The organism is Pseudomonas sp. G1002 (assembly GCF_013385455.1).
Taxonomy (GTDB): domain Bacteria; phylum Pseudomonadota; class Gammaproteobacteria; order Pseudomonadales; family Pseudomonadaceae; genus Aquipseudomonas.
In genome coordinates, this window is the sequence record NZ_JACAPY010000038.1 from 55,836 (window position 1) to 112,798 (window position 56,963).

Annotated in this window: 52 protein-coding genes (2 of these 52 cut by a window edge); 23 read left to right on the plus strand and 29 right to left on the minus strand. The window is 61.5% G+C overall.

Annotated elements, in window-relative coordinates; genetic code table 11:
* The 3 genes from HX801_RS25160 to aceK all read right to left on the minus strand — a co-directional run.
* On the minus strand, positions 1-713 hold the 5' portion of the coding sequence (locus HX801_RS25160; protein ID WP_003210699.1) for a beta-ketoacyl-ACP synthase III. It extends 409 nt beyond the left edge of the window; 713 of the gene's 1,122 nt are visible here — the first part of the coding sequence; its start codon is at positions 711-713; its stop codon lies beyond the left edge, outside the window.
* 354 nt (positions 714-1,067) lie between these two features.
* Positions 1,068-4,979 carry an ATP-dependent RNA helicase HrpA gene (gene hrpA / locus HX801_RS25165; protein WP_008437986.1) on the minus strand — a complete coding sequence of 1,304 codons (3,912 nt, stop codon included), beginning with the start codon at positions 4,977-4,979 and terminating at the stop codon, positions 1,068-1,070.
* A gap of 70 nt (positions 4,980-5,049) precedes the next feature.
* Positions 5,050-6,771 (minus strand): bifunctional isocitrate dehydrogenase kinase/phosphatase, encoded by a 1,722-nt coding sequence (aceK, locus tag HX801_RS25170; protein WP_177022938.1) that lies wholly within the window; start codon positions 6,769-6,771, stop codon positions 5,050-5,052.
* 426 nt (positions 6,772-7,197) lie between these two features.
* On the opposite strand from aceK, the gene HX801_RS25175 reads away from it, so the two are divergent.
* Together HX801_RS25175 and HX801_RS25180 are read left to right on the plus strand one after the other, a co-directional pair.
* Positions 7,198-8,808: a methyl-accepting chemotaxis protein gene (locus HX801_RS25175; RefSeq protein ID WP_371316594.1), complete on the plus strand. Its 1,611-nt coding sequence runs from the start codon at positions 7,198-7,200 to the stop codon at positions 8,806-8,808.
* Positions 8,809-8,880: 72 nt separating this feature from the next.
* On the plus strand, positions 8,881-9,777 hold the full coding sequence (locus HX801_RS25180) for a DMT family transporter (protein WP_177022940.1): 897 nt from the start codon (positions 8,881-8,883) through the stop codon (positions 9,775-9,777).
* A 31-nt stretch (positions 9,778-9,808) separates the two neighbouring features.
* Here HX801_RS25180 and HX801_RS25185 read toward each other — a convergent pair whose 3' ends face one another.
* The 3 genes from HX801_RS25185 to cysK all read right to left on the minus strand — a co-directional run bounded on the left by HX801_RS25185 (position 9,809) and on the right by cysK (position 13,185).
* Complete coding sequence (locus HX801_RS25185; RefSeq protein ID WP_023659095.1) at positions 9,809-10,669, minus strand: DMT family transporter; 861 nt, start codon at positions 10,667-10,669, stop codon at positions 9,809-9,811.
* A gap of 416 nt (positions 10,670-11,085) precedes the next feature.
* On the minus strand, positions 11,086-12,024 hold the full coding sequence (locus tag HX801_RS25190; RefSeq protein ID WP_003210693.1) for an aspartyl/asparaginyl beta-hydroxylase domain-containing protein: 939 nt from the start codon (positions 12,022-12,024) through the stop codon (positions 11,086-11,088).
* A gap of 186 nt (positions 12,025-12,210) precedes the next feature.
* The gene (cysK, locus tag HX801_RS25195) at positions 12,211-13,185 is read right to left on the minus strand and encodes a cysteine synthase A (RefSeq protein ID WP_177022941.1); all 975 of its coding nucleotides are present in this window, start codon (positions 13,183-13,185) and stop codon (positions 12,211-12,213) included.
* A gap of 123 nt (positions 13,186-13,308) precedes the next feature.
* Here cysK and HX801_RS25200 point away from each other — a divergent pair, with 123 nt between their 5' ends.
* The 3 genes from HX801_RS25200 to HX801_RS25210 all read left to right on the plus strand — a co-directional run bounded on the left by HX801_RS25200 (position 13,309) and on the right by HX801_RS25210 (position 16,563).
* Positions 13,309-14,385: a DUF748 domain-containing protein gene (locus HX801_RS25200; RefSeq protein ID WP_087692565.1), complete on the plus strand. Its 1,077-nt coding sequence runs from the start codon at positions 13,309-13,311 to the stop codon at positions 14,383-14,385.
* Between the two features lie 142 nt (positions 14,386-14,527).
* Entirely contained in the window at positions 14,528-15,373 is an 846-nt protein-coding gene (locus HX801_RS25205) for a MoxR family ATPase (RefSeq protein WP_003210690.1), read from the plus strand.
* 11 nt (positions 15,374-15,384) lie between these two features.
* Positions 15,385-16,563 (plus strand): VWA domain-containing protein, encoded by a 1,179-nt coding sequence (locus HX801_RS25210; protein WP_003210689.1) that lies wholly within the window; start codon positions 15,385-15,387, stop codon positions 16,561-16,563.
* Positions 16,564-16,699: 136 nt separating this feature from the next.
* On the opposite strand, the gene HX801_RS25215 is transcribed toward HX801_RS25210, so the two are convergent.
* The 3 genes from HX801_RS25215 to HX801_RS25225 are packed head-to-tail and all read right to left on the minus strand — an operon-like array spanning position 16,700 to position 19,064.
* Positions 16,700-17,623 carry a biotin-dependent carboxyltransferase family protein gene (locus HX801_RS25215; protein WP_008437952.1) on the minus strand — a complete coding sequence of 308 codons (924 nt, stop codon included), beginning with the start codon at positions 17,621-17,623 and terminating at the stop codon, positions 16,700-16,702.
* Positions 17,620-18,324 (minus strand): 5-oxoprolinase subunit PxpB, encoded by a 705-nt coding sequence (gene pxpB, locus HX801_RS25220; protein ID WP_003210687.1) that lies wholly within the window; start codon positions 18,322-18,324, stop codon positions 17,620-17,622. The genes HX801_RS25215 and pxpB overlap by 4 nt, the downstream gene beginning before the upstream one ends.
* Positions 18,321-19,064: a 5-oxoprolinase subunit PxpA gene (locus tag HX801_RS25225; protein WP_102368327.1), complete on the minus strand. Its 744-nt coding sequence runs from the start codon at positions 19,062-19,064 to the stop codon at positions 18,321-18,323. The genes pxpB and HX801_RS25225 overlap by 4 nt, the downstream gene beginning before the upstream one ends.
* A 176-nt stretch (positions 19,065-19,240) precedes the next feature.
* Here HX801_RS25225 and HX801_RS25230 point away from each other — a divergent pair, with 176 nt between their 5' ends.
* Positions 19,241-20,179, plus strand: a complete 939-nt coding sequence (locus tag HX801_RS25230; protein WP_008437943.1) for a LysR family transcriptional regulator — start codon at positions 19,241-19,243, stop codon at positions 20,177-20,179.
* 110 nt (positions 20,180-20,289) lie between these two features.
* Here HX801_RS25230 and HX801_RS25235 read toward each other — a convergent pair whose 3' ends face one another.
* From HX801_RS25235 to HX801_RS25245, 3 genes are read right to left on the minus strand one after another with little or no spacing between them, the layout of a single operon-like run.
* Positions 20,290-20,832 (minus strand): DUF2937 family protein, encoded by a 543-nt coding sequence (locus HX801_RS25235; protein ID WP_003210684.1) that lies wholly within the window; start codon positions 20,830-20,832, stop codon positions 20,290-20,292.
* Positions 20,833-20,843: 11 nt separating this feature from the next.
* Positions 20,844-21,620 carry a class II glutamine amidotransferase gene (locus HX801_RS25240; RefSeq protein ID WP_003210683.1) on the minus strand — a complete coding sequence of 259 codons (777 nt, stop codon included), beginning with the start codon at positions 21,618-21,620 and terminating at the stop codon, positions 20,844-20,846.
* 30 nt (positions 21,621-21,650) lie between these two features.
* A complete protein-coding gene (locus HX801_RS25245) occupies positions 21,651-22,199 on the minus strand; it encodes a hypothetical protein (RefSeq protein ID WP_003210682.1) in 549 nt (182 codons plus the stop codon).
* Between the two features lie 21 nt (positions 22,200-22,220).
* On the opposite strand from HX801_RS25245, the gene HX801_RS25250 reads away from it, so the two are divergent.
* Together HX801_RS25250 and HX801_RS25255 are read left to right on the plus strand one after the other, a co-directional pair.
* Positions 22,221-24,275, plus strand: coding sequence for a S9 family peptidase (locus tag HX801_RS25250; protein ID WP_008437939.1), 2,055 nt, complete (start codon positions 22,221-22,223; stop codon positions 24,273-24,275).
* Positions 24,276-24,357: 82 nt separating this feature from the next.
* Entirely contained in the window at positions 24,358-24,831 is a 474-nt protein-coding gene (locus tag HX801_RS25255) for a cyclic nucleotide-binding domain-containing protein (protein WP_003210680.1), read from the plus strand.
* Here the strand turns inward: HX801_RS25255 and HX801_RS25260 are convergent.
* Positions 24,828-25,115, minus strand: coding sequence for a hypothetical protein (locus HX801_RS25260; RefSeq protein ID WP_003210679.1), 288 nt, complete (start codon positions 25,113-25,115; stop codon positions 24,828-24,830). The two genes, HX801_RS25255 and HX801_RS25260, sit on opposite strands and share 4 nt — an antisense overlap.
* Positions 25,116-25,193: 78 nt before the next feature.
* Between HX801_RS25260 and HX801_RS25265 the strand changes: the two genes are divergently transcribed.
* Complete coding sequence (locus HX801_RS25265) at positions 25,194-25,880, plus strand: spermidine synthase (RefSeq protein ID WP_063032534.1); 687 nt, start codon at positions 25,194-25,196, stop codon at positions 25,878-25,880.
* 34 nt (positions 25,881-25,914) lie between these two features.
* Here HX801_RS25265 and rarD read toward each other — a convergent pair whose 3' ends face one another.
* Both rarD and HX801_RS25275 read right to left on the minus strand, forming a co-directional pair.
* The gene (gene rarD, locus HX801_RS25270; protein WP_023659097.1) at positions 25,915-26,799 is read right to left on the minus strand and encodes an EamA family transporter RarD; all 885 of its coding nucleotides are present in this window, start codon (positions 26,797-26,799) and stop codon (positions 25,915-25,917) included.
* Between the two features lie 573 nt (positions 26,800-27,372).
* Positions 27,373-28,287, minus strand: a complete 915-nt coding sequence (locus tag HX801_RS25275; RefSeq protein ID WP_177022942.1) for a ParB/Srx family N-terminal domain-containing protein — start codon at positions 28,285-28,287, stop codon at positions 27,373-27,375.
* Between the two features lie 148 nt (positions 28,288-28,435).
* Between HX801_RS25275 and HX801_RS25280 the strand changes: the two genes are divergently transcribed.
* From HX801_RS25280 to HX801_RS25290, 3 genes are all read left to right on the plus strand, one after another.
* Positions 28,436-28,810, plus strand: coding sequence for a YajD family HNH nuclease (locus HX801_RS25280; RefSeq protein WP_003210675.1), 375 nt, complete (start codon positions 28,436-28,438; stop codon positions 28,808-28,810).
* 276 nt (positions 28,811-29,086) lie between these two features.
* Positions 29,087-29,554 (plus strand): RNA methyltransferase, encoded by a 468-nt coding sequence (locus HX801_RS25285; RefSeq protein WP_003210674.1) that lies wholly within the window; start codon positions 29,087-29,089, stop codon positions 29,552-29,554.
* 69 nt (positions 29,555-29,623) lie between these two features.
* Positions 29,624-29,974, plus strand: a complete 351-nt coding sequence (locus HX801_RS25290; RefSeq protein WP_003210673.1) for a DUF2892 domain-containing protein — start codon at positions 29,624-29,626, stop codon at positions 29,972-29,974.
* Positions 29,975-30,080: 106 nt separating this feature from the next.
* Here HX801_RS25290 and HX801_RS25295 read toward each other — a convergent pair whose 3' ends face one another.
* Both HX801_RS25295 and HX801_RS25300 read right to left on the minus strand, forming a co-directional pair.
* On the minus strand, positions 30,081-31,319 hold the full coding sequence (locus tag HX801_RS25295) for a hypothetical protein (RefSeq protein WP_177022943.1): 1,239 nt from the start codon (positions 31,317-31,319) through the stop codon (positions 30,081-30,083).
* A 12-nt stretch (positions 31,320-31,331) separates the two neighbouring features.
* Positions 31,332-31,781: a YcgN family cysteine cluster protein gene (locus HX801_RS25300; RefSeq protein WP_003210671.1), complete on the minus strand. Its 450-nt coding sequence runs from the start codon at positions 31,779-31,781 to the stop codon at positions 31,332-31,334.
* A gap of 153 nt (positions 31,782-31,934) precedes the next feature.
* Between HX801_RS25300 and HX801_RS25305 the strand changes: the two genes are divergently transcribed.
* The gene (locus HX801_RS25305; RefSeq protein WP_008437924.1) at positions 31,935-32,534 is read left to right on the plus strand and encodes a nitroreductase family protein; all 600 of its coding nucleotides are present in this window, start codon (positions 31,935-31,937) and stop codon (positions 32,532-32,534) included.
* A gap of 80 nt (positions 32,535-32,614) precedes the next feature.
* Here the strand turns inward: HX801_RS25305 and HX801_RS25310 are convergent, their stop codons facing one another.
* The 6 genes from HX801_RS25310 to HX801_RS25335 all read right to left on the minus strand — a co-directional run bounded on the left by HX801_RS25310 (position 32,615) and on the right by HX801_RS25335 (position 40,976).
* Positions 32,615-36,088, minus strand: coding sequence for a hypothetical protein (locus HX801_RS25310; RefSeq protein WP_177022944.1), 3,474 nt, complete (start codon positions 36,086-36,088; stop codon positions 32,615-32,617).
* Positions 36,089-36,210: 122 nt separating this feature from the next.
* Complete coding sequence (locus tag HX801_RS25315; protein WP_003210668.1) at positions 36,211-37,143, minus strand: D-2-hydroxyacid dehydrogenase; 933 nt, start codon at positions 37,141-37,143, stop codon at positions 36,211-36,213.
* Between the two features lie 117 nt (positions 37,144-37,260).
* On the minus strand, positions 37,261-37,554 hold the full coding sequence (locus HX801_RS25320) for a YcgL domain-containing protein (RefSeq protein ID WP_003210667.1): 294 nt from the start codon (positions 37,552-37,554) through the stop codon (positions 37,261-37,263).
* A complete protein-coding gene (rnd, locus tag HX801_RS25325) occupies positions 37,551-38,684 on the minus strand; it encodes a ribonuclease D (protein WP_003210666.1) in 1,134 nt (377 codons plus the stop codon). The genes HX801_RS25320 and rnd overlap by 4 nt, the downstream gene beginning before the upstream one ends.
* 122 nt (positions 38,685-38,806) lie before the next feature.
* Positions 38,807-39,457: a class I SAM-dependent methyltransferase gene (locus HX801_RS25330; protein WP_003210665.1), complete on the minus strand. Its 651-nt coding sequence runs from the start codon at positions 39,455-39,457 to the stop codon at positions 38,807-38,809.
* A gap of 145 nt (positions 39,458-39,602) precedes the next feature.
* Positions 39,603-40,976, minus strand: a complete 1,374-nt coding sequence (locus tag HX801_RS25335) for a glutamine synthetase family protein (RefSeq protein WP_003210664.1) — start codon at positions 40,974-40,976, stop codon at positions 39,603-39,605.
* A gap of 387 nt (positions 40,977-41,363) precedes the next feature.
* Between HX801_RS25335 and HX801_RS25340 the strand changes: the two genes are divergently transcribed.
* Complete coding sequence (locus tag HX801_RS25340; protein WP_177022945.1) at positions 41,364-42,140, plus strand: transporter substrate-binding domain-containing protein; 777 nt, start codon at positions 41,364-41,366, stop codon at positions 42,138-42,140.
* Here the strand turns inward: HX801_RS25340 and cynR are convergent.
* Positions 42,115-42,981, minus strand: a complete 867-nt coding sequence (gene cynR / locus HX801_RS25345) for a transcriptional regulator CynR (RefSeq protein WP_177022946.1) — start codon at positions 42,979-42,981, stop codon at positions 42,115-42,117. The two genes, HX801_RS25340 and cynR, sit on opposite strands and share 26 nt — an antisense overlap.
* A 112-nt stretch (positions 42,982-43,093) precedes the next feature.
* Here cynR and HX801_RS25350 point away from each other — a divergent pair, with 112 nt between their 5' ends.
* From HX801_RS25350 to HX801_RS25360, 3 genes are read left to right on the plus strand one after another with little or no spacing between them, the layout of a single operon-like run.
* A complete protein-coding gene (locus tag HX801_RS25350) occupies positions 43,094-43,735 on the plus strand; it encodes a carbonic anhydrase (RefSeq protein ID WP_177008933.1) in 642 nt (213 codons plus the stop codon).
* A 29-nt stretch (positions 43,736-43,764) separates the two neighbouring features.
* On the plus strand, positions 43,765-44,235 hold the full coding sequence (gene cynS, locus HX801_RS25355) for a cyanase (RefSeq protein ID WP_003210659.1): 471 nt from the start codon (positions 43,765-43,767) through the stop codon (positions 44,233-44,235).
* A gap of 55 nt (positions 44,236-44,290) precedes the next feature.
* Positions 44,291-45,130, plus strand: a complete 840-nt coding sequence (locus tag HX801_RS25360; protein ID WP_003210658.1) for a cache domain-containing protein — start codon at positions 44,291-44,293, stop codon at positions 45,128-45,130.
* Between the two features lie 144 nt (positions 45,131-45,274).
* On the opposite strand, the gene HX801_RS25365 is transcribed toward HX801_RS25360, so the two are convergent.
* Both HX801_RS25365 and pobA read right to left on the minus strand, forming a co-directional pair.
* Entirely contained in the window at positions 45,275-46,786 is a 1,512-nt protein-coding gene (locus HX801_RS25365; RefSeq protein WP_003210657.1) for an MDR family MFS transporter, read from the minus strand.
* A 74-nt stretch (positions 46,787-46,860) separates the two neighbouring features.
* Positions 46,861-48,045, minus strand: a complete 1,185-nt coding sequence (gene pobA, locus HX801_RS25370; protein WP_177022975.1) for a 4-hydroxybenzoate 3-monooxygenase — start codon at positions 48,043-48,045, stop codon at positions 46,861-46,863.
* 189 nt (positions 48,046-48,234) lie between these two features.
* On the opposite strand from pobA, the gene HX801_RS25375 reads away from it, so the two are divergent.
* A complete protein-coding gene (locus HX801_RS25375) occupies positions 48,235-49,131 on the plus strand; it encodes a helix-turn-helix domain-containing protein (protein ID WP_177022947.1) in 897 nt (298 codons plus the stop codon).
* Here the strand turns inward: HX801_RS25375 and HX801_RS25380 are convergent.
* Together HX801_RS25380 and HX801_RS25385 are read right to left on the minus strand one after the other, a co-directional pair.
* The gene (locus tag HX801_RS25380) at positions 49,115-49,291 is read right to left on the minus strand and encodes a hypothetical protein (protein ID WP_162835184.1); all 177 of its coding nucleotides are present in this window, start codon (positions 49,289-49,291) and stop codon (positions 49,115-49,117) included. The genes HX801_RS25375 and HX801_RS25380 overlap by 17 nt on opposite strands.
* A 100-nt stretch (positions 49,292-49,391) precedes the next feature.
* Complete coding sequence (locus HX801_RS25385) at positions 49,392-50,297, minus strand: LysR family transcriptional regulator (RefSeq protein ID WP_003210653.1); 906 nt, start codon at positions 50,295-50,297, stop codon at positions 49,392-49,394.
* Between the two features lie 104 nt (positions 50,298-50,401).
* Between HX801_RS25385 and HX801_RS25390 the strand changes: the two genes are divergently transcribed.
* Both HX801_RS25390 and HX801_RS25395 read left to right on the plus strand, forming a co-directional pair.
* Positions 50,402-51,274, plus strand: coding sequence for an MBL fold metallo-hydrolase (locus tag HX801_RS25390; RefSeq protein ID WP_102368312.1), 873 nt, complete (start codon positions 50,402-50,404; stop codon positions 51,272-51,274).
* Positions 51,275-51,308: 34 nt separating this feature from the next.
* A complete protein-coding gene (locus HX801_RS25395) occupies positions 51,309-51,923 on the plus strand; it encodes an NAD(P)-dependent oxidoreductase (RefSeq protein ID WP_102368311.1) in 615 nt (204 codons plus the stop codon).
* A 118-nt stretch (positions 51,924-52,041) separates the two neighbouring features.
* Here the strand turns inward: HX801_RS25395 and HX801_RS25400 are convergent, their stop codons facing one another.
* Positions 52,042-52,920, minus strand: coding sequence for a LysR substrate-binding domain-containing protein (locus HX801_RS25400; RefSeq protein WP_008437911.1), 879 nt, complete (start codon positions 52,918-52,920; stop codon positions 52,042-52,044).
* Between the two features lie 111 nt (positions 52,921-53,031).
* On the opposite strand from HX801_RS25400, the gene HX801_RS25405 reads away from it, so the two are divergent.
* The 3 genes from HX801_RS25405 to HX801_RS25415 all read left to right on the plus strand — a co-directional run.
* Entirely contained in the window at positions 53,032-54,657 is a 1,626-nt protein-coding gene (locus HX801_RS25405; protein ID WP_177022948.1) for a 5-guanidino-2-oxopentanoate decarboxylase, read from the plus strand.
* A complete protein-coding gene (locus HX801_RS25410) occupies positions 54,654-56,096 on the plus strand; it encodes an aldehyde dehydrogenase family protein (protein WP_177022949.1) in 1,443 nt (480 codons plus the stop codon). Before HX801_RS25405 ends, HX801_RS25410 begins: the two co-directional genes overlap by 4 nt.
* A gap of 231 nt (positions 56,097-56,327) precedes the next feature.
* On the plus strand, positions 56,328-56,963 hold the 5' portion of the coding sequence (locus tag HX801_RS25415) for a cyanate transporter (RefSeq protein ID WP_177022950.1). Its footprint extends 552 nt past the window's final position; the window shows 636 of its 1,188 coding nt (coding positions 1-636); the start codon lies at positions 56,328-56,330; the stop codon falls past the right edge of the window.

The window sequence follows — 56,963 nt, forward strand, 5'->3', positions numbered from 1 at the left end:
CGGATGTTGTTGGAGAACTTGGTCAGCAACTTGGTGCTCACCACGTCGAACTGATGCTCGGAAGTGGCCAGGTCGGCCCGCTCCAGGATCACGGCGGTGGCCGCATCGCCAAAGATGAAATGGCTGTCGCGGTCGCGGAAATTCAGGTGGCCGGTGCAGATCTCCGGGTTGACCATCAGGATCGCCCGCGCCTGGCCCAGCTGGATGCTGTTGGCGGCGTTCTGGATACCGAAGGTCGCCGAGGAACACGCCACGTTCATGTCAAAGCCAAAACCCTGGATACCCAGCGCTTCCTGGACTTCGATGGCAATCGCCGGGTACGCCCGCTGCAGGTTGGAACAGGCGACGATCACACCGTCGATATCGGCGGCGGTCTTGCCGGCGCGCTGCAAGGCTTGCTCGGCAGCACTGACGGCCATCTGGCAGAGGATCGACCATTCGTCGTTGGAGCGCTCGGGCAGGCGTGGCGCCATGCGTTGCGGGTCGAGAATGCCGGCCTTGTCCATGACAAAGCGGCTCTTGATGCCCGAGGCCTTCTCGATAAAGGCGGCGCTGGATTCGGTCAGGGCCTCCACGTCACCGCGTTCAATGGCGGCGGCGTTATCCAGGTTGAACTGTTGCACGTAAGCATTGAAAGACTGCACCAGCTCTTCGTTGGAGATGCTGTTGGCCGGGGTGTACAGGCCTGTGCCGCTGATGACGACGTTATGCACGGTCGTTCCTCTAAATCTGTTCAGGCAGAAGGGTATTGGTACCGTCGTACCAAACCGTAAGTAGTTTTATGCCGCCCAGCGGCCTTCAAACTGGTAACGCTTTATTCCATCGCGCCACGGCTGCACCAGCCTAACTCGACGATCCCGGCATTTATAACCGCGAAGTTTGCCACAACATCGGACACTTGGCGCCTATCCCGCGCAAACACCTTCCCTGTGGCGAGCGAGCTTGCTCGCGCTGGGTCGCGAAGCGGCCCAATAAAGTGCCCCGGGTGTTTCAGAGAGACCTTATGGGGCTGCTTCGCAGCCCAGCGCGAGCAAGCTCGCTCGCCACAGTTGCTTGCCGCACGTCGGTCACGCTTCGACCAGGCTCCATTGCTTGCTCAGGCGCTTGTCGGAAATCGGTACCTTGGTGCCCAACTGCTGGGCAAACAGCGATACCCGGTATTCCTCCAGCCACCAGCGATACAGCTCCAGCTGAGGGTCGCGCTTGCCTTCCTGGGCGTGTTTGTTCAGGCGGTTCTGATACTGGCTCCACAAACCGCCCAACTCAGTACTCCAGACCCGGTCCTTCTGCACTTGGCTTGGCAATTTCTCCAGGCGCAGCTCGATGGCCTTGAGGAAGCGCGGCAGTTCCTTGAACCATTGCGCCGGGGTTTCCCGTACGAAACCGGGGTACACCAGATTGCTCAGTTGCTGCTTGATATCATTCAGCGCCACCGCCTGGGCCAGGTCAATCTTGCCCTTGAAGCGTTTTTGCAGGCCATGCCACAGTTTCAAAATTTCGAGGGTCAGGCGCGCCTGGCGCTCGGCGTGCTCGGTCCAACTGCCACGCTTGCGCTCGGCCAGGGCGGCCAGGCCGGCGCCGTCCCGCGGCAGGCTGGCTTCGCCTTCCAGCACGCAACTGTCGAGGCTGGCCAACAGAATGTCTTCCACCAGGGCTTCGATACGCCCCAATTCGCGGTACATCAACCCCAACTCGGTCAGGCCCGGCAATTTGCCCCGCAGGAACTTTGCCGGCTCGGCCAGTTGTTGCAGCAGCAGGCGCTGCAAGGCTCGACGGTGCTGGAACTCAGCCTCGGCAGCGGTAGAGAAACGCCCTTCCTTGACCGTGCCGTTTTCTTCGACCAAGGCCGGATACACCGTCATCGACAGCCCGGCGATGTTTTGCTGGGTTTTCTCGGCCACCGCCGCGAACACCTTGGCCTCCACCGGCTGCTGGCTCTTCGCAGTCTGCGGCACCGCCAACGCAGCTTGGCTGGCCTCGGCGAAACGCGCGGTCAACTCGGCCAGGTCGCGGCCTTCACCGAGGAACTTGCCCTGGCCGTCGACCACTTCCAGGTTCATCTTCAGGTGGCTCTCCACCTGCTGCGCAGCCTCGGCCCAGGCTTCATCGCTGACCCGTGCCCCGGTCATGCGCAGCAGCTCGCGCCCCAAGGCCTGAGGCAACGAGCCTTGGCCGAACTCGATACGTTGCAACGCCGCCTTGACGAAATCCGGCACCGGCACGAAGTTCTTGCGCAGGGCCTTGGGCAAGTTGCGCACCAGGGCAATGCACTTGGCCTCGATCACACCCGGCACCAGCCATTCCAGGCGCTCGGGCGGCAAGGCCGGCAACAACGGCGCCGGTACGCGCAGGGTCACACCGTCCCGTGGATGGTTGGGTTCGAAGTGATAACTCAAGGCCAGCGCCAGGTCGCCCAGGTGCAAGGTGTCGGGGTAATGGGCAGCGGTGACTTCGCTGGCCTCGCGGGCCAGCACGTCTTCTTCGCGCATGATCAACAGCTGCGGGTCTTTCTGGCTGTTGACCTTGTACCAACTGTCGAAGGTCGCAGTCTGGTGGATCTCGGCGGGCAGGCGCGCATCGTAGAAGGCGTACAGCGTTTCCTCGTCCGCCAGGATATCGCGCCGGCGGGCCTTGGCTTCCAGTTCGTCAAGCTGCTCCAGCAATTGCTGGTTGGCCGTCAGGCAGCGGGCCCGGGACTGGATCTCGCCGCGCACCAGGCCTTCGCGGATAAACAGCTCGCGAGACGTCACCGGATCAATCGGCCCGTAATGCACCGGCCGGCGCCCGACGATGATCAACCCGAACAGGGTGATCTGCTCAAACGCCACCACTTGGCCGCGCTTCTTTTCCCAATGGGGTTCGAAGTGGTTTTTCTTGATCAGGTGCCCGGCCAACGGCTCGATCCAGTCGGCGTCGATCTTGGCCACCATCCGCGCGTACAGCTTGGTGGTTTCCACCAGCTCGGCGGTCATCAGCCATTGCGGACGCTTCTTGCCAATACCCGACGACGGGTGAATCCAGAAACGCCGCTGACGCGCGCCGAGGTAATCGCCCTCTTCGGTCTTCTGGCCAATCTGGCTGAGCAGGCCGGACAGCACCGCCTTGTGCAGTTTGGGGAAGTCCGCCGGTTCTTTGTTGACGGTCAACTGCATGTCGCGACAGATCAGGCTCAACTGGCGGTGGGAGTCACGCCACTCCCGCAGGCGCAGGTAGTTCAGGAAATTCTTGCGGCACCAATTGCGCAGCGGGCTGGCGGTCAATTCCTGGCGCTGCTCTTCAAAACCACGCCACAGGTTCACCAACCCGGCGAAGTCCGAATCCGCGTCCTTCCATTGTGCGTGAGCCTGGTCGGCGGCTTGCTGGCGCTCCGGCGGACGCTCGCGCGGGTCCTGGATCGACATGGCGCTGGCGACGATCAGCACTTCCTGCAGGCTGCCAAGCTTGGCCGCCTCCAGCAACATGCGGCCCATGCGTGGGTCCACCGGCAGACGCGCCAACTGGCGGCCCATCGGTGTCAGCTGGCTGTTGCGGTCAACGGCGGACAACTCTTGCAGCAGGTTGAAACCGTCGCTGATGGCCTTGCCGTCCGGCGGCTCGATAAACGGGAAATCGGTGATCTCGCCCAGGCGCAGGTGCAGCATCTGCAGGATTACGGCCGCGAGGTTTGTGCGAAGAATCTCGGGGTCGGTAAATTCCGGGCGCCCGATAAAATCCTCTTCGCTGTACAAGCGCACGCAGATACCGGGTTCGACCCGCCCACACCGGCCTTTACGCTGGTTGGCACTGGCCTGGGAAATCGCCTCGATCGGCAGTCGCTGCACCTTGGCCCGGTAGCTGTAGCGGCTGATGCGCGCGGTGCCACTGTCGATCACATAACGAATGCCTGGCACGGTCAGCGAGGTTTCCGCGACGTTGGTCGCCAGCACCACACGCCGGCCCGGGTGCGACTGGAAAATCCGCTGCTGCTCCGCCGGTGACAGGCGCGCATACAGCGGCAGGATTTCAGTGTGCTTGAGCTGGGCCTTGCGCAGCATGTCGGCAGCGTCGCGAATCTCGCGCTCGCCGGGCAGGAACACCAGCACATCGCCGGGGCTCTTGCGCTCGCTGCGCTCGAAGGCGGCGATCTCATCGAGAGTGGCGAGAATCGCCTGGTCGACGGTCAGGTCGTCCTCGACGCGGTTGCCCTCCTCGTCCTGCTCCAGGGTCAGCGGGCGGTACCAGGTTTCCACCGGGAAAGTGCGGCCCGACACCTCGACAATCGGCGCATCGTCGAAGTGCTTGGAAAAGCGCTCCAGGTCGATGGTGGCCGAGGTGATGATGACCTTGAGATCCGGGCGACGCGGCAGCAGGGTTTTCAGATAACCCAGCAGGAAGTCGATGTTCAGGCTGCGTTCGTGGGCTTCGTCGACGATGATCGTGTCGTAGCGTTCGAGATAGCGGTCGTTCTGGGTTTCGGCCAGCAGGATGCCGTCGGTCATCAGCTTGATCAGGGTGTTGGAATCACTCTGGTCTTCAAACCGCACCTGATAACCCACCAGGGAACCCAGCGGCGTTGCCAACTCTTCCGCGACCCGGCTCGCCACGCTGCGCGCCGCAATCCGCCGCGGCTGGGTGTGGCCGATCAGGCCGTATTGGCCGCGGCCGATTTCCAGGCAGATTTTCGGCAACTGGGTGGTTTTACCCGAACCGGTCTCACCGGCAATGATCAGCACCTGATGCTTGAGCAACGCTTCCTTGATCTCGTCACGCTTGGCGGCGATCGGCAGGCTGTCGTCATAGCGAATCACCGGCAGGCTGGCGCGCCGCGCCGTCACCTGGGCGCAGGAGGCCTGCATCCGCGTCACCCACTGCGCAAGTTTTTCCTCATCGGGTTTCTTGCGCAGCTCAAGCAGCTGCCGCCGCAGGCGGTGGCGGTCGGCGAGCATGGCGTGATCGAGGTTTTTCAGCAGTTGGTCGATAGCGGGCGCTTGGTCAGTCATCAGGTACGCAAAGGTCGTCTATGTAGGCAGGGGGCGGATTGTCGCAGAAAAGCGCCGCCGCGCGCTCCCCTCATTCATTGTCCAGGCCCTTGCGCCGGTAAGGAAACACATCGATTACCTTGCCGGCGCGAATCGCCTCTTGCAGGCCTTTCCAGTAGTCGGCGTTGTACAACTCGCCGTGCAGTTCGTCGAACAGGCGGCGCTGGCCGGAATCAGCAAACAGGAATGGCGGGAACTCCTCGGGGAACACGTCCAGCGGACCGATGGAATACCAGGGCTCGGAGGCCATTTCATCTTCCGGGGTACGCGGCGCCGGGATGTGGCGGAAGTTGGCCTCGGTCAGGAAACAGATTTCGTCATAGTCGTAGAACACCACGCGACCGTGGCGGGTGACGCCAAAATTCTTCAGCAGCATGTCGCCCGGGAAAATATTCGCCGCCGCCAGTTGCTTGATCGCCAGGCCGTAGTCTTCCAGGGCTTCGCGCACCTGGGCTTCGTTGGCGTTTTCCAGGTAGAGGTTCAGCGGGGTCATGCGCCGCTCGGTCCAGCAGTGGCGGATCAGTACCGTATCGCCTTCGACTTCGACGGTACCGGCGGCGACTTCAAGCAGTTCGGCCAGGCATTCAGGCTCGAATTTGCTCAACGGAAAACGGAAGTCGGCGAACTCCTGGGTGTCGGCCATGCGCCCTACCCGGTCGACACTTTTCACCAACCGGTACTTCTCGATCACGGTGGCGCGGTTGACGTTTTTCGACGGTGAAAACCGGTCCTTGATGATCTTGAACACGGTGTTGAAGCCCGGCAGGGTAAACACGCTCATGACCATGCCGCGCACGCCCGGCGCCATGATGAACTGGTCATCGGTGGTGGCAAGGTGGTTGATCAGCGCCCGGTAGAATTCGGATTTGCCGTGTTTGTAGAAGCCGATGGAGGTGTACAACTCGGCGATGTGCTTGCCCGGCAGGATGCGCTTGAGGAAGCCGATAAACTCCGCCGGCACCGGCACGTCCACCATGAAATAGGAGCGGGTGAACGAGAAGATGATCGACACATCGGCCTCGTCGGTGATCAGCGCGTCGATCTGGATGCCGCGCCCTTCGCGGTGCAGCAGCGGGATCACCAGCGGCCACTGTTCGTCGCGGGTGTAGATGCGTCCGACGAGGTACGCGCCTTTGTTGCGGTACAGCACCGAGGAAAACAGTTCGACGTTGAGGTCCGGGTCCTTGCACACCCAGTCCGGCAGGTTTTCGCGCAATTGCACCTCCAGGCGGCGCAGGTCGGCGGGCAAGTCGGCGTAGGGTTCGCTGAAACTGTAGTCGGCGAAAATCTGCTCCAGCATGCCCGCCAGCTTGCCGCCCGGCCTGTAGGTGCGGGTTTGCGCCGCCCGGGCGCGGCGCAGGCTGGGCCGGGTGGTGTGGATGAACATGCAGCCATCGCTGATCAGGTCATGGCTGAACAGGCCGCAAAACGTCGAGTTGTACCAGGTCTCGGACAGCTCATCGTCAAACCGCAGGTCGATCAGGCTGATGTAGGCACTTTTCACCAGCGGCCAGGCGGCAATGTCGAGCAACACGGCTTCATCGAAAGCCGCCCGCAGCCGCGCCGTGACTTCGCTGACCTTCTCTTCGTAAAGATTGATGCGCGCAGCCGATGCCGCCTGCCCTTGCTGCCACTGCGCCTTTTCAAAGCGCTCCCGGGCGCCGTCGGTGATCTGGCGGAAGTGCTCGCGGTAGTCGTCGAAGCCGTCGAGGATCATCTGCGCAATGTCGAGGGCGGGCGTTGGCTGCGGCATTCGGGAAACCTCTGCGGGCATTTGGAGTGAGCTGAGCTTAGCCAGTGTGCGGGAACAGGAGAAGGATCATTTTTCATTCAGACTTGTACAAGAGTGTTCATTTCGTACATTTATTTACTCTTTATTTAATTCGACTAACTGGTCAACAAAAAACCCGCGCGTCACCCTCCCCGCATTAAACGGTTCATCTACAGGCCTTGTGTGACGTGGCCTGCCTGTGCGAGCCGGGGTAAATAAGAGTCTTTGCTCTACTGCTCCGGTACTGGTGGCTTCTCGACCATTGGATCCAACGTAAGGGAAACCCTGACTACCCTAGCTAGTGGCACTTTGCTATATAGCGCGCCCTCTCCCACCTAACAAGGTCAGAAGACCGATCCGGGAACAGGTTCTAACCGCCAAAGGAGCATTGAGATGTCATTGAGGAATATGGGGATCGGCCTGCGCGCCAGTCTGAGTTTTGGGGTTTTGGCCAGCCTGTTGATCGTGGTCGGCCTGTTTGGTTTAGGCCAGATGGCCAAGCTGCGGGAAAGCGCACTGATCATCGAAGAGTCGTGGATGCCGAGTATTGAAAACATTCACGACAGCGCCGCCTACGTCGCCAGCATCCGTCTGGAAGCGTTGCGCTTGCTCACCACCGATGAGTCCCGGGTGCGTGACAACAGCAAAAACCTGATCACCCGCCAGCGTGGCGACCTTGAAGAACTGCTGAACCGTCACGAAACCCTGCTGAGCAACGAGCAGGAACGCGACCTGCTCAAACAGTTGAAAGCCAACGTTGCGAGCTATATGACGATCGTCGGCCAGATGATTCAACTGGTCGACCAGGACCAGCAGCAAAACGCCATGGACCTGCTCAACAGCCGCCTCGCACCCCAAGGCATGGTCCTCAATAAAAGCCTGGAAGACATGATCACCTTCAACCAAAAAGGTGTGGAAGACGCCGCAACGTCGGCGGCGCAGATGTACACCAGCGCCCAATGGGTGGTCGGCACCATCATCGTCACCGCCCTAATGGCAACTTTACTGCTGGCCTGGCTGCTGACCCGCAGCATCACCGCGCCCATTGGCCAGGCACTGACAGTGGCCCGCACCATCGCCTCCGGCGATCTGAGCCGGCCGATCGTCGTGGAGGGCAAGGATGAGCCGGCGCAACTGCTCACCGCGCTGGCCACCATGCAGGCCAACCTGCAGGAAACCATCCGTGGCATCAGCGAATCGTCGCAGCAGTTGGCCTCGGCGGCGGAAGAGATGAGTTCGGTAATGGAGCAGAGCACCCGCGGCCTGCAAGCGCAGAACGACGAGATCGAACAGGCTGCCACCGCCGTGACGCAGATGAGCGCGGCAGTCGATGAAGTGGCGGGCAATGCGGTTTCCAGCGCCGAAGCCTCCAAGGCCTCCGACGAAGACAGCAAGCACGGTCACTACCAGATCAGCGAAACCATCAGCTCGATCCAGAACCTGGTGGACGAAGTCCTCGGTGCCTCGACCAAGGCCGAGGGCCTGGCGGCGCAGGCCCAGGACATCAGCAAGGTGCTTGAAGTGATTCGCGGGATTGCCGGGCAAACCAACCTGCTGGCACTCAACGCAGCGATTGAGGCGGCACGCGCGGGCGAGGCCGGTCGTGGTTTTGCCGTGGTGGCTGACGAAGTGCGCTCCCTGGCACAACGCACCCAGGACTCCACCGAAGAAATCGAGCAGATGATCAACGGTATCCAGCAAGGTACCCAGGACACCGTCGGCGCCCTGAACAGCAGCGCCGAACACGCTGGCCAGACCTTGCAGCGGGCCAACAGCGCCGGCAGTGCACTGGAGAAAATCACGGCAGCGATCTCGCAGATCAGCCAGCGCAACCTGGTGATCGCCAGCGCCGCCGAGCAGCAAGCGTTGGTGGCTCGTGAGGTGGACCGCAGCCTGGTGAACATCCGGGACCTGTCGACGCAAACCGCCGCCGGTGCCACCCAGACCTCGGCGGCCAGCCAGGAACTGTCGCGGCTGGCGGTGGACCTCAATGGCTTGGTGACGCGTTTCGTGCTGTAAAACATGTATTAGCGATTGTGTCAGACAGGTCGGTGGGCAACACTTCCGCCCTTATCAAACTGGAGTTCCTCCGTGAGACCTGTCGACACCCTGCACCTGTTGGTGCTGGCCGCTATCTGGGGCGCGAGTTTTTTGTTCATGCGAATTATCGCGCCGGAAATCGGCACCCTTCCTACCGCGTTTTTCCGGGTGTCGATTGCCGCCACCGGCCTGCTGGTGATCCTCGCCATGATGCGGGTGAGTTGGGATTTCCAGGGCAAGTTCAAGACGGTCCTGTTGCTCGGGGTGATCAACTCGGGCATTCCCGCGACCATGTATTCAGTGGCGGCCCAAGTGCTGCCGGCCGGTTACTCGGCGATCTTCAATGCCACGACGCCACTGATGGGCGTGCTGATTGGCGGGTTGTTCTTCAGTGAGCGCCTCACGCCGTCGAAAATCGCCGGGGTATGCCTGGGCCTGTTCGGCGTTGGCATCCTGACCCGCGCCGGGCCGGTGGCCTTCGACATGGAATTGTTGATGGGTGCGCTGGCATGCCTGTTGGCGACCACCTGCTATGGCTTTGCCGGCTTTTTGGCACGCCGCTGGCTCGATCAACAGGGCGGGCTGGACAGTCGCCTGGCGGCCCTGGGCAGCATGCTCGGGGCCACGCTGTTCCTGCTGCCGCTGTTTGCCTGGAGTGCCATCAGCCATCCACCGGTCAGCTGGGGTGGCTGGCCTGTATGGTTGTCGCTGCTGGGGTTGGGGCTGGTGTGTACGGCGTTTGCCTACATCCTGTACTTCCGCTTGCTGACGTCCATCGGCCCGGTGAAGTCGATGACCGTGACCTTCATGATTCCGCCATTCGGGGTGTTGTGGGGCGCGTTGCTGCTGGATGAGCCGTTGTCCATGGCGCATCTGTATGGCGGGTTGTTGATTGCGGGGGCGTTGTGGCTGGTGCTTCGGCCGGGGAAATTGGCCAGCAAGCTGTAGGAGCTTTTTGGCTCCTACAGCATTGGGTTTATCAGCCCTTACGGAACACAAAAGCCAATCCGACGATGATCAAGCCCATCCCCAGCAAGCTCAACATTGCCAGCTTGTTGCCGAAGATCAGGTAGTCCATCACCGCCGTCACCGCGGGCACCAGATAGAACAAGCTGGTGACATTCACCAGGTTGCCCCGGGCAATCAGCCGGTACAGCAACAGCGTCGCCAGCAATGACACCACCAGCCCCATCCACAGCACCGGCACGAAAAAGCCGGTGTTGTGTTCAAAGTGGAACGGCTGGAACGGCACAAACACCGAGCACAACAGCAAGCCGGCCAGGTATTGCACAGGCAACGTGCCCAACGGGTTATCGGTGATGCGCTTCTGCATGATCGAACCAAAGGTCATGCTGGCCAGGGCCAACAGGCCAAAAAGCATGCCTGCCAGGGACATGCCGGACATCCCGATGCCCTGGTACACCACCATGATCAACCCCGCCAATCCCAGCGCGAGGCCGAACATCCGGCTCCAGGAGCGCCGGCGCTCCATCAACACCACGGTCAGGATCGGCTGCACGCCCATGATGGTTGCCATCATGCCGGGCGTGACTTTGAGGTCCAGGGCCAGCAGATAGAAAATCTGGTAGGCCCCCAACAGCACCAGCCCGGTAGCCGCCGCGTAAAGCATCGGCTTGCCGGGACGCGGCAACTTCAGCTTGAGGATCGGTACCAGTATCACCAACCCCGCCAGGGCGATGGCGAAACGGATCAGCAGAAACGCAAAGGGTGAAGCGTGGGCCAGGCCCCATTTGGAGAAAATCGCCCCGCTGCTCCACAGCAAGACAAACAGGCTCGTCGAGGCCGCCGCGGCCACGGATTGTTTCGAAAGAACAGACATGGATACCACCTGTGATCAGGCAAAAAGCCAACTCAGCAACAGCTGAAATTCAGTAGTTTTTTTCAGGCGGGCACAGGGGAACAGCCATCAGCTGATCAGCCCGAAATGCCAACACCCGGCGGTGATACGACTGCGTACACCGGCGTGCTACTGACAGGTGGGGGGTAGTGACTGATCTGCGCAGGCTGCTGGCTCCCGCACGGCACGACCGCAGCGTTGACCGCTGAATCGACTACCGCTATGCGCAGGGAAGCTGGCATGTGCTGATCTTTTATGAAGGGATGAACAAGGTGTCTGGAAACACCTGCGGCCGACTATAACCAGCTGGGGACATGCTTTGCAATAACTTCGCCCGCACAAATCCAGCGCATAAAAAAACCGCTCATCGGAGCGGTTTTTTCGTGCCAGCAAAAGCCTTAACCAAACAACCAATACCCCAGCGCCGTCAGCACCACCACCGCCAGCACTGGCCGCAGGATGCGATAAGCCTTCGGATGCTTGCGCTTCCACTGCTTGACCACGCCACTGAAGCTGTCGCTGAAGCGCTTGCTCCAGGCATACGCCTGGTTGATCCCGCCAACGCGTTCGTCATCCAGGTTCTGCGGCGCGGTGGCGCGCCCCAGTTGCGCGCTGACCCAACGGTTGATGCGGGTCATCAGGCGGTTGCTCAGCGGGCGTTCGATGTCGCAGAACAGGATCACCCGGGTGTGCTCGGTTTCGTTCTTCACCCAGTGCACGTAGGTCTCGTCGAACATTACATCTTCACCGTCGCGCCAGGCGTACACCTGGCCGTCGACGAAAATACGGCAGTCGTCGGAGTTCGGCGTGGACAGCCCGAGGTGATAACGCAGGGAACCGGCAAACGGGTCGCGATGCGGGTTGAGGTGGCTGCCACCCGGCAACAGGGCGAACATCGCGCCCTTGACGTTGGGAATGCTGCTGACCAGGGCCACGGTTTTCGGGCACAGCAGTTCAGCCGACGGCAACGGTTTGTCGTACCACTTGAGGTAGAAACGCTTCCAGCCCTTCTTGAAGAACGAGCCGAAACCGGCGTCGTTGTTCTTCTCCGCGGCGCGGATGTAGCCCTCGTCGAACAGGTGCATGGCCTCTTCGCGAATCACTTCCCAGTTGTCCTTGAGCACGTCCAGCTCCGGGAACTTGCTGCGGTCCAGGTACGGCTTGGACGGCACGGCGGAGAAGATGTACATCAAGGCGTTGTACGGGGCGAACAGCGCTGAATGGTTGACGAACTGACGCAACATCGGCAAACGGGCCTTGCCACGCAAATGCACATACAGCGTGCTGCCGATAAACAGCAGCAACACCGACAGTTTGGCGGCCAAAGAAAAGGTCATGCAGCAACTCCTGGAAATAGGCGTCTGGCCATTAGCCTCCCGTTAAGGGGAAACCAGACGTAGCAGCCGGCCATGATAAACACTCCGGGCCTCGGGAAAAACCCGCGCACTCCAACAATCAGCATCTAGCGGTGCGCGATAACGGGCCAATTATGCATAAGGGCCACGCCATCGCGCTGATTTGAATCAAGCCTGGTTTTCCTGATCGGTGAACAAATCGGCGAACAGCATGCTCGACAGGTAGCGTTCACCGGAGTCCGGCAGCACCACGACGATGGTCTTGCCCTGCATTTCCGGCTTCTCCGCCAGTCGCACCGCCACGGCCATCGCCGCGCCGCAGGAGATACCACACAGAATCCCCTCCTCCTGCATCAGGCACAACGCCATGGCCTTGGATTCTTCGTCGCTGACCAGTTCGACCCGGTCGACCATCGACAGGTCGAGGTTCTTCGGCACAAAACCGGCGCCGATACCCTGGATCTTGTGGGGGCTGGGCTTGATCTCTTCACCGGCCAGCGCCTGGGTAATCACCGGCGAACTGATCGGCTCCACCGCCACCGACAGGATCGGCTTGCCCTGGATGTTCTTGATATAGCGCGACACCCCGGTGATGGTGCCGCCAGTGCCCACGCCCGCTACCAGCACGTCCACCGCGCCATCAGTGTCATTCCAGATTTCCGGACCGGTGGTTTTCTCGTGGATCGCCGGGTTGGCCGGGTTTTCGAACTGGGCCGGCATAAAGTACCTGGCCGGGTCGCTGGCAAGGATTTCGCCGGCTTTTTCAATCGCGCCCTTCATGCCCTTGGCCGGCTCGGTCAACACCAGTTCGGCGCCGAGGGCCTTGAGCACCTTGCGGCGCTCGATGCTCATGGAGGCGGGCATGGTCAGCAACAGCTTGTAACCACGGGCGGCGGCAACAAATGCCAGGCCGATCCCGGTGTTGCCGGAAGTCGGCTCGACAATGGTCATGCCCGGCTTGAGTTTGCCGCTGCCTTCGGCATCCCAGATCATGTTTGCGCCAATCCGGCACTTCACCGAATACCCCGGGTTACGCCCTTCGATCTTGGCCAGGATAGTCACGCCACGCGGCGCGATACGGTTGATCTGAACCAGGGGCGTGTTACCGATGGAGTGCGCGTTGTCTGCAAAAATGCGGCTCATGACGGGTCCTTAAGGCAATTTCAGGAAGGCCCCAAGGGTATGCCTCGTGTTGCAAGGCGTCCAGTCAAGCGAACGTCCGGCGGCGCCAGCAGTCAATCGCCTACACGGATGGAGAATTTTCCTATGAAACGTCGCTACAGTTGGCCGCTCTGGACCCTCGTCGGGGTCGTGGTACTGCTGGTCGTCCTGGATATCGCCCTGCCCTATCTGGTGCGCAATTACCTGAATGACAAACTCGCCGACATGGGCGATTACCGCGGCCAGGTCACCGATGTCGACCTCGCACTGTGGCGCGGCGCCTATCGGATCAACGGCTTGCAGATCGTCAAGGTCGACGGCAAGGTGCCGGTACCGTTCGTCAAGGCGCCGGTGATCGACCTGTCGGTCAGCTGGCATTCGCTGTGGTACGACCACGCGGTGGTGGCCGAGGCACAGTTCATCAAGCCGGAGCTGAACTTCGTCGACGGCGGCACCAACAAACAGGCGTCCCAGACCGGTCAGGGCACCGACTGGCGGGCCCAACTGAGCAAACTGTTGCCGATCACCCTCAACGAGGTACGCATCGACGACGGAAAGATCGCGTTCCATAACTTCAGTTCGAAACCGCCGGTCAATATGTACGCGACCCAGGTCAACGCCAGCTTCTACAACCTGACCAACGTGGTGGATGTCAAAGGCCAGCGCGACGCGCGCTTCGACGGCAAGGCGCTGTTTCTGGGCCAGGCACCGCTGGAAGCCACCGCCACGTTCGACCCCTTGAGCAATTTCGAAAACTTCGAATTCCGCTTCCGGGCCCGGGATATCGAACTCAAGCGCATGAATGACTTCGCCTCGGCCTACGGCAAGTTCGACTTCAATGCCGGCACCGGCGACCTGGTGGTGGAAGCCCAGGCCGAAAAAGGCCAGTTGACCGGCTACATCAAGCCTTTGCTGCGCAATGTCGAAGTGTTCAACTGGCAGCAGGATGTCGAGAACAAGGACAAGGGCATCTTCCGGTCGATCTGGGAGGCGGTGGTTGGCGTCAGCGAAACCGTGCTGAAGAACCAGCAGAAAAACCAGTTCGCCACCCGCGTGGAGCTCAGCGGCAACGTGCACCAGCAAGATATCAGCGCGTTCCAGGCGTTTTTGCAGATTTTGCGCAATGGTTTTGTCCAGGCCTTCAACGCCCGCTATGAACAACCCAAGCCCTCGACAGATTGATCTTCAACGTGACTGCCCATTCAGAGACTGAATAGCCCGTCTGCGTTCACAGTCGCCGGGGCTGCGCGGTATAGTCGGGCCAAGCTGATTACTCGCCCGCTTCGGTCCTGCACCGTTCGGCGTCACGTTCGAGGATTGATAGATGAAGTTCGAAGGCACCCAGGCCTACGTTGCCACCGATGACCTGAAACTGGCCGTCAACGCCGCCATCACATTGGAGCGGCCACTGCTGGTCAAGGGCGAACCGGGCACCGGCAAGACCATGCTCGCCGAGCAACTGGCCGAATCCTTTGGCGCCAAGCTGATCACCTGGCACATCAAGTCCACCACCAAGGCGCACCAGGGCCTGTACGAGTACGACGCGGTGAGCCGCCTGCGAGACTCGCAACTGGGCGTGGACAAGGTGCACGACGTACGCAACTACCTGAAAAAGGGCAAGCTCTGGGAAGCCTTCGAGTCCGAGGAGCGGGTCATCCTGCTGATCGACGAAATCGACAAGGCCGACATCGAGTTCCCCAACGACCTGCTGCAAGAACTCGACAAGATGGAGTTCTACGTCTACGAAATCGACGAGACCATCAAGGCCAAGAAGCGCCCGATCATCATCATTACCTCCAACAACGAAAAAGAGCTGCCGGACGCGTTCCTGCGCCGCTGCTTCTTCCACTACATCGCCTTCCCGGACCGCACCACCCTGCAAAAGATCGTCGACGTACACTACCCGGACATCAAGAAAGACCTGGTCAGCGAAGCCCTCGACGTATTCTTTGACGTGCGCAAAGTACCGGGCCTGAAGAAAAAACCGTCCACCTCCGAACTGGTGGACTGGCTGAAACTGCTGATGGCCGACAACATCGGCGAAGCGGTGCTGCGCGAGCGCGACCCCACCAAGGCCATCCCGCCCCTGGCCGGTGCCCTGGTGAAGAACGAGCAGGACGTGCAGTTGCTGGAACGCCTGGCGTTCATGAGCCGTCGCGGTAACCGATAAGGGCGATTGCCATGCTGCTCAACCTGTTCAATGAAATGCGTGCAGCCAAGGTGCCGGTGTCGGTGCGTGAGCTGCTGGACCTGATCAACGCGCTGAAACAGCGCGTGACCTTCGCCGACATGGACGAGTTCTACTACCTGGCCCGGGCGATCCTGGTGAAGGACGAACGGCATTTCGACAAGTTCGACCGGGCCTTCGGCGCCTACTTCAACGGCCTGGAAAAACTCGACGATCACCTGCAGGCGCTGATCCCCGAAGACTGGCTGCGCAAGGAATTCGAACGCTCGCTGACCGACGAAGAGCGCGCACAGATCCAGTCCCTCGGCGGGCTCGACAAGCTCATCGAAGAATTCAAGAAACGTCTGGAAGAACAGAAGGAACGCCACGCCGGCGGCAACAAGTGGATCGGCACCGGCGGTACCAGCCCCTTCGGCTCCGGCGGCTTCAACCCCGAAGGCATTCGCGTGGGGGATGCCGGCAAGCGCCAGGGCAAGGCGGTCAAGGTCTGGGACCAGCGCGAGTACAAGAACCTCGATGATTCGGTGGAACTGGGCACGCGCAACATCAAGATCGCCCTGCGCCGCCTGCGCAAGTTCGCACGCCAGGGTGCGGCGGAAGAGCTCGACATTGACGGCACCATCGACCATACGGCCCGCGATGCCGGGCTGCTGAATATCCAGATGCGCCCGGAGCGGCGCAACACCATCAAGCTGTTGCTGCTGTTCGACATCGGCGGCTCGATGGATGCCCATGTGAAGACTTGCGAAGAGTTGTTCTCGGCGTGCAAGACCGAGTTCAAGCACCTGGAGTATTTCTACTTCCACAACTTCATCTATGAATCGGTGTGGAAGAACAACATGCGCCGGGGCTCGGAACGCACCTCGACCCAGGATTTGCTGCACAAGTACGGTGCCGACTACAAAGTGATCTTTATCGGCGATGCGGCCATGGCGCCGTATGAAATCACCCAGGCCGGCGGCAGCGTCGAGCACTGGAATGAAGAGCCCGGGTATGTGTGGATGCAGCGGTTCATGGAGAAGTACAAGAAGCTGATCTGGATTAATCCGTACCCGAAAGATACCTGGGGCTATACGGCGTCCACCGGGATTGTCCGGGACTTGATCGAAGACCAGATGTTTCCGTTGACGTTGCGCGGGCTTGAGGAAGGGATGCGCTTTTTGTCGAAGTAAGTTGTTTCCCAGACAACCACGATCAAATGTGGGAGCGGGCTTGCTCGCGAAAGCGCAGTGTCAGTCACCGAATATATTGGCTGATACACCGCCTTCGCGAGCAAGCCCGCTCCCACATTTTGTCCTGCGGCGGTCTTTAGTTTCTGGCAAGGTACTGCAAATACTCCACTTGCTGGCGATGCGCCGTTTCCTGCACCACCGGCGCCAACCTCACCTTCTCCCCCGGCAAGCACTGCGCCAGCCGCGCCAGCGCCAATGGCGTCAACGCGCCCAATCGTGGGTAGCCGCCAATGGTCTGCCGGTCATTGAGCAACACAATCGGCTGCCCATCCGGCGGCACCTGGATCGCCCCCAGCGGGATGCCTTCCGAGATCAGCGACGGCCCCTGATACTCCAGCGGCGTGCCAAGCAAGCGCATGCCCATGCGGTCGGCACGGCTGTCGAGGGTCCACTCGCTGTTGAACACATCAAACAGACTCTGCCCGCCAAACTGACCGATCTGCGCCCCGAGGATCACCTCCAGTGGCGCCTTGGAATCCAGCTTCGGCAATTGCCCGGCGGACAACACCTGCATCGCACCGCCCACGCCCGAATAGGTCAATTGCGCACCTTCGGCCAGTGACCGGCCAAAGCCATCCAGCCCGCCCAGTTCTTCACGGCCCACCGTGGCGCAACTGCCCAGCACCTGCGGCGCATCAAACCCGCCCGGCGCTGCCAGGTAAGCCCGCGCACCGCTGAAAGGCTGGGTAAAACGCAAGCGCTGGCCCTTTTGCAGAATAAAGCTGCGCCCCGGGCTGATCGCGCGCTCGTCGACATACGCGCCCAAGTCCGCCCCGGCCAGCGCCAGCAGGCAATAGTCCTCGGCCTGCACGGTGAAGCCACCCAAGGTGATTTCCACCACCGGCGCATCCAGGGCATTGCCCAGCAACCAATTGGCCCACGACATCGACACCCAATCCAGCGCGCCGCCCTGGGTCACGCCCAAGTGCCTTACGCCAAAACGTCCAGCGTCCTGCAACAAGCAGAGCGGGGTGCTGGCCTCGATCAACAAGCGGCTCATGCCTGGGCCTCCAACGGTGTGTCATCGCCACCCAGGTTGATGAATTCGCGATGGCTGACCGCTTCGTAACGCACGGTGTCCCCCGGCTGCATCAGACTGTAGCCGTCGCGTTCGCGGTCAAACAACTTGGCCGGTGTGCGGCCGATCAGGTTCCAGCCACCTGGCGAGACCACCGGATAAGCCGCCGTCTGCCGCTCGGCGATGCCCACGCTGCCCGCCGCCACCCGCTTGCGCGGGGTGTTGAGCCGCGGTGTCGCGAGCTGTTCATCCACCAGCCCCATAAAGGCAAACCCCGGGGCGAAGCCCAAGGCGAATACCTGGTACTCATGCTGGCTGTGACGGCGAATCACCTCCTCCACTGCCAGGCCACTGCGCTGCGCCAGCAACGCCAACTCCGGGCCGACACTCAGGTCATACCAGACCGGCAACACATGGCATCGCCCGCTGCCCTTGGGTTCGGGCTGCAATTCCTTGAGCGCCTGGTCGATCAACGCCCGTGCCTGGCCAGGGTCCAGCGCCAGCAGGTCGTAGTGCACCATCAGGGTCGTGTAGGACGGCACCAGGTCCACCAGCGCCGGGCCAAAACCTTCGCGCAAACGGCGGGTGGCGGCGAGCATCCAGGGCATGTTGTCTTCGGCGATCACTTCAAACAGGCGCACCATCAGGCAGTCGATGGCCACCACTTCAATCCGTGGCTTCATGCTGGGGTCAACGCCTCGCGGATGCGCTGCACGGCAGCCACTGAGCTGGTGTTATCGCCATGCACGCACAAGGTATTGGCTTGCAGGTGCAACGGACTGCCATCACTGGCGACCAACTGTTCTCCCCGGGCGATGATCAAGGCCTGCTGGATGATCTTTTCCGGGTCATGATGCACCGCGCCCGGCAACTGGCGGGAGACCAGATGGCCGGCGCTGTCGTAGGCACGGTCGGCAAAGGCTTCGAACCACAGGGTCACGCCATATTCGTCACCCAAGGCCTGGGCGGCGCTGTTGTCACGGGTGGCCATCAGCATCAATGGCAGGCTGGCGTCGTAGGCCGCCACGGCCTGGATCACCGCACGCAATTGCGCAGGCTTGGCCATCATGTCGTTGTACATCGCGCCATGGGGTTTGACGTAGCTGACCCGCCCGCCCTGGGCCCGGCAAATACCGTCGAGGGCGCCGACCTGGTAGTGCAACAGGTCCTGGATTTCCTGCGGGGTGTAGGCCATGGAGCGGCGGCCGAAACCCTGCAGGTCCTGGTACGCCGGGTGCGCGCCCACCTGAACGCCATGCTCGAAGGCCAGGCTGACGGTCTTGCGCATGATGCTCGGGTCGCCGGCGTGGAAACCGCAGGCTACGTTGGCGCAATCAATGAACGGCATGACTTCGGCGTCCAGACCCAAGGTCCAGTTGCCAAAGCTTTCGCCGATGTCGCAGTTCAATAGCAGGCGGCTCACGGTAGGGCTCCTGTAGGCTTTATTTTTTTGTAGTGTGGGATCTTTTACCAAGATCTCGCAACGATGTTGTCCCGAGCCCCAACGACGCTTATCGTGAGACAGCTCGATTTTTGGCGGTTGCGGCACGCTGCGTCCAACTAATAAAAAACAATCCATGCATAAGAAAAGTTGATCCCATGAATTTGAAGTTCCTCGAAACCTTCGTCTGGGTGGCCAAGCTCAAGAGCTTTCGCCTCACGGCAGAGAAGCTGTTCACCACCCAGGCCTCGATCTCCAGCCGCATCGCCGTGCTGGAAAGCGAGTTGGGGGTGAAGCTGTTCCTGCGCGATTCCCGAGGTGTGAGCCTGACGCCGGAAGGCTTGAAGGTGCTCGATTATGCCGAGCAGATGATGGCGACCATGCAAGGGCTCAAGCAGTCCCTGGAAACCACCAGCAGCAAGGTCGGGCGTATCCGCATCGGAGTGATGGACACGGTGATCCACACCTGGCTGAGCGCGCTGGTGGCAGAACTGACGGACAACTTTCCGCGGGTAGAAATCGAGTTGGTCGCCGATACCGCGCTGAACCTCAGCGATCAGTTGCAAAAAGGCTTTCTCGACCTGATCCTGCAAACCGACCTGCTGCGCCAGGAAACCTTGCGCAGCCTGGAACTGGCCAGCCACCCCATGGGCTGGATCGTCGCCAGCCACTCGATCTACAACCGCGACTACGCGTCCCTCGCCGAACTGGCCCAGGAGCGCATCATCACCTACTCGAAAAACTCCTGTCCGCACCAGGACGTGCTCAGCCTGATGCAGGCTAACGGCGTATCCGCCCCACGGATGAACTGTGTGAACTCGGTGTCAGCGATCACCCGCCTGCTGCGGGACGGGTTCGGGATTGGTGCGTTCCCGCCCGTATTGGTCAGTGAAGAGCTGGCACGAGGTGAATTGACCATGCTGCCCATGGAACAACGGCCGCCGAACCTGCAGGTGGTGGTGTCGTGGCGAGTGGGCGTGGAGTTGGTGGAGGAGATTGTGGCGCTGTGCCAGAGCGTGGTGCAGCAGTATGCGCAGAAGGTGGGCGAGGACTTGATGGTGTTGAGCAAACCCATGCCACTGAAGGAACCGATTTAAAACTGTGGGAGCGGGCGTGTGCGCGAATGCGGTGTGCCAGCCACCCAATATGTCACTGACGCACCGCATTCGCGAGCAAGCCCGCTCCCACAATTTGACCGCGTCAGCCTTTAAAGCCCCTTGAGGTCCCGCTCTTCAATCGGTCGGCTCTGGCGCAGGCGCTTGCCGCCCAACACCACCCAGTCGATCAGGCGGAACAGGCACTCGATGCCGAACGACAACAACATCGCCCCGCCCAGGCCCCAGCCCATGGCTTCCGGGGTCAGCAACAGCATGTAGCTGTAGCCGTTCCAGGTTTCCTGGCGAATCGCCGGGTCGGCGGCCACCGCCACTTGCAGCGCGCGGATGTACCACGGGCCCTGCATCGCCTGGAACTGCTTATCCAGCGCTACCTGGCGGTCGAGCAAGGTGCCCAGGCTGTTGGCATCGCTGCGAAACACCGGGTCGTCACTGGCACGGTAATGGGCCACCAGCGCCTGCAAGTCACCGTTGAAGAACTGTTGCGCCGTGGCATCGAAGCCGCGCAAGCCGGTCTGGGCTTCGATCAAGTGGGCTTCGACGCGCTTGGCGTAGTCGCTGATAAACCCCGGCACCTGCACACCGACCAACAGACCCACGGCAAACAACACCAGTCGCAAATAGCTGAGCAACATATTCGACGTCCTTATTCCGTTTTACCTTGGCTGACACATTCGCCGCGTCGCCACAGGCTCCACTGGCCCGGTTCGTAGCGGGTCCAGGTCTCGTTTTCGGTCAGGGGTTCGGTGGCAATTACCGTCACCACGTCATTGGGGGTGGTTTCGGCCTGAAAATCGACGATCACGTCGACATCTTTCAACCGTGCGGGGCCAAATGGCGCACGCCGGGTGATCTGTGCCAGTTTGGTCGAGCAATAGCAGAACAGCCAGTCACCGTCGCTGAGCAGGCAGTTGAACACGCCCTTGCTGCGGTATTCGCTGCAGGCGGCGATCAGGTCCGGCAGCACCTGTTCGATGTCCACCGGTTCCGGGAACGCTTCACGGACTCGGTTGAGCAAATCGCAGAACGCCGCTTCGCTGTCGGTATCGCCCACCGGGCGGTAGAACGTGGCGCGGGGGTTGAAGTCCGCCAGTTGACCGTTATGCGCAAAGCACCAGTTACGGCCCCACAGTTCACGGACGAACGGATGGGTATTGGACAGGCACACCTTGCCCACATTGGCCTGGCGGATATGGCCAATCACCACTTCACTCTTGATGGGATAACGCTGCACCAGCAGCGCGACTTCCGATTCGCTGCTGGCCGCCGGGTCCTGGAACAACCGCAGGCCACGGCCCTCGTAGAAGGCGATGCCCCAACCGTCGCGGTGGGGCCCGGTACGTCCGCCGCGCTGCATCAGCCCGGTGAAGCTGAAGACGATATCGGTCGGTACGTTGGCACTCATGCCCAATAATTCACACATGCCAGGCTTCTCGATACAGGGCGTACAACGTTAAAGGCGCGGTTCGACCCGCATACCGCTGACAGGTGCCGGGCGACCGTAACGCTCATCGGCGAAGGGTTCGTCGTCATCCTCCGGCTCGGCGGCAGCGGCTGCCGCAGCGGCGGCCTTCTGCTCACGACGAACCCTGGCGGCACGCTCGATGGGCCAGCGGATCAGCACGAACACCAGGTACACGCCGAACGCGATCATGCAATACATGAACAGATCGGAAATCGCCCGCCAGGCGTTGTTGCCGACCTTGAGCACCAGGTCCAGGGCGGTGATGGCCACGGCCGGGGCGAACTGGGTCTTCACCGGGTCGACGATGGTCGGGCTGAACAGCAGCACCGCCACCAGCAACCGCAGCGGCTCGCGCAGCCAGCGCCACATCCAGCGGGTCATGGCAAACCACACCAACAGGCAACCCAGGGCTGCGAAGGCGTAGAGGCCCCAAGCGATCAGATAGTCGTTCTCGGTCATGGTGTCCATGGCAAGGTAGGCAAACAGGCCGCTATGATAACGGCTTTTCAGTGCCGAGGCTGCAATGCCGTCGGCCAACCGCCAGACAGAGAGTGATCCATGCCCCCATCGACCCACATCACTGCCGCCCCGATCGCCCGCAAGGCCCCAGGCACCGACCCGTATGCCTGGCTGCAAGCGCGTGACAGCGCCGAGGTGCTCGATTACCTCAAGGCGGAAAATGCCTGGCAAGAAGCACAATTGTCCGACCAGCAGGCGCTGCGCGAGACCCTGTTCGAGGAGATCAAGGGCCGCATTCTCGAAACCGACCTGTCCCTGCCCTCGCCCTGGGGCCCGTACCTGTATTACACCCGCACCACCGCCGGCGACGAATACGCCCGCCACTACCGCTGCCCGCGCCCGGCGGACGACAGCCAACAGGTCGACGAAAGCGCGGAAGAGCTGCTGCTGGATCCGAACGTACTGGCCAATGGCGGCTTTTTCTCCCTCGGCGCCTTCAGCATCAGCCCGGACCACCAGCGCCTGGCCTACAGCCTGGATACCAGCGGCGAAGAGATCTACACCCTCTACGTGAAGGAATTGGCCACCGGCAAGGTCAGCGAACTGGAGTTTGAAGACTGCGATGGCAGCATGACCTGGGCCAACGACAGCCTGACCCTGTTCTTCACCGAACTGGACGACACCCATCGCCCGCACAAGCTGTATCGCTATCGCCTGGACGGCACTGCCGCCGAAGAAGTGTTCCACGAGCCTGACGGACGTTTCTTCCTGCACTGCTACCGCTCCAGCTCCGAGCGTCAGTTGCTGCTGGCCCTGGGCAGCAAGACCACCAGCGAGATCTGGGCCCTGGACGCCGAAAAGCCGCAGCAGGCGTTTACCTGCATGGCGCCACGGGTCGAAGGCCATGAATATGACGTCGACCACGGCAAGCTGGACGACCAGTGGACCTGGTTTATCCGCAGCAACCGTGACGGCATCAACTTTGCGCTGTTCCAGGCGGCCGACACCGGCAGTGTGCCGACCCAGGACGACTGGCTGAACCTGATCCCCCACGACGACGCGGTAATGCTCGATGGCGTAAGCCTCAATGCCCGGGCCATGACCCTGAGCCTGCGGATCGGCGGCCTGCCGATCATCGAAGTGCACCCACAGGGGCAAGCCGCTTATCGCGTAGAGTTACCGGACGCGGCCTACAGCCTCTATGTGCAAAACAGCCTGGAATTTGCCAGCGACAAGATCCGCCTGCGCTATGAGGCGCTGAACCGCCCGGCCCAGGTTCGTCAGCTGGAACTGGCCGGCGGCGCACAACAAGTGCTCAAGGAAACCCCGGTGCTGGGCGTGTTCAACGCCGACGACTACGTCAGCCAACGCCTGTGGGCAACGTCGGCCGATGGCACTCAGGTGCCGATCAGTCTTGTCGTCCGACGCGATCAGTTGGGTAAGCCGACGCCCCTGTATCTGTACGGCTACGGCGCCTACGGCCACAGCCTCGACCCGTGGTTCTCCCACGCCCGCCTGAGCCTGCTGGACCGTGGCGTGGCCTTCGCCATTGCCCATGTACGCGGCGGTGGCGAACTGGGTGAGGCCTGGTATCGCGGCGGCAAGCAGGAGCACAAGCAAAACACCTTCAGCGACTTTATCGCGTGCGCCGAACACTTGATCGCCCAGGGCCTGACCACCTCCAAGCAACTGGCCATCAGCGGCGGCAGCGCCGGTGGCCTGTTGATCGGCGCGGTGCTCAATCAACGCCCGGAGCTGTTCCAGGCGGCGATTGCCGAAGTGCCGTTCGTCGATGTGCTCAACACCATGCTCGACCCCGAGTTGCCGCTGACCATCACCGAGTACGACGAATGGGGCAACCCGCAGGAGCCCGAGGTGTATGAGCGGATCAAGGCGTACGCACCGTACGAAAACGTCAGCGCCCAAGCCTACCCGGCGACGCTGGTGATCGCCGGCTACAACGACAGCCGCGTGCAGTATTGGGAAGCGGCGAAGTGGGTGGCCAAGCTGCGCGACACCAGGACCGACGACAACCTGTTGCTGCTCAAGACCGAGCTGGGCGCCGGCCACGGCGGCATGAGTGGTCGTTACCAGGGATTACGTGACGTAGCACTCGAATATGCATTTGTTTTCAAGGCGCTGGGGCTGATTTAAGGAACTCCGCCTGGCGGGCCGGTCTGAACACTTGACCGCCGGGCGTGCCCTGCACGATTTATGGACAAAGACTGTAAGCCTCATGCCAGAACCGACCTTACTCAATAACGAAATCCGCGACATGCTGATGGATTGCGGGCTGTTCGACCCATTGCTGCCGGAAGACTTCCACGTAGCGGCGGGCTATTTCAACATCAGCAGCATCGCCCGCGATGAGGTGATTTTCCTCGAGGGCGACGCGGGCACCTTCATGTGCATCATTCACTCAGGCCAGGTGGCGGTGCAGAAGACCAACCATGCAGGCCAGCGCCTGACTATCGCCACCTTGCGCAGCGGGCGGACCTTTGGCGAGATGGCTGTGCTGGACGGCGAGCGCCGCTCCGCCAGCTGTGTGGCGGCCAGCGATTGCGTGCTATTGAACCTGGGCAAGGATTCCCTGGAAAAGATGCTCAACGATGCACCGAAAATCGCGGCCAAGATCATTCGTGCGATTGCTATCGCCCTGTCCAGGCGCCTGCGCATGGCGGACGGGCAATTGCTGTCCCAGCAGTTTTAGCCGCCCGGGGTCTTGGGCTTGATGTCGTTTTGCTGCAAGCCGGGGATCGTCTGGTCCTTCGGCGGCGCGGGCAGCACGATCGGCGCCAACAATGGCTCACCGCTGCCGGCCGCCTTTGGCGTTGCCGGTGGCGTGACTTGCGGATAAGGCGTGGGCGTTGCAGTACCCGGTGAACCCGCCGTAGGCGCGGGGGTAATCGGCACGGTTTGCGACTCCTGAGCCTGGGCCACACCGCCAAGGGCGAGCGCGCTCCACACAATGACCGTTAGAATGCTGCACTTCATCGATGGCTCCATGGCCTGACCGTAAAGTCGTAAGGCTACTCCCAACCGCGCAAGAATGCCCTTCCCAATGAGATTTCCATGAAACGTTTCGTTCTGCTGGACACCACCCCGATCCCCGACAACGGCGGTGCCTTGTGCCTGTTCGAGTACGGTGAGGATTTTGTCATCAAGATTCAGGGCGGTGACGGTGGCCAGTTGATGAACACGCGCATGCACGGTTCCGAGGATGCGCTGGCGGAGATTCCGTGCCGCAAAGTCGCCGGTCGGCCCGGCTCCAGGGTGTTGATTGGCGGCCTGGGCATGGGTTTTACCCTGGCGGCAGCGCTCAAGCATTTGGGCAAGACTGCCGAAGTGGTGGTTGCCGAGCTGGTGCCCGGCGTGGTCGAGTGGAATCGCGGGCCCCTGGGGGAAAAGTCCGGCCGCCCGCTGCTGGACCCGCGCACCGTGATCCGTATGGAAGACGTGGCCAAGGTGCTGCAGGCCGAGCCCCAGGGGTTTGACGCGATCATGCTGGACGTCGACAACGGCCCCGAAGGCCTGACGCAAAAAGCCAACAGCTGGCTGTATTCCGCCGGTGGCCTAAGCGCCTGCGCCAAGGCGCTACGGCCCAAGGGCGTGCTGGCGGTATGGTCGGCCAGCGCCGACAAGCAGTTCAGCGACAAACTGCGCAAGGCCGGCTTCAAGGCCGAGGAAGTGCAAGTGTTTGCCCATGGCAACAAGGGCACGCGGCATACCATCTGGATTGCCGAGAAACTCAAGGGCTGAAACAGCCGCCTGAATTCACTGCGCGGGTCGTAGGTCAGATCGACCGGCGCAGTCGATTCAAATGCCTCAAGCCTTCCAGCACCAACACCACCACGGCCAGCCAGATCGGCAGGTAGGTCATCCATTGGCCCGGTTTGAGGGCGTCTCCCAGCATCAGCGACACGGCCACCAGCAGCACCGGCTCTGCGTAACTGAGCAAACCGAACAGGCTGAACGGCAACAGCCGGCTGGCCAGGATGTAGGAATAACCCGCCGCCGCGCTGACCAACCCCATGAGTGGCACCAGCCAATAGAGCGCCGGGCGCTGCGCCAGGGTCTCGTTGATGGGCTCACTACCGAGGACGAACCACAGCGCGACCGGAATCATCAGCATCATGTCCAGCCACAGCCCGCCGAGGTTGTCGGTGCCACAACGCCTGCGCAGCACGAAATACAGCGGATAACCGACGCACACCACCAGGGTGGTCCAGGAGAACCCGCCCGTGCGATACAGCTCGTTGGCCACGCCCACCGCCGCCAGCGCAGCGGCAATTTTTTGCAGATGGGAAAGGCGTTCGCCGTAAACGATGCGCCCGGTGATGACCATGGTCAGCGGTAACAGGAAATAGCCCAGCGACACATCCAGGCCGTGGCCATTGAGGGGCGCCCACATGAATATCCACAACTGCACACCCACCAGGGCACTGGTGAGCACGACACAAGGCAGCAATGCGGGTTTCTCCCGCAGACGCTTGTAGATCAACGGCACCCACTTCCAGTCTCCGGAGAGGCACAGCAGCAACGTCATGAAGGGCAACGAGATGAGCATTCGCCAGCCAAATATCTGCTGGCCATTCAAGGGTTCAAGAAGGGAGGTAAAGAAATACAGCACACCAAACAGGAAGGAAGCGGAAACCGCCAGAACAACGCCTTTAGACACAACAGCCTCTACAAAAAATTGCATGTATTCAATTGAAGCAGGCCGTTGCATTCACGCAGTGTGAATATCAGTGAGATGAACATCAGAAGTTTATTAACGGGCACCATAAACTTACAACTTGCACGGGACACTTATCCCGAATCTTCAAGTTATAACAACAGGGTTACGCGTCGATCTTTTATTATTTGCACGACGATCATCAGACACTTCAACCACCCGACTTCGGTTATTGGAAGCAGTACGCTCTGGATGAGCGCTTCTGATTTGAAACGCCACAACGTCAACCACGGGGGTTGATATCGTGAAAGGAAAGCCCGGCTTGCGGGAAACTGACAGTCGCCAGGAAAGACCTGACGTATTGACTACCTGACGCCACCACAGAACACACTAACGGCAGTAGGCCAAGAGGCGCCACATTAAACAAACTGGCAAAGTTAGTCCAACACTTTATCACCCTGAAGACAATTAAATGCCCCACGGCATTTAAATCGATACTTGCCGGATCTTTACTGTATATTAAGCCGTTATACGCCCGACAGAAACAGCACAAGGCCGCCCCTGCCGGTTCGTCACTTAGTTACTTCTACTGTCGATAACGTAGGGCACTTTCTTCTTGAACGTATCGTTCAGTTCTTTGCGGTCAAGTGACGTGAAGCCGCCCAACTGCCGGGCGCTGAAGCCGCTGTCCCCTACCGATGCCTCGGGCGCCAGGCTGACCATGCGCTTGGCTACCGCCTCGATTGCCTTTTCATACCCGCCTTGCTTGTTCAGGTTGAACGCGCCGAGGTCAATCTGCGTGCGCAACCACCCTCCCCAGTAAAACTCCAGGAATTCCGGCACCACCTCACCAGAGGTCGGCTTGTCGTAGGACGCCTTGCGGGAGAAGTAAACCAGGCTGCGGAACATATCGTCGCCGAGGTCCTTGAAGCCCAGGTGTGCCGGAATTTGCTCAGGCGTGATGGTCTTGCCCTGGCCGTCCTTGAGCCAGACCTTGCGGCCCTGCTCCATGCGTTTCCAGAAAGTCGCCAGGTCGGGACTGTCGCTGAAGTTATCGGTGACCCGCACCCACATCTTCAGTTTGGCGCCGGCACCTGGCTGCTCCCACAAGGTACTGAACGAGTGGTGGCCGTCAGTGAGGTACAACTGGCCAGCGGGGCCGACCACCACGGTTTTCATGTCCGCCGGGTGGGCGCCTACCGGGTCTTTGCAGGTGAAGCTGCCCGGCTTATGCAGATCGGCATCTTCAGGCACCTTGTCGACACCGCCCTGGCCGTTGGTTTCACAGTATTCGTCGAACACTTTTTTGGGCGACTCGGCAAATACCCCCAGCTTGTAATGGATCTGATCAAAACCGATGACGGCCTGGGTCGGGTGGAGCTGCTCCAGAGCCACATCGATCACCTCGCCTGGCTGGGGCGTGGAAAACGCCTGGACCTGAACACTGACGGCGCACAACAGCAGCGCCCACAACCATGAATGCATCCGCATGAGTACCGCTCCTTATGAATTCAGTTCGTCGATACTACAAACAATCCCCCTCACCGGCATGACTGCGCCTGAAAAAGCCGGAGGTTTATTAGCCCGCAAGCAGCTAGAATCAACGCTATCCGTGATCCACTAAAAGACAGGAGCCATGATGAGCTCGACCAACCCGCCCTCCCACACCGCCAAGCTGGACCGCATCCTCGCCGATGCCCAGCGCGATCGGGAAATGGGCTACCGCGACAAAGCCCTGAAGATGTACCCCCACGTGTGTGGCCGCTGCGCCCGTGAATTCGCCGGCAAGCGCCTGAGCGAACTGACCGTGCACCACCGCAACCACAACCATGACGACAACCCCCAGGACGGCTCCAACTGGGAGTTGCTGTGCCTGTATTGCCACGACAACGAACACTCGCGTTATACCGACCAGCAGTATTTCGGCGAAGGCTCCACCAGCAGCCCGACGATCGCCAAGGCGACGCACAACCCGTTTGCGGCGTTGGCCGGGTTGATGAAGAAAGACGACTGAAGCGATGTAATGAACGACCTGCTGTGGGAGATGGCTCGGCTCGCAGTGGGAGAAGGCTTGTTGTGGCGAGGGAGCTTGCTCCCGCTGGGCTGCGTAGCGGCCCCACGTTTTTTGGGAGCGCTTCGCACTCCAGCGGGAGCAAGCTCCCTCGCCACAGCAAGCCCCTTTGCCATAGCAAGCTCCCTTGCCACAGTGTTGCAACACGTGCCGCTCAAACTGACCGCCTTTCGAGCAATCCCCGTATAATCGCGGTTTTTCTCGAAGGCACCCTCTCCCGTGGGCAATAAACGCTACAGCTGCATCGGTCTGTACAACCCCAAATCCCCCGAAAACGTCGGCTCGGTGATGCGCGCCGCCGGCTGCTACGGCGTGGCCTCGGTGTTCTACACCGGCAAGCGCTATGAGCGGGCCCGGGACTTTATTACCGACACCAAGAAGGTCCACCACGACATTCCGCTGATCGGTATCGACGACCTGAAAAAGATCCTGCCCCTGGGCTGCATCCCCGTCGCCGTCGAGCTGGTGGAAGGCGCCCGCCCTCTCCCCGAATACACCCATCCGGACCGTGCGCTGTATATCTTCGGCCCGGAAGACGGCTCCCTCGACAAAGAGATTCGCGACTGGTGTGAAGACGTGATCTACATCCCGACCACCGGTTGCATGAACCTCGCCGCCACCGTCAACGTGGTGCTTTACGACCGTCTGGCCAAGGGCAACAACACCCGTTCGGGCCCCAAATACTGATTTTTTGGGAACATCCGCGGCCTGTGTGCAGTCAGCTGCATATCAATCAGCCCTTGTTGGAGACAGATCATGAGCGACAGCAAAACCCTGCGACCCGTTATCCGGTCCACCCCGTTCGAGCCCCAACCCACGCAAAACGTCCAGGGCTGGGAACGCATCGGCTCCCTGGCTGGCGGTGTGGTGATGATGGGCAAAGGCCTGCGCCGTGGCGGCTTTTTCGGTTTGATCCAGGTGGCGATTGGCGGCGTAGCGCTGGCACGCGGGATCAGCGGGCATAGCTCGGCGAAAGAGTTGCTGGAGCGCAGCCGCCAGGAAATGAACAGCGTGCGAACCAAGATCGAACGCGCCGGTGAGGAACTGAAAAACCTCAAGACCAAGGCTGAAGTGGCGGCTGAAAACGCCAGCAAAACTGTGGGTTAACCCCGATCAAAAGTGGGAGCGGGCTTGCTCGCGAAAGCGGAGTGTCAGTCACTGACTGTGTTTCTGATACACCGCTTTCGCGAGCAAGCCCGCTCCCACCTTGGTTTCAGTGCAGCAGTTTGGTATCGAGTACTACCGACGACTCGCCAATAATGCTCTCCCCCAGCTGCACGAATTCCTTTGTGCTGATGCTGTTCAAGCGCATCACCGCCTGGGTCAAATCATCCAGCGAACGCTTGTTGTGGGTTTTCACACGAATCTCGCGGTCCAGCTCCTGCAACAACACCACCGCTCGTGAGACGGTCGCGCTACTGGCGTGCTCGACCCGCAGGGTGGTCACGTCCTTGCCTTCGCTGGCCAGCCGGGCCTGCAGGGCGGCATAACGATCGTCGCTGATCCCCCCTGCGCGGCGCATCAGCTCAATGGCGTAGTACTGCGCCAAGCCCTCGCTGATCCAATCGCTGCCCTGATGGTCGTTGAAGCGGCCGATAGCCTGCACCACTTCACGGATCAACGGGCTGCTGCCGTTCTCGCTGACCAACGGCGTACGGCTGTTGAGGTAGATCGAGTCCCGCGCCGAATACGCACCGCGGCGCATCGGGTCACTGGCGCCCACCACCAGCAATTTCGCCGGGTGCCGTGGGAATGCCGCTTGCACTTGCGGCCAGACAAACGTCAGCAAGGTCAGCACATCCATGCGATGCATGCCTTGCCCTTTGGGCGACGCCACGGTGATTTCGGTTTCCCCCAGGCGCATCCTGCGACTGCCCAGCGTACCCGCGAGCATCCAGCCGGTGGGCCGGTCAAACAGGCGGGAAACGTTATCGATGCGGAATTTGTTCTTGCCGATGCGCGGCCAGGACGTCTCGACGCTTTTCCAGCCGGCAGGCAGTTCAAACACCAGGCGCGACACCAGTTCAATGCCGTCCTGTTGATCCAGACGTGCAGTGGGCACCAGGTCTTCGCCGCGAAACAGCGCCCAACTCGGGGTCATCCGCGCTTCATAGACGCCTTTCTTGCGCGCGTGGGTGAGGCGTACACGGTAGGTCAGGCTGGCCTTGTCGGCACTCGGTTGCCACAGGCCGCGGCTGTCACCCGGGGTATTGCCCGGCAACACTTGCCACTGGCCATCGGCCTTGAAGTCGCTGTAGTCGCCGTCGCGGCCCAGGTCGAAGTTGAGGCTGCGCACCGCCGAGCCCTGGGACAGGCTCAGGCGCACTTCTGCCTGATCACTTTGGGGCAACAGCTTGACGTGATAGTCCAGGTCAACTTTCTTCGCCGCCCACGCCGTCGCACTCAATACCAACAACAGCAGGCTCGCCGCCAGCCTGGCTCCAACCGTCATACACACTCCTTCTCAGCCTGCACGAAAAATCAGGTAATCCTCCCAGTCATCCTCGGGCACGCTGCCTTCGCTGAGCATGCGCCCGGACTGGGAAATGCGTTCCTGGTGCACAGCGTCGCGATCGCCGCAGACCAGGTGGTGCCACAGCGGCAAATCCTTGCGCTCGCTGACCAGCCGGTAACCGCAGGTGGGCGGCAGCCATTTGAACTGGTCGGCCTGGCCCGGAGTGAGCTGGATGCAATCGGGCACCGAGGCGCGACGGTTGGGGTAATCGGTGCACTGGCAGGTTTTCAGGTCCAGCAGTTTGCAGGCGATGCGCGTGTAGTAGACGCTGTTGTCGTCTTCATCCTCGAGCTTTTGCAGGCAGCACAGGCCGCAGCCGTCGCACAACGACTCCCACTCATCCTGGTCGAGTTGTTCGAGGGTTTTGCGGATCCAGAAAGGTTCGACTTTGGCGGCCATGGCTCTACATCAATATCGGTATGTTAAAAGGCCGCCAGTCTAGTGCCCATGGCCCCCGGGGCCAAGCGCTTACGACTGTCGGTAGAACAAGACTTGTCAGCCACCCGGCGGCGAAGTAGTTTTGAACCCCGGTTTTTCATCAGGATCAGCCCAATGAGCAGCAACCCACGCGTCGCCGACTATCCGATCCACCCACAATTCACCGACCGCTGGTCGCCGCGCGCCTTCACCGGCGAAAGCATCCCGGTGGACACCCTGTTGAGCTTCTTCGAAGCCGCGCGCTGGTCACCTTCGGCCTACAACTCGCAGCCATGGCGTTTTCTCTATGCGCGCCGCGACACGCCGAACTGGGAACGTTTCCTGGGCCTGCTGAACGAATTCAACCGTGGCTGGGCGCAGCATGCCTCGGCCCTGGTGATCGTCGCGTCGAAGACGACCTTTGCCGTGCCTGGTGCCACCGAAGAAACCCCGGCCCTGTGGCACACCTTTGACACCGGCTCGGCCTGGGGCCACCTGGCGCTGCAAGCCAGCCTCAGCGGCTGGCACACCCACGGCATGGCCGGTTTCGACCAGGAACTGACCCGCAAGGAACTGAAGATTCCTGAAGGTTACGCCCTGCACGCTGCGGTGGCGATTGGCAAGCTCGGCGACAAATCGACCCTGGCCGACTACCTGCAAGCCCGGGAAACCCCGAGCCCGCGTCGTCCATTGAACGAGCTGGTGTCCGAAGGCGACTTCAACCACCAGGACTGAACACGCTCTGGCAGTCGTTGACGGTCACGTCAAAACCCTGCTGCTGCGATCACAGCAGGGTACACCGGCCACAAGTGCAGCTACGCCTTGGCGATCAGCGCGTAATAGGCCCTGCGCAGCTCGTCTCGATCACGCTTGTACATACTGGCGAGAAACGGTGTCATGTCTTCAAGACCGTTTGCGTTCAAGTCCACTGGATAGATTTTATTATCCCTCGCTGAATACAGGAAATTACTTAACTGCAGATCGTTGTGGTAAAGATTTTTCTGTTCCATGCGCCGAAATGCGTCATCCAGTAAAAGCCTGGCCTCTGGGGGCAAACTTCCCCTTGCCAGGGTATTTACATCCACCCCGTCCAGCTTGCCCATTTTCAAATAACGGCGACCATTTTCAAATATCGTGGTTGCAAAGCCGTCACCGTAATAGCTGTTCAGGCACAGGGTCTCGTTATCGACAAAGTCGTCGGCAGAAGTCATGGATGAAGGGCCATAGTCCTTATAGACACTTTTCCCGTCGAGACTGTCGTAGATCGTCCCCTCACCGCCCCCGCCAATTTCCGGCCCCAGGTCTGATGCCACAGAAGGCGGGTTACCGCCGCGTGCCCCCAGGCGCTGCCATTGGTCCCCCTGAAGGTGCTGCACCAGCAGCGGCGTTTGCCGGTTGTTGTGATAAATCTGCGCCTGTACGGCACCGTCGGCGGTGCGAGTCACTTGCCGCACTTCGTAGACCGCAGTGTTGCCGGCAGTATCGGTATGGCGGATGTGGGACAAGTGACCGTCCGCCGCCACATAGATCCCCTGACTGTTGCGCGCAAGCCCGGCTATTTTCGATTCGGCCACGCTGTAGTCGCCAAGCAACCGGTTGTTCAGGGCGCTGCCCGGCTCGGCAGGCGTGGTGATGATCGCCCCATCCATCGCGCTCGTTTTTGCGGTGAAGCCTTCAAGAGGGCTGCCGTAAGGCCGCATCCTGTCCACATCAAACGCATACCATCGACCGTTCTGGAGCACCGCGCCTCCATCAACGCTTTGCCCGGCGACCTTGAAGGTACCCGTCGCTGCTGCGTCATAGTGTTTACTCGCAGCCTTCAACAGGTCATAGCTGCCGCTCGCGCCCCTGAGCTTGTTGACCACCTCTGCACCCGTGGCGCATACAAAGTTGGCGCCTTTGCCCAGCAACCGGGCACCGCCCGCGACCAGTTCGCTGAAGCCATCCAATGGGTTGAATGCTTGAATGGCAGCCACACCGATGACTTTTGCCACTTGAATGGCCTTGGCGGCGGCGCTCGCGACCTTGGCCCCCGCCTTCGTCACTTTCGCCGCCACACCCGCGCCCGCCGTGACGAAACCAAAGACATCCAGCGCCAGGTCACTGGCACCTTCCAGGTGGTTGCCCCTGGAAAAATTCACGATGGCGGACCTGAGCGGAATCAGGTCAAGAAAAAAGTGGGTGACGTTCCACTCGGTTGCCATTTGTTTATCGAACGAGGTGACACCCCGGGCATAGGTTTTTATGTCATCACTGTCGAGATCAAGATGCTCAACAAAGGCATCGGCAATGTGCTGGGTTCGCGCACTGGAAAAACTGGGGGGCGGCGTTGACAAGCCGTCCTGGCTCTTTTGGCCAAGGGCAGCCTCGCTCACGGTCTTGGGCTTGAAGGGCTCCGTCTTGAACTCCTTGTTGGCCTGCCGCTCGCGTTTTGTTGTTAACTCCGAGGCCGGCACCGACTTGATTGCACCTGCGTTCAAATCAATTTCATAAACGGTGTTGCCATTCCTTCCGGTGGCCTTGACCCACAGTTTGTTTTCCGCGCCCTGCCGTTTTTTCGAGATGAAGTCGAGGCCCAGTTCATAAGTGTTTTTCTGAAAAAACTCGAGCTTTGCAAACTCCAGGTTTTCCCGGTCGACCAAGGGCAGTGTTGCGACAAGGTGCCTGATGACGCTGCGAACCCCTTGCTGGCGAGAAGTGATTGCTTGTTCAAATTCTTCGTTGAAGATTTTGTTCACGCTGAAATCCAGGCTCTTGCCTTTGATTGCCTCGGCAATGCTCGGGTCCCTGGTTTCCCATGGGTATTGGCCAAGTCCGCTCATGGTGATGTCCAACAACGAGAAAAGCCCGCCGGGCGCCCGGTTCGGATCATAAAGTGGTTGGGCTGACGGTTGTTTCGAGTCAACGACCTTCAGTCGTTTCTCTTCAAAAGGTACGTGTTCGCCAAACCGCTCCTTCAAATGGGCCAACGCAATGTCTTTACGGCTTGGAATCTCGGCTTCCAACAAACCGGTAGCCGCAAGCGTCGACTTCAGTTGTGCGTTGAATGCCGTCCTTGCACGGTCTATCTCATCGTCGCTGTAATGATCACCTGGCTGGCATGTGACGATCCCGTTGACCACGGCCCAGTCCACCAATGCCGCCTTTTGTGCATGTTCGGCGGCGGCTCGATTCGTCAGGATCGCGTTTTCCGCGCTGGACATGACTTGGGCAAAGGTCATGTGCGCCACCTTTCCGGGGAACTGCGCCTCTATGGCCGCCGCTGCGACCGCGAGGCTTACCCAGGCCGGGCTGCCGTAGGTCACGCGGTCGGGGATGTCCTTGATCAAAAACTCGGGCGCCTTTCGTGCCAGTAACAAATAGGCGCCGGCCTTGGCCATCTCGGGACTGGTCTTGTGATTTTCGTGCAGGTAAGTGCTCAGGCGCTCGAGCACTGTCGAAGCCGGCTTGCCCCAATGGGCTTGTTGGGCGAGGTCGAAACCCGCCACGCGGTTACGGTGCGGCGCCGTGATGGACTCCGGGTCAAGCAGCAGATGGATCGCACTCAGTGCGTACTCGTTCACGCTGGTCTCGGAGGCGGCGCCCCCAAGCTGGTCTTGTATGGCTTGCCCCAGTGCCTGCCCGCGGGTGGAGCTGACGAGGGTTTCGAGTGCCTTGGCAGGATCAGCCAATGCCTCGCCCGACAACGGCTGGTTCGCGTTCAGATATTCCAGTACACCCACGCTTGCGCCGATGTGCGGTGCATTGGGGTTCTGGCTGCCATGGTCGGTAGCCGCCGCCAGTACCCTGCGTTGTTCAGCGGCGCTCATGGGAACAGGCCAGGACAACCCGCCGCCAAAATTGCCGAGCGGATGCTCCAGTGCCCTATCACTCACCGCGTGGGCATGACCGGTCAGCTGAAAATGATTGGTGGGCAACCCCAAGCCGATACTTCCGAGAAAGGTCTCTACCGTCGCCGCTTTACCCGCCTGGGTCGGGTAGGACGAGTCGGGGTGTATTTGCATCGGTGTCGTTTGCAGCGCGGCCAGCACCGCTTGAGGGCTGGCATTCACGCCAAGACGGCTGGCGATTTCGTTGAGCTTCTGGCCCAGTGTCCGCAGATTCTCGCGGTCGCCCAACGCCGCGGTGAGACCGGATTGCCGGGGGACTGGGGCGAGGGCCTGCGTATCGCGATCGGCCGTAGCACCCAGAGCAGAGGGTAATAGAGAGAGCTCCGCCGGCTCGGTAGAAAGCAGGGAAAGTTGCGGAGTTACCCGTGGAGGGAGAGACACAGTGCCAGCATTCAACATGAGAATGTACCCATCTGGAGAGGGGTACGAGCCTCACATACGGCCTGCGAAACGAACATCTGATTAGTGTTTGCAGAAATTTGTAAGCGCCCGGCAACACGCGTTGCCGGGCCTTCGCGCTGTCAGTAACCGCGCTCGAAACTCACTTCGCCGCGCAACGTTTCCTGCGCCTGGTACGCGCGCAAATTCTCGACAAATAATTGCACCATCATCCCCGGCGAAGTCGGCGCCGAGCTGTGCCCGGTCAGCAGCAAGCCCCAGGCGGTCCAGAACGGATGGCGCTGGGGCAATGGTTCCTGACGGCAAACGTCAATCACCGCGCCGGCCAGATGGCCTTCCTTCAACGCTTCCACCAGGTCTGCATCGACCACCGCCACGCCGCGCCCGACGTTGATGAACAACCCGGTCGGCTTGAATTGCTTGAACAGCGCCGCATTGTACAAATCGTGGGTGTTCGGTGTGTTAGGCAGCAGGTTGACCACGTAGTCCACCTCACCCACCAGGCGCGGCAACGCGTCGAGCCCGGCAACTTCGACAAACGGCGCCTGCTCACGGGCCTCACTGGCAATGCCGTACAGCTCAACGCCAAACGGCTGCAGGAATTGCGCAACGCTGCGGCCGATATCACCGGTACCGACGATCAGCACTTTGCGCCCCGCCAGGCTCTGGCCCATGCGGTTATCCCACTTGCGCTCGACCTGGCTGACCAGCCGCGCCAGCACTTCACGCTCATGGCCAAGCATGTAAGTCAGCACGTATTCGGCCATCACCTGGCCAAAAATGCCCACGGCGCGGGTCAGGCGGTAATCCCGCGGCAGGCCGTCGGCCAGCAGCGGCGTAATGCCGGCCCAGGTGGATTGCAGCCATTGTGGCTGGTGCCCCTGGCGCAGCAAGGTGGCCAGAAGATCCGGCTGGCCCAGCCACACCGGGCAATCGGCCGCCAGGCGCGACAATTCGGCGGAGTCGCCGCTGGTCATGACCTCAAGGTCCGGCGCCGCTTCGCGCAGCAGCCGGGCGTACAGCGGGTGATCGTGTTCAGCAATCAGAACGCGCATGGTTCAAACCTTTCAAAAACACTGCAGGCGGCCGCCGGTCCAGTTCACTGTACCGTGCGGCCGCCGCCAAAAATTGAATTCCATTGATGAATGTGCCCCGGACGGGGCACTGACCGATCACATCGGGTCATTGCGTCGCAGCAGCTCTTCGGGCAAGTGTTCGATGTACTCGTCCTCGGCCGGCGGCATTTGCAGGTGGTAACCCTGCTTTTCGAGGTTCTCCAGAACCACGGTGATGTCCTCGCGGGACAGCTTGCGCTCCGGGCTCAGCACCAGGTCGAAGGCGTGGTGCGGCTTGCCGAAGGCGGCCAGCAGACTTTCCGGCACGCGCTCCAGTGCATCGCTTTTCAGCACGTAGAGGTACATCTCGTTTCGTTTGAGGCTGCGATAGATGGAGCAGATACGTTTCAAGGCTGTTCTCCGGCAGTGGCCAGGCTGTCCAGCAGCGCCTGGCCCATCAGTTCGCGGCGCCAGCCACGCAGCGAATCTGGCAATTGGTAAGGCCCCTCGGGGTAGCCGCTCTTGACCAGGGCTTCAAGGGTTTTCTTGCGCAGCATCAGTTCCGGCGCCATGTCCAGGCGTTCGGCCTCGGCCTGGCCCAGGGCGCGCAGTTGCTTGATCAGCGTGGCGGCGTCCACCGGCAATGGCTCGGCAACCGCCGGTGGCCACTGGTCCATGGGCACGCTGCCGGCGCGCTTGATCAGGCCCAGCAGGAACTCGCCGTCCTGGCGCACGGTGCGCGGGTGCATGTCTTCGATCTTGCCCAGCGCGGCGAGGTTATCCGGCTGGGATTTGGCCAGGGGCCATAACGAGTGCTCACGGATGATCCGGTTGCGCGGCAGGTCACGGGCACGGGCTTGCTGTTCGCGCCAGGCGCACAGTTCGCGCAATACGGCGAGCTGGGCACGGGAGAGTTTCCAGGCGAGCTTGGCGTCGCGATAAACCTCGTACGGGTCGACTTCGCGGCGCAGGTTGGCCACCAGTTCGGCACCGTCTTCCAGGACCCAGGCGTATTTGTCGTCGGAAAGCTTCGGGCGCAGGCGTGTGTAGACTTCTGCCAGGTGCACCGCGTCTTCGGCGGCGTAGCTGATTTGCGTCTCGGACAATGGCCGCTGCAACCAGTCGGAGCGGGTCTCGCCCTTGGGCAACTCGATATCGAGGACGGCTTGCACCAACCGCGAATAGCCCATGGAGAAACCGAGGTTCAGGTAGGCCGCCGCCAGTTGCGTGTCGAACAACGGCACCGGCAGGCTGCCGGTCAGGCGCAGCAACACTTCCAGGTCTTCGCTGCACGCGTGTACCACCTTGATCACCGCCGGATTCTCCAGCAAGGCGGCCAGGGGTTGCCAGTTGTCGATGGTCAGGGGGTCGATCAGGTAAGCGCGCACGCCATCACCGATCTGGATCAGCCCGGCAATGGGATAAAAAGTGTCGACCCGCATGAATTCGGTGTCGAGGGCGACGAATGGCAACTGCTGCCATTCGGCGCAGTGCTGGCCGAGGCTATCGTTGTCGCAGATCCAGTGAATATCGATGGCCACACGGCTCTCCCTTGAAGAATGGCGCGCAGTATATATCGCGAAAGGGAGTTGCGAGCATTCGCAGTACAGCATCCGCCATGAAAACTCTTATAGGAGCTGAAGAATAGTCCGACAGTCGGTACTTATCCTCTCTTACGCAGGACATACACCCGCCACATGGCTGAGCCGGGCATGAACTCCTGTTGACCGAGGACCTTGAAACCCGCCAGGCGAAACTCCGCCTCCACTTGCGCCCGGTGGCTGGCAACTGCCGCCGGGCCAGGCTGCAACGCCCGGTAGCCGCTGTCGCTGTTGACCGAAACAATTACCGTGTCGCGGCTTACCCGATGAAACTCACCGAGCAGGGCCAGGCGCCCTTCTGCCGTTGGCACATGGCGAAACAACTCCAGGCAAAAAATGCAGTCCACCGCGTTGGCCGAAAGGCCGATGGAAAATGCCGAGCCCTGGAAGGTCTTGATCCGCTTGAGCAAGCCCGGCGCGTGGTGGGTACGGGCGTGGTCGAGCATGTCCTGGGAATTGTCCGACGCCAGGATCACCCGGTTGCTGTGCTCGGCCAGCACCGGCCAAAAGCGCCCGGAGCCGCACGCCAGGTCGAGAATCAGCCCAGGCTCGCCGGCGATCTTCAGTGCACGGCGCACCAATTGCTCATCGCGCCACAACCCCAGGCGCCGCAACAGCCCCGGCGGACGCGTGTCGGCGCAGACCAGGGCATGCTGCTGGCCAGCGCGTTCGGCAAATTCAATCTCGATGGAAGACGGCGGTTGCGACGGCATCACACGACTCTGTTAATGGATCAGACATTCGCAGCTTAACCACCGTCTCGTGAAAAAAAGGTCGAAGGATTGTTCGCCGTTAATGCAGAACCAGTATCCAGCCCGCTGCCTGTCTGTTAACTGTCTGTGATCAGCGCCTTCATCTTCAGGCCTGGTGCAGATACCAGCGCCAATCCTGCTCGCCCACCTCGCCCATGAACTGACGGTATTCGGCCCGCTTGACCGCCAGGTATACGCCGAGGAATTCGCCGCCGAACGCCTCACGCGCCCAAACCGAGCCTTCAAGCGCACGCAAGGTGGTCAGCCAATCGGTGGGCAGCAACTCCTTGGCCTGGGCATAACCGTTGCCCTCCACCGGCGCGCCGGGGTCGCGCTGTTCGCGGATGCCCCGGTGGATACCGGCCAGAATCGCGGCCGCCGCGAGGTACGGGTTGGCGTCGGCGCCGCAGATACGGTGTTCGATATGCCGGGAAAACGCCGGCCCGCCGGGCACCCGCAGTGTGACGGTGCGGTTGTCCACGCCCCAGGTCGCGGCCAGCGGCGCGTAGCTGTTGGTCTGGAAGCGTCGATAGGAGTTGGCGTTGGGGCAGAACATCAGCAACGAGTCGAGCAAGGTGCTGAGCATGCCGCCCACCGCGTGGCGCAACAGCGGCGTGCCGTCGGGTGCTTCGCTGGCAAACAGGTTATTGCCGTCGCGGTCCGCCAGGCTGACGTGCATGTGCATGCCGGTGCCGGCCAGATCGTCGAACGGCTTGGCCATGAAACACGCGGTCATCCCGTGCTTGTGGGCTACGCCCTTGACCAGGCGCTTGTAACGCACCGCCTCGTCCATGGCTTGCAGGGCATCGCTGCGATGCTCCAGGGTGATTTCCACCTGGCCCGGGGCGTATTCGGAAATCGCCGTGCGCGCCGGGATACCCTGGAGTTTGCAGGCGCTGTAGAGGTCGGCGAGGAACGGTTCGATCTGCTCCAGCTCCCGCAGGCCGTAGACCTGGGTCGAGCGCGGGCGCCCGCCGTCGACATCCCGCGCCGGTTGCGGGCGGCCGTTGCTGTCGGGTTTCTGGTCGAGCAAATAGAACTCCAGCTCCGCCGCCATCACCGGGTAATAGCCGTCGGCCTTGAGGTCGTCAATCACCCTGGCCAGCAGGTGCCGGGGATCGGCCACGGTAGCGGGCATGCCTTCGGTGGGGTGCATGCTGACTTGCACTGCTGCCGTCGGGATCAGGCGCCACGGCATGCGCTGCAAACTGCCGCTGACCGGGTAGGCGCGGCAGTCGATATCACCGACTTCCCAGACCAGCCCGGAGTTCTCCACGTCGTCGCCATTGATGGTCAGGCCGAGGATGGTACTCGGCAGCGGCCGGCCACTTTCATAGACCGCCAGCAGTTCATCGCGGTGCAGCAGTTTGCCGCGAGGCACACCGTTGTTGTCGAGGATGAACAGCTCGAACATCTCGATATCCGGGTTCTGCTCAAGAAAGGACTGGGCTTCGTGCAGGGTGGCAAAGGGCGTGCTCATGGGCATTCTCATACGTTCGCGTCAGGCAGGCGCGCGGGCGCTGCCGGGCAGATGCGCGGGGCATCCATTCGGGCAAATCAACGTAGGAGAAAGGTGTCCGGTGGGCGCGCGTGGCGGCAGTGCCAGAGCGCCCAGAAGGCGAGTTCGGAAGGGAGGGCATCAGCGGTGACTCGACGACCATCCGGACGGCTGGACGCGGTGGCGCCTGGCGATGTCTCAGGGTGTGTGTCGGGGGAACCGTCCATGCGGGATTCACAGTAAAGAGATGCCGGGCAGCCTCACACGCGAGGTTAAGCCGTTAAATCCAGTCTTGATGGAGTTTGGTTGTGCCGTGGCTAAACATTTGCAAATAATGGCGGCCCTGCCCATGCCCAAGGACCCGACCGCATGAAAGCATTGCTGACCCTTCCCCTGCTGGCCGGCCTGTCTGCCCAGGCCCTGGCCGACAGCCCCGCGTCGCGCCTGGATGAAGTGCTCCAGCGCGGCGAAATGAGCGTCTGTACCACCGGCGACTACAAGCCCTACAGCTATTTACGCCCGGACGGCAGCTACGAAGGCATCGACATTTCGATGGCCCAGTCCCTGGCCAAGAGCCTTGGGGTGCAGGTGAAGTGGGTGCCGACCACCTGGAAAACCCTGATGCCGGACTTCCTGGCCCAGCGCTGTGATATTGCGGTGGGTGGTATTTCAGTGTCCCTGGAGCGGCAGAAAAAGGCGTTTTTCAGCCAACCATTGGGCGTCGACGGCAAGATCCCGCTGGTGCGTTGCGCCGATGTGCAGCGCTATCAGACGGTGGAGCAGATCAATCAGCCGCAGGTACGCGTGATCGAGCCTGCGGGCGGCACCAATGAAGTATTTGCGCGGGCGCATTTGGGCAAGGCACAACTGACGCTGTTCCCGGATAACGTGACGATTTTCGAGGAACTGCTGGCGAACAAGGCGGACGTGATGATCACCGACGCCAGCGAGGCGCGGTATCAGCAGAAGCTCAAGCCGGGACTGTGCGCGGTGAATCCCGAGCGGTACATGCAGTACAGCGAAAAAGCGTTCCTGCTGCCCCGCGATGATGTCGCATGGAAGAGTTACGTGGACCAGTGGCTGCACTTGAGCACGGTGACCGGCGTGTATGACGGCATCATCAATCAGTGGCTGGCTGCGCCCTGACCAGCTCGACAAACGCCCTGCACGCCGCACTGCGATAGCCTCCCTTGCGGCTGAGCAACGCCGCCGTGCGTTGCGGCAACGGCGGGCTTAGCGGCACCGCCTGCAACCCCGGCTGCACCTGGGCAATCGCGCTGGGCAGGATGGTCGCCAACTGCGTATTTCGTACGATTTCGATAATCGCGCTGATGGAATTGGCCTCCATGGTGATCAGCGGTTTCACCGCCTGGCTGCGAAAATACTCATCGATATAGCGACGCGTGGCGAAGCCGGCATTCAGCAGCACCAACGGCTGCTGGAGCCACGACTGTCGATCAATGCCGGAATGACCGGCGCTCACCACTACGCTCAACGCCTCGACAAACACCCCTTCACACTCGATATCCGGCAAATGCTCGCCGGTAAAACCGATGCCGATATCCAGCAAATCCTCCGTCAGTGCCGCCTCCATGCGGTCCTGGGTCAGCTCCTCGACACTCACTGTAATCCCCGGATACAGCCCGTTAAATCGTGCCAGCAGCGGCCCGATCAGGTAGGCGGTAAATGTCGGCGTCATCGCCAGGCGCAAGCTGCCACGGCTCAGGTCCTGCACGTCATGCATGGCGCGGGTGCCGGCCTGCAGATCCTGCAAGGCCAGGCGCGCAAACCGCACATAGGCCTCGCCTGCATCGGTCAGGCTGACGCTTCTGCCGGAACGGTCCAGCAGTGGCGCACCGAGAGTGTCTTCCAGTTGCCGGATCTGCTGCGACAAGGTCGGCTGCGACACATGCAGCGCCTCCGCCGCCCGGGTGAAATTACGGTGCTCGGCAACGGCCAGCAGGTAGCGGATATGACGCAGCAACATGGAAGGCGCTCCAACTATAGGCATGACTTATAGAAACCATAATAAGCCGGTCTTGGACGCTATAGCTGAAAACTTCCATCCTTGCCCCATCAGCGACGCAAGGAGAACCACCATGCAAGATCTCATCGACGGCTTTCGCAAGTTCCAGGGTGAAGCCTTCACCCAACGCAGCGACCTGTTCAAACACCTGGCTACCACGCAAAACCCCGGCACGTTGTTCGTGTCTTGTTCCGACAGCCGCGTAGTCCCGGAACTGCTGACCCAGCAGGAACCCGGTGACCTGTTTGTGATCCGTAACGCCGGCAACATCGTCCCGTCCTACGGGCCGGAGCCTGGCGGCGTGTCGGCCACCGTCGAATACGCAGTGGCCGTTCTCGGCGTCAGCGACATCGTGATCTGCGGCCACTCCGACTGCGGTGCCATGACCGCGATCTCCACCTGCAAATGCCTCGACCACTTGCCCGCCGTGGCCAACTGGCTGCGCCACGCCGAGTCGGCCAAGGTGATCAATGCCGCCCGCACTCACGCATCGGATGCCGACCGGCTGAACTCGCTGGTACGGGAAAACGTGGTCGCCCAACTGGCCAACCTCAAGACCCACCCTTCCGTGGCCCTGGCCCTGGAACAAGGCCGGCTGAGCCTGCACGGCTGGGTCTACGACATCGAAAGCGGCGCCATCGACGCCCTGGATGGCCGCAACGGGCGCTTCATGTCGCTGCTCGACCACCCGGCCACCCGTGCCCACGCCGCCTGAACCTTATTCAAACCCAAGAGGACATCACCATGTTGCAATCCCAATTCGCCCAATCCCCACGCCTGGCCCTGGCCGACACCGTCATCGACATCAAGGCGCGCAAGAACCTGTCATGGCAGGACCTCACCGACGGCACCGGCCTGAGCCTGGCGTTCGTCACCGCCGCCCTGCTCGGCCAGCATCCGCTGCCCAAGGACGCTGCCGATGTGGTCTGCGACAAGCTTGGCCTCGACCAGGACGCCAGCCGCCTGCTGCAAACCGTGCCCCTGCGCGGCAGCTTTCCGGGCGGCGTGCCGACGGACCCGACCATGTACCGTTTCTATGAAATGCTGCAGGTCTACGGTTCGACCCTCAAGGCCCTGGTGCACGAACAATTTGGCGACGGCATCATCAGCGCGATCAACTTCAAGCTGGACATCAAGAAGGTCGAAGACCCGGACGGCGGCTCCCGCGCGGTGATCACCCTGGATGGCAAATACCTGCCGACCAAACCGTTCTGATTTGCCGGCAAACCGTCTACGCTCTTGGCACACCAACAAGATCGAGGGACGGGTAATGAAGGCAATGCTCCGAGCCACCTGGCTGCTGCTGTTATGTGTTGGCCAGGTGCACGCCGCCACCGCTGAGGAGGCGGATGCCCAAGCCGCCAAGGCCTTGCTGGAAAAGGCCTTGGCGTATTACCAGACGAATGGTGACAAGGCTTTTGCGGCGTTCAGCCGCCAGGGTGAATTCGTCGACCAGGACCGTTACGTGTTCGTGGTCAACACCAAGGGCGTGCTGCTGGCGAGTGGCGGGCCCTCTTCTGCGTTGATCGGGCGCAATGTTTCCGAGGTACTGGGGCCGGATCTGAACAAGTCGTTCAAGGAGGCGTTGGCGGTGCCTGAGGGCAGTGGCATCCAGCAGGCCGATTACCGGTGGCAGAACTGGAATGACGGCAAGGTGGAGCGCAAGCATGTGTATTACCAGCGCGTCGGGCAGCGGATTTTGGCCGTTGGCTACTACCTGCCGCGGGCGACGCCGGAACATGCCAGAGCGCTGCGAAACAAAGCCGTCAAGGCGCTGGAGAAAGACCCGGTTGGGACGCTCAAGGCCATCAACGCCATGCAGGGTGGTTTTCTACAGGACGATTTGTATGTGTTTGTGGTTGACCTCGACACTCAGCGCTACGTGGCCCATGGCACGACTCCGCGGCTGGTGAATACGGATTTCAGCAAGATCAAGGATCCCGACGGGAAGCCGGTGGGTGAGCCGATCCTGGCGGTCATGGCCGAGCAGGATCAGGGGGAATACAAGTACCGCTGGAAAAATCCGGTGACCGGAAAGGTTGAGAACAAGCATGCGTATTTGCGCAAAACCGGACATTTCATGGTGGCTGTGGGGTATTACAGCCCGTGAAGGTCAGCTATTTAAATGCTGGAACGCAATCGAATGTGGGAGCGGGCTTGCTCGCGAATGCGGTGTATCAGCCAACCTATTTATCAACTGACAGACCGCATTCGCGAGCAAGCCCGCTCCCACATTTAATCTTCATTGTTCCAACTATTTGGCCTTGTCTTCCCGCCCCCGCAACACGCGATTAGGCATGGCAATCGCCGCCGCCAACCCCAACAACGACACCCCGGCACTGACCATCAGCAAATGCCTGAAGGTAATCAACAACTCCCCCCGCAAGGCATCCTGCGCCGGCCCAGGCGCCGCATTCAAGCCATCCAGCAGCACATTCCCCGAACTCCCTTCCGCGACCAGCGCCCCACTGGCCAGGTGCGCAAAACTGGAGTCCTGCAACAACGCCAGCAACAGCGCCGACATGCATGCCACCCCAACCGCACCGCCCAGGGAACGGAACAGGTTGGTGGTGCTGGTCGCCACCCCGATATCCCGCTGCTCCACCGAGTTCTGCGTACCCACCAGGGAAGTCGGAAACTGCATCCCGGCGGCAATCCCGCACAGCAACATAAACAGACTGGTGACCGCCACCGCCTGAGGCGCACTCAACGCCATGCCGAAAATCGCGATCGGGCTCAGGAAGGCGCCAATCAGGATCATCGGTTTATAACGCCCGGTCACCGAGGTCATGCGCCCGGCAAAATACGCCCCCATCGGCAAACCCATCGCCAGCGGCAGCAAATGCAAGGCGGCACTGTCGGCACCGGAACCGGTGACGGTCTGGTAACGCAGCGGCATCAACACCGTGAGGGAAATCGCCTGGAAGCTGGTAAAGAAAATCGTGCACCAGCACAACACTGCGCTGCGGTTGGCAAACAGGTGCATCGGCAACAAGGGCTCCCGCGCCCGACGCTCGTGCCACACAAACACCGTCAACGCCACCACGGCACAAACCAACAGCCCCAGCACTTCATCATCGCGCCAATGATGGCCCTGGCCGATTTCGGTGATACCCAGCAACAGCGCCGTCAAACCGACGATCATCAGCAAGGTGCCGAGGTAGTCGATCACCGGCTTGCGTTGCGGCACCGGCAGCCCCACCAGCGTGCGATGGGCCACCCACCAGGCGCCCGCGCCCAGCGGCAGGTTGATCAGGAACACCCAGCGCCACGACAGGTACTCGGTCATGTAGCCGCCCAACACCGGGCCGGCCACGCTCGCCACCGCGTACATGCTGCTGAAGTAACCCTGGTAGCGCCCGCGCTCACGGGGCGGGATGATGTCGCCGATAATCGCCTGGCTGACCGAAATCATCCCGCCGGCACCGATGCCCTGGAGGATCCGCGCCAGCACCAGTTGCTCCATGCTCTGGGCCATGCCGCAGAACAGTGACGCGAGGGTGAACAGCCCCATGCCGATCAGCATCATTGGCCGGCGCCCGTACAAGTCGCCGAGCTTGCCGTAGATCGGCACCGCCACGGTCATCGCCACCATGTAGCCGGAGATCACCCAGGCCAGCAGGTTGACGTCATGGAACTGGGCGGAAATCGCCGGCATGGAGACGGCGACGATGGTCTGGTCCAAAGCCCCGAGAAAGATAGCCATCATCAAGGCGACAAGGACACTGCGCACGGCGGGTGTGGCGGGCTGATTGAGGTTGGTCACGGCAGAACCTGCGAGCAAGGGCCCGCGGGAAAAGGAGGCCCACGGGAATGCTCGTCAGTGTACTAGATAGCTGACTATTCGATAGCCTCGTAAGGAAGTCCGACGTAATTTTCTGCAATGGTTTTACGACCGGCTTCGGAGTCGACGAAGTATTCCAGTTCGCTCTGGGCGATGCGCTGGCTGAAGCCGTCTGCCTCAGGAAACTGATGCAGCATCGAGGTCATCCACCAGGAAAACCGTTCGGCCTTCCAGATCCTTCGCAGGCAAATCTGCGAGTACTTCTCCAGCAATTCCACTCGGCCCTCGCGATACACCTTGAGCAGGATATTGAACAAGGTACTGACATCGCTGGCCGCCAGGTTCAAACCCTTGGCGCCGGTGGGCGGCACAATGTGGGCAGCGTCGCCGAGCAGGAACAGGCGGCCGTACTGCATCGGCTCCACCACAAAACTGCGCAGTGGCGCGATGCTCTTTTCGATGGACGGGCCGGTCACCAGTTGCTCGGTGAGTGAGCTGGGCAAGCGGGTTTTCAGTTCATCCCAGAAGCGCTCATCGGACCAGTCGTCCACCGACTCATCGGCCGGCACCTGCAGGTAATAACGGCTGCGGGTCGGTGAACGCATGCTGCACAGGGCAAAACCGCGTTCGTGCTTGGCGTACACCAGTTCATCGTGGATCGGCGGGGTGTCGGCGAGGATGCCCAGCCAGCCAAACGGATAGACCCGTTCAAAGACTTTCAATGCCTCGGTGGGAATTGACTGGCGCGCCACACCGTGAAATCCATCGCAGCCAGCGATGTAGTCGCAGTCCAGCCGGTACTGCTCGCCTTTATGTTCGAAGCTCAGCCACGGCTCCGGGCTCTTCAAATCATGGGGCTGCACGTTGCCGGCTTCATACAACGTTGTCGCGCCGCTGGCCTGGCGCGCGGCCATCAGGTCGCGGGTGACTTCGGTTTGCCCGTAGATCATCACCGTCTTGCCGCCGGTCAGCGTCTTGAGGTCGATATAGGTCAGTTGCCCATTCAGCGCCAGCTCAAAGCCCTCATGCACCAGGCCTTCGGCATCCATCCGCGCACTCACGCCGGCCTGGCGCAGCAGGTCGACCATGCCTTGTTCCAGCACCCCGGCACGTATGCGCCCTTGCACGTAATCCGGCGTCTGGCGCTCAAGAATCAGGGTTTCGATCCCGGCGTTGTGCAACAGTTGACCGAGCAGCAGCCCCGAGGGACCGGCGCCGATGATGGCGACTTGGGTTTTCAGCGTTTTCATTATTTTTATGGCCCGCAAGCTTCATCCGAACGTATCCGGTGAAAGAGTTGTCATTGAAGGTGTTGCTGGCATTTTTCACTTGAGTGCCCGGCATAAGAAGGTGAAAACTGAGCCCAAAGCTGCGCTTTTCGCCAATTGGGGCGATTACCGCACAACTCTCCCGAAGTATCGGATGAAGCCATGACCAAAACTGCCAGTGCCGCGATTCCAGTGTTCAAACTCTACGGTGAGAGCCAGCAATGGCCGACCCCGGATTTGTTGCACTGTGAAACCATCTCCCGGCGCAGCCGTGAGTACCAGTGGGAAATCCAGCCCCACCGGCATGCGGACCTGTGCCAGTTGCTTTACGTGCACAAAGGCCAGGCACAACTGGAGATCGAGGGGCAGCGCAGCACCCTGAATGAATCGACGCTGCAGGTGCTGCCACCGTTATGCGTGCATGGCTTTCGCTTTTCCGAAAACGTCGAGGGGTTTGTGGTCACCCTGGCCGCGCCGCTGATGGCGCATTTGCAGGGGCAACTGGGGGCCGCGCTGGATGGCCTGAACGCCTTGGGCAGCTACCCTGCCGGCAACGACAGTGACTACCTCAACAGCCTGTTTGCGCGCCTGCAGGAGGAGTACGCCAGCGACCAACCGGCGCGGGACATGATGATGCACGCCCTGGTCAGCGTACTGCTGGTGTGGATCAGCCGCCAGGCCATCCAGCGTCGCCACCCACGAGCACCGCGGGGCCGCGAATACTTCCGCCGGTTCACCCAGCTGGTAGAGCAACATTATCGCGAGCACCCGAAAATCGAAGACCTGGCCCACAAGCTCGGGATCTCGGTCTCACACCTGAACGGTACGTGTCGGGAGTTGGGCGGGCAGCCCGCGTTGCAGATCATGCACGACCGCCAGTTGCTGGAAGCCAAGCGCCTGCTGACCTACACCAGCATGACCATCAATGAAATGTCGGAGGTGTTGGGCTTTTCCGACCCGACCAACTTCTCACGGCTGTTTCGCCGACGCGTCGGGTTCTCCCCGAAGGCGTTTCGGGAGCAGTTGAAAGCCGACCAGGCCTCTAGCGAAGCGAACTGAAGGCAGCCATGTGGCCTACGCATTGACCGTGATTGCAGCTGGAGGCGAACCCCGGCTGCATGCGGGTCTGTTCGACGCGGTAGGCGGCAGTGCCATAGAGCGCGGTGGCGGCGGCGCACAGGGTGAAAATCATCAGGTACTTTCTTGTTTTGATCGACATGATGCTGACCTCTGATCCGATCAAGAAGGTGCTTTGATAAGCATAGGTCAGCTGGGGCAAGTCGCCATTATCGGGCGACATTCAACCTGTTTATGTCGGCTTAGAGACCGACGTCCCACACCGGCTCTTCCGGAAACCTCAATACCAGGAAATCCAGCAGGCTGCGAAGCGCCGCCGGCATATGCTTGCGCGAGGCGTACACCGCGTAGATGTTCATCTGCTGCGGCTCGGCCTCGGGCAACAAGCGGATCAACTCGCCACTGCGGATGTAGTCGCCCGCCTGATAACTCGGCAGCCGCGACACCCCTGCCCCCGCCAGCGTCACCCGCAATAAGGTACTGGCCTCGTTGGCGCTGATATTGCCCTGCACCGGCACCGACACCGGCTCGCCGTTTTCCATGAAGTGCCACAGGCTTTTGCCGAAGTAGGAGTGGGTCAGGCAATTGTGCCGGGCCAGGTCCTGTACCTGCCGCGGTTGCGGATGCTCCAGCAGGTAAGCGGGCGATGCGCAGATCACCGAACGGCACAGCGTGAGGCGGCGGGCGATCAGGTTGGGGTCCAGTTCGAAGCTGGTACGGATCGCCAGGTCGATGCGCTCATCCACCAGGTTCACCGTGCGATCAAGCATCTGCATATCGATGTTGACCAGCGGGTAGCGCTTGACGTATTCGGCCATGGCATCGGCCAGTTGCGCCTGGCCGAACGAGGTGCTGACACTCAGGCGCAGCAGGCCGCGAGGCGCTTCGTCGGGTTCGCTGACGGCGGCCTGCATGTCGCTGCACAACTCCAGCATCTGTCGGCAACGGGGCAGGGTTTCGCTGCCGGCGGCGGTCAGGCTGAGCTTGCGGGTGGTGCGGTGCATCAGGCGCGCGCCGACCCAGTCTTCCAGCTCCGCCAGGTAGCGCGACACCACCGGGCGCGACAGGTCCAGATGGTCGGCTGCCGCCGACTGGCTGCCCAAGTCCACCACCGCGACAAACACCCGCATTGCTTGAAGACGATCCATGATTTGCCCGCTTTTAGAAACAAACTATGTCCAAGCATCGCATTTTTTGTAGCGTTTGGTGCAACTAAGCTCTGTCCACACCTTACCGATGACTGGAGCTGCACATGTTTGGATTCTCCCCGCTCAAGCGCGTGGCCCTGGCCGCCGCCTCCCTGGCCTTCGCCGCGCACGCCATGGCGGCCGACTTGACTCTGGACGCCTACAACCCGGGCGAGACCGCGATGATGCCGGTCACCTCGGTACTGGTCAGCGGCGACAAAGATGCGATCCTGGTGGACGCCCAATTCGGCAAGACCCAGGCCGAGCAACTGGTGCAAAAAATCCGCGCCAGCGGCAAGCGCCTGACTACCATCTACATCAGCCACGGCGACCCGGACTACTACTTCGGCCTCGATACCCTGACCGCCGCCTTCCCCCAGGCCAAAGTCCTGGCACCGCAGCCGGTGGTGGACCATATCAAGGCCACCGTTGAACACAAACTGGCGTTCTGGGGCCCGAAACTGGGCGCGGACAAGCCTGGCAAAGCCGTCATTCCCCAGGTGCTTGAGGGCCACAGCCTGACCCTCGAAGGCAAGCAGTTGGAGGTGATCGGCCTCGACGGCGCACAACCGGACCGCACCTTTGTGTGGATCCCGTCGATCAAGGCGGTGGTCGGTGGTGTAGTCGTCGCGGAAAACATTCATGTGTGGATGGCCGATACGCAGACCGCGAAGTCCCACACCGATTGGCTGGCCACCCTGCAACGTATCCAGGACTTGAAACCGCGCACGGTGATTCCGGGTCACTACCTGGGTACGCCGTCGCTCAAATCCGTGGCGTTCACCGCCGACTACATCAAGGCCTTTGACGAAGAAACCGCCAAGGCCAAGGACTCCGCCGCCCTGATTGCGGCGATGCAAAAGCGTTACCCGAACCTGGGTGACGAGAGCACCCTGGAACTGGGCGCCAAAGTCGCCAAGGGCGAAATGCAGTGGTGAGTTGATTCAACCCTTAACCGTACTGGAGAACGTCATGAGCAAGATCGCAATCATTGGTGCCACCGGTCGTGCCGGTAGCCAACTGCTGGAAGAAGCGCTGCGTCGCGGGCACACCGTCACGGCCATCGCACGTAATACCGACAAGATCGGGGCGCGCCCTGGCGTCACCGCCAAGCAAGTCGATGCGCTGGATGCCCAGGCGCTGGAACAGGCCATCCGCGGCAACGACGTGGTGATCAGTGCGGCGCACTTCGCCACCCTGCCGCCGGAAGCGGTGATCAACCCGGTGAAAAAAGCCGGCGTGAAGCGCCTGCTGGTGGTCGGCGGTGCCGGTTCGCTGTTGTTGCCGGGCGGCAGCCGAGTGATCGACAGCCCGGGCTTCCCCGAGGAATACAAAGCCGAAGCCAGCGCCGGCAGTGTTTTCCTCGATACCCTGCGCCAGGAAAAAGACCTGGACTGGACCTTCCTGTCGCCTTCGGCGGAGTTCGTCGAGACCGCACGCACCGGCACATTCCGCCTGGGCCAGGATGAATTGCTGGTGAGCAGTGAAGGCCGCAGCTGGATCAGTTTTGCCGACTTTGCGATTGCGCTGATTGATGAAGTGGAAACACCGAAGCATTCACGCCAGCGGTTTACCGTCGGCTACTAAGGCTGACGCGCACTAAAAATGTGGGAGCGGGCTTGCTCGCGAATGCGGTGTGTCAGTCAACAGATGTATTGGCTGACCCGGCGCCTTCGCGAGCAAGCCCGCTCCCACATTTTGATCTTCATTGTGACGGCGACTGTGCCTGGCTCACCAGCCAGTCCATAAGCTGCTCCAACCCCGCCGAGGGCTCAGTGCCCGGCGGGTACACCAGGTAATACCCCATCCCCGTCGGCACCCGTAGTTCAAACGGCGTCGCCAACCGCCCCGCCTTCAGGTCCTCGCCAATCAGCGCGCTGTCGCCAATCGCCACGCCCGAGCCTTGGGACGCCACCGTCATCGCCAGGTCCAGGGTTTCAAAATGATGCCCCTGGGCCAGATTGCTCAAGCGTGTATTCGCCGCTTTCAACCACAACGCCCAATCGCGCTCATCCCGCGTAGGGTGCAACAACACCTGTTGCTGCAAATCGGCAGGCGTGTGCAAGCCACCGAGCAAGGCCGGCGCGCACACCGGCGTCAGGCGCTCATCGAACAGATGCCGGGCCTGGGCCGACTGCTCGGCAATCGGCGCGTAGATCACCGCGGCATCGAACTGCTCGCGGCGAAAGTCGACGGTGTAGGCCACGGTGGTGGTCAACTCCACCGGCACATCCGGGCGTTCCTGCTGCCACTGCATCAGCCGTGGAAGAAGCCAGCGCATCACGCAGGTGGAGGCCTTGAGCTGCAAGGTCTCGCGGCGGGTGCCGATCTGCTCCACCGCCTCGCCGATCAGGCCGAACACCTGCTGCGCCCGCAGTGACCATTCGCGGCCCTCTTCGGTGAGGCTCAAGCCACGAGCCTGGCGCTGGAACAGCGCATAGCCCAGATGACTTTCCAGCCCGGCGATCTGCCGACTCACCGCGCCCTGGGTGATGTGCAATTGCTCGGCGGCTCGGGTGAAGTTGCAGCACTGGGCCGTGACCCAAAAGGTGTGCAGGGCCGGCAGCGGCGGAAGACGTTTCATAAGGGCGCAGCCATGACGTGAGGACATGGCTAGTATGACTTTTTATCGATTGTTGCCGCTACGGGCCAGCCGTTCCAATACGGGCCTTTATCAACAATAAGAGCGACGACAATGGCGACCTGCGGCGAAGTATTGGTCAACCTGCTGGAAGGCTACGGCGTGGACCAGGTGTTTGGCATCCCCGGCGTGCACACCGTGGAACTCTACCGGGGCCTGGCGCGCTCGAGCATCCGCCACGTCACCCCGCGCCACGAACAGGGCGCCGGCTTCATGGCCGACGGCTATGCGCGCACCAGCGGCAAGCCCGGCGTGTGCTTCATCATCACCGGCCCCGGCATGACCAACATCACCACCGCCATGGGCCAGGCCTACGCCGACTCGATCCCGATGCTGGTGATCTCCAGCGTGCAGTCCCGCAGCCAGCTGGGCGGCGGGCGCGGCAAGCTGCACGAGCTGCCGAACCAGAACGCGATGATCGCGGGCGTGGCGGCGTTCTCCCATACCTTGATGTCGGCGGCCGAGTTGCCCGGTGTACTGGCCCGGGCATTTGCGCTGTTCCAGGCCGGACGACCGCGCCCGGTGCATATCGAAATCCCGCTGGACGTGCTGGTGGAAAACGCCGACGCGTTGCTCGGCAGCGAACCGGTCAGCGTTTCCCGCGCTGGCGCTGCGCCGTCGGCGGTCAAGCAGATGAGCCAGTTGCTCGCAGCGGCGAAACGTCCGCTGATCCTCGCCGGTGGCGGTGCCATCGACGCAGCCCCCGAGTTGACGCAGCTGGCCGAAGCCCTCGGCGCGCCGGTGGCGCTGACCATCAATGCCAAGGGCATGCTGGCCGCCAACCACCCGCTGCTGATCGGCTCGACCCAAACCCTGGTCGCCACCCGCGCGCTGGTGGCCGAGGCAGACGTGGTGCTGGCGATCGGCACCGAGCTGGCGGAAACCGACTACGACGTGACCTTCGCCGGCGGCTTCGACATTCCCGGCGCCCTGCTGCGCATCGACATCGATTCCGACCAGACCGTGCGCAATTACCCGCCGCAAGTCGCGCTGGTAGCCGACGCGCAAATCGCTGCGCAGGCACTGCTTGCCGAGCTGGGCAACAAACCCCTGGCCGCCCGGGACAGCAACTGGGGCGCCCGCCGCGTCGCCCGCCTGTGGAGCGAACTGGAACCCACCTGGGACGCCGCCACCCGCGCGCAAACCCTGTTCCTCAACACCGTCCTGGACGAACTGCCCGACGCCGTACTGGTGGGCGACTCCACCCAACCGGTGTACACCGGCAACCTGACCCTGAACCTCGACCAGCCGCGCCGCTGGTTCAACTCCTCCACCGGCTACGGCACCCTCGGCTACGCCTTGCCGGCGGCCATCGGTGCGTGGCTGGGGCGCGGCAACGGTGCACCGGTGGTGTGCCTGATCGGCGACGGCGGCCTGCAATTCACCCTGCCGGAACTGGCCAGCGCCGTGGAAGCGCGCACGCCGGTGATCGTGCTGCTGTGGAATAACCAGGGCTATGAGGAGATCAAGAAATACATGGTCAACCGCGCCATCGAACCGGTGGGCGTGGACATCTACACCCCGGACTTTATCGGCGTGGCCAAGGCCCTCGGCGCTGCTGCCCAGCGCATCCGGGGTGTTGAGGAATTACGCAGCGCCTTGCGTGCCGCGACTGATCGCCAGGGCCCGACGCTGATTGAAATCGACCAGGGGCTTTGGATGAAGGAGGTGGCGGTATGAGCGCGGTATTGAATGGGCTGTTTATCAATGGCGCGTGGCGTGCCGGCCATGACGTGCTGGACGTGATCAACCCGGCCACCGAGGCCACCCTGGCCCAAGTGAGCGTGGGTGATGCAGGCGCGGTGACTGAGGCCATCGGCGCCGCCAGCGCGGCCTTCCCGGGCTGGTCAAAAAGCACCGGCCGCGACCGCGCCGCGCTGTTGCGCAAGATCGCCGAGGGTGTGAGCGCAGAGCGTGAACACCTGATGCAACTGCAATCGAGCAACAACGGCAAGCCGCTGTTTGAAGCCGGCATCGATGTGGATGACGTGATCGCCACCTTTGCCTATTACGCGAACCTGGCCGACGAAATGGATGCCAGCCAGGACCGTCCGGTGGTACTGCCCACTGAGGATTTCAGCGCCCGTGTACGCCGTGAAGCCTGCGGCGTGGTGGGCCTGATCGTGCCGTGGAATTTCCCGATGGTGACCACCGCCTGGAAACTCGCCCCCGCGCTGGCGGCCGGTTGCTGCGTGGTGCTCAAGCCTTCGGAAGTGACGCCGCTGGCAGAGCTGGAACTGGCCCGGATCATCGCTTCGGTGGGCTTGCCTGTCGGTGTGTTCAACCTGGTCTGCGGCACTGGCCTGGCGGTGGGCGCGCCGATGGCGGCTGACCCACGGATCGCGAAAATCTCCTTCACCGGCAGCAATGCCGTGGGCGTGCAGGTGATGCAGCGCGCCGCCGAAACGGTCAAGGGTGTGAGCCTGGAACTGGGCGGCAAATCCGCGTTGCTGGTGCTGGCGGACGCCGACCTCGACCTGGCCGTGGAACTGGCCTGCGGCGGTGGTTTCTTCAACGCCGGGCAGATGTGTTCCGCCACCAGCCGGGTGTTGGTGGCCGACGAACTGGCGGACGAGTTTCTCACCCGCTTGCAGGCCAGGGCCGAGAGCATTCGCGTGGCGGACCCGTTTGCCGAAGACGTGGAAATGGGCGCATTGGTCAACCGTGCGCAGTACCAGCGGGTGCTGGGGCATATCGAACGTGGCCTGCAAGCCGGCGCGAAGCTGCTGTGTGGCGGCGGGCGCCCGGCGGATTTGCCTCATGGGTATTTCATTCGCCCGACGGTCTTCACTGAAGTGCCGTTGGACAGCGCGTTGTGGAACGAGGAGATCTTCGGCCCGGTGCTGTGCGTGCGCAGTTTTGCCAATGAGGCCGAGGCGGTGGCGCTGGCCAATGACAGTGAGTTTGGCCTGGTCGCGAGCGTGCTGAGCAGCAACGTGGAAGCGGCTGAGCGAGTGGCCAATGCTTTGCAGGTGGGTTTGGTGTGGATCAATGCGCCGCAGGTGATCTTCCCGCAAACGGCGTGGGGTGGTTACAAGCAGAGCAGCATTGGCCGCGAACTGGGGCCGTGGGGGTTGCAGGCGTTTCAGGAGATCAAGCATGTGATCCGGGCGGTGTAGAAACACTCAAGAGCACCACTGTTCCCTGTGGGAGCTGGCTTGCCTGCGATTGCGGTCTATCAGACACAGATGTGTTGCCTGACCCACCGCTATCGCAGGCAAGCCAGCTCCTACCTGTTGATTTGTGCCGTGTCAGCAGATGCATTTTTTCAATAGCCCCAACGACTTTCTCATTTGCCGCCCTCCCCCACGCCCGGCCTAATACTGCCCTTGTCAGTTCAAGGCCTTCCCATGGAAAACGTCCGCGCAAAACCCGCCACCGCCGTTTGGCTGATGATCAGCGTTGTGCTGGTTGCCCTCAACCTGCGCCCGTCGATGGCCGCCGTCGGCCCGTTGTTGTCGTCGATTCGCGCCGATGTGGCCCTGAGTTTCAGCACGGCCTCCCTGCTGACCATGCTGCCGGTCATGGCCATGGGCCTGGCGATGTTTTTTGGCATGGGCGTGGCCAAACGCTTCGGCGAGCATCGCAGCATTGTGCTGTCGCTGGTGGTGATCGGCCTGGCCACCGTCTCCCGGTTGTTCCTGGACTCGGCGGTTGAGCTGATCTTCAGCGCCATCGCGGCCGGTGTGGGGATCGCGATGATCCAGGCGTTGATGCCCGCCTTGATCAAGTCGCGCTTCAGCGACAACGTTTCCCTGTTCATGGGCCTGTACGTCACCGCGATCATGGGCGGCGCGGCCCTCGCCGCTTCGTTCTCGCCGTTTATCCAGATGCAAACCGGCAGCTGGCGCATCGGCCTGGCCATCTGGGCGGTTCTCGCGGTATTGGCGCTGGTGTTCTGGTACGCCCAACGCTCGGTGCTGCCGCCGCTGCCGCAAGCCGGCGCAGGCCCGCAGGCGTCATTCTTCGGCAATCGCAGGGCCTGG

Excerpts from the sequence above, each read along its gene's own strand:
- hrpA (WP_008437986.1), bottom strand. The coding sequence starts at position 4,979 with ATGACTGACCAAGCGCCCGCTATCGACCAACTGCTGAAAAACCTCGAT.
- aceK (WP_177022938.1), bottom strand. The coding sequence starts at position 6,771 with ATGCCGCAGCCAACGCCCGCCCTCGACATTGCGCAGATGATCCTCGAC.
- HX801_RS25175 (WP_371316594.1), top strand. The coding sequence starts at position 7,198 with ATGGGGATCGGCCTGCGCGCCAGTCTGAGTTTTGGGGTTTTGGCCAGC.
- HX801_RS25185 (WP_023659095.1), bottom strand. The coding sequence starts at position 10,669 with ATGTCTGTTCTTTCGAAACAATCCGTGGCCGCGGCGGCCTCGACGAGC.
- HX801_RS25190 (WP_003210693.1), bottom strand. The coding sequence starts at position 12,024 with ATGACCTTTTCTTTGGCCGCCAAACTGTCGGTGTTGCTGCTGTTTATC.
- cysK (WP_177022941.1), bottom strand. The coding sequence starts at position 13,185 with ATGAGCCGCATTTTTGCAGACAACGCGCACTCCATCGGTAACACGCCC.
- HX801_RS25200 (WP_087692565.1), top strand. The coding sequence starts at position 13,309 with ATGAAACGTCGCTACAGTTGGCCGCTCTGGACCCTCGTCGGGGTCGTG.
- HX801_RS25205 (WP_003210690.1), top strand. The coding sequence starts at position 14,528 with ATGAAGTTCGAAGGCACCCAGGCCTACGTTGCCACCGATGACCTGAAA.
- HX801_RS25210 (WP_003210689.1), top strand. The coding sequence starts at position 15,385 with ATGCTGCTCAACCTGTTCAATGAAATGCGTGCAGCCAAGGTGCCGGTG.
- HX801_RS25215 (WP_008437952.1), bottom strand. The coding sequence starts at position 17,623 with ATGAGCCGCTTGTTGATCGAGGCCAGCACCCCGCTCTGCTTGTTGCAG.
- pxpB (WP_003210687.1), bottom strand. The coding sequence starts at position 18,324 with ATGAAGCCACGGATTGAAGTGGTGGCCATCGACTGCCTGATGGTGCGC.
- HX801_RS25230 (WP_008437943.1), top strand. The coding sequence starts at position 19,241 with ATGAATTTGAAGTTCCTCGAAACCTTCGTCTGGGTGGCCAAGCTCAAG.
- HX801_RS25235 (WP_003210684.1), bottom strand. The coding sequence starts at position 20,832 with ATGTTGCTCAGCTATTTGCGACTGGTGTTGTTTGCCGTGGGTCTGTTG.
- HX801_RS25240 (WP_003210683.1), bottom strand. The coding sequence starts at position 21,620 with ATGTGTGAATTATTGGGCATGAGTGCCAACGTACCGACCGATATCGTC.
- HX801_RS25250 (WP_008437939.1), top strand. The coding sequence starts at position 22,221 with ATGCCCCCATCGACCCACATCACTGCCGCCCCGATCGCCCGCAAGGCC.
- HX801_RS25255 (WP_003210680.1), top strand. The coding sequence starts at position 24,358 with ATGCCAGAACCGACCTTACTCAATAACGAAATCCGCGACATGCTGATG.
- HX801_RS25260 (WP_003210679.1), bottom strand. The coding sequence starts at position 25,115 with ATGAAGTGCAGCATTCTAACGGTCATTGTGTGGAGCGCGCTCGCCCTT.
- HX801_RS25265 (WP_063032534.1), top strand. The coding sequence starts at position 25,194 with ATGAAACGTTTCGTTCTGCTGGACACCACCCCGATCCCCGACAACGGC.
- HX801_RS25275 (WP_177022942.1), bottom strand. The coding sequence starts at position 28,287 with ATGCGGATGCATTCATGGTTGTGGGCGCTGCTGTTGTGCGCCGTCAGT.
- HX801_RS25280 (WP_003210675.1), top strand. The coding sequence starts at position 28,436 with ATGAGCTCGACCAACCCGCCCTCCCACACCGCCAAGCTGGACCGCATC.
- HX801_RS25290 (WP_003210673.1), top strand. The coding sequence starts at position 29,624 with ATGAGCGACAGCAAAACCCTGCGACCCGTTATCCGGTCCACCCCGTTC.
- HX801_RS25295 (WP_177022943.1), bottom strand. The coding sequence starts at position 31,319 with ATGACGGTTGGAGCCAGGCTGGCGGCGAGCCTGCTGTTGTTGGTATTG.
- HX801_RS25300 (WP_003210671.1), bottom strand. The coding sequence starts at position 31,781 with ATGGCCGCCAAAGTCGAACCTTTCTGGATCCGCAAAACCCTCGAACAA.
- HX801_RS25305 (WP_008437924.1), top strand. The coding sequence starts at position 31,935 with ATGAGCAGCAACCCACGCGTCGCCGACTATCCGATCCACCCACAATTC.
- HX801_RS25310 (WP_177022944.1), bottom strand. The coding sequence starts at position 36,088 with ATGTTGAATGCTGGCACTGTGTCTCTCCCTCCACGGGTAACTCCGCAA.
- HX801_RS25315 (WP_003210668.1), bottom strand. The coding sequence starts at position 37,143 with ATGCGCGTTCTGATTGCTGAACACGATCACCCGCTGTACGCCCGGCTG.
- HX801_RS25330 (WP_003210665.1), bottom strand. The coding sequence starts at position 39,457 with ATGCCGTCGCAACCGCCGTCTTCCATCGAGATTGAATTTGCCGAACGC.
- HX801_RS25335 (WP_003210664.1), bottom strand. The coding sequence starts at position 40,976 with ATGAGCACGCCCTTTGCCACCCTGCACGAAGCCCAGTCCTTTCTTGAG.
- HX801_RS25340 (WP_177022945.1), top strand. The coding sequence starts at position 41,364 with ATGAAAGCATTGCTGACCCTTCCCCTGCTGGCCGGCCTGTCTGCCCAG.
- cynR (WP_177022946.1), bottom strand. The coding sequence starts at position 42,981 with ATGTTGCTGCGTCATATCCGCTACCTGCTGGCCGTTGCCGAGCACCGT.
- HX801_RS25350 (WP_177008933.1), top strand. The coding sequence starts at position 43,094 with ATGCAAGATCTCATCGACGGCTTTCGCAAGTTCCAGGGTGAAGCCTTC.
- cynS (WP_003210659.1), top strand. The coding sequence starts at position 43,765 with ATGTTGCAATCCCAATTCGCCCAATCCCCACGCCTGGCCCTGGCCGAC.
- HX801_RS25360 (WP_003210658.1), top strand. The coding sequence starts at position 44,291 with ATGAAGGCAATGCTCCGAGCCACCTGGCTGCTGCTGTTATGTGTTGGC.
- HX801_RS25375 (WP_177022947.1), top strand. The coding sequence starts at position 48,235 with ATGACCAAAACTGCCAGTGCCGCGATTCCAGTGTTCAAACTCTACGGT.
- HX801_RS25380 (WP_162835184.1), bottom strand. The coding sequence starts at position 49,291 with ATGTCGATCAAAACAAGAAAGTACCTGATGATTTTCACCCTGTGCGCC.
- HX801_RS25385 (WP_003210653.1), bottom strand. The coding sequence starts at position 50,297 with ATGGATCGTCTTCAAGCAATGCGGGTGTTTGTCGCGGTGGTGGACTTG.
- HX801_RS25390 (WP_102368312.1), top strand. The coding sequence starts at position 50,402 with ATGTTTGGATTCTCCCCGCTCAAGCGCGTGGCCCTGGCCGCCGCCTCC.
- HX801_RS25395 (WP_102368311.1), top strand. The coding sequence starts at position 51,309 with ATGAGCAAGATCGCAATCATTGGTGCCACCGGTCGTGCCGGTAGCCAA.
- HX801_RS25400 (WP_008437911.1), bottom strand. The coding sequence starts at position 52,920 with ATGAAACGTCTTCCGCCGCTGCCGGCCCTGCACACCTTTTGGGTCACG.
- HX801_RS25405 (WP_177022948.1), top strand. The coding sequence starts at position 53,032 with ATGGCGACCTGCGGCGAAGTATTGGTCAACCTGCTGGAAGGCTACGGC.
- HX801_RS25410 (WP_177022949.1), top strand. The coding sequence starts at position 54,654 with ATGAGCGCGGTATTGAATGGGCTGTTTATCAATGGCGCGTGGCGTGCC.